55 protein-coding genes and 1 pseudogene (2 of these 56 cut by a window edge) are annotated in these 56,999 nt (G+C 66.0%); 31 read left to right on the forward strand and 25 right to left on the reverse strand.

Going from position 1 to position 56,999, the window contains the following annotated elements:
- From KU884_RS15615 to KU884_RS15630, 4 genes are all read left to right on the forward strand, one after another.
- A protein-coding gene (locus KU884_RS15615) for a thymidylate synthase (RefSeq protein WP_167783488.1) crosses the window boundary here: on the forward strand, positions 1–711 show its 3' portion. Its footprint begins 84 nt before the window's first position; 711 of the gene's 795 nt are visible here — the last part of the coding sequence; its start codon lies off the left edge, out of view; it ends in the stop codon at positions 709–711.
- A gap of 432 nt (positions 712–1,143) precedes the next feature.
- Positions 1,144–1,629 carry a type 3 dihydrofolate reductase gene (gene folA, locus KU884_RS15620; RefSeq protein ID WP_167783489.1) on the forward strand — a complete coding sequence of 162 codons (486 nt, stop codon included), beginning with the start codon at positions 1,144–1,146 and terminating at the stop codon, positions 1,627–1,629.
- Positions 1,630–1,720: 91 nt separating this feature from the next.
- Positions 1,721–2,590, forward strand: coding sequence for a MerR family transcriptional regulator (locus tag KU884_RS15625; RefSeq protein ID WP_256368069.1), 870 nt, complete (start codon positions 1,721–1,723; stop codon positions 2,588–2,590).
- A complete protein-coding gene (locus KU884_RS15630) occupies positions 2,587–4,023 on the forward strand; it encodes a deoxyribodipyrimidine photo-lyase (RefSeq protein WP_167783490.1) in 1,437 nt (478 codons plus the stop codon). The genes KU884_RS15625 and KU884_RS15630 overlap by 4 nt, the downstream gene beginning before the upstream one ends.
- 269 nt (positions 4,024–4,292) lie before the next feature.
- On the opposite strand, the gene KU884_RS15635 is transcribed toward KU884_RS15630, so the two are convergent.
- Complete coding sequence (locus KU884_RS15635; RefSeq protein WP_217351386.1) at positions 4,293–7,913, reverse strand: hydantoinase B/oxoprolinase family protein; 3,621 nt, start codon at positions 7,911–7,913, stop codon at positions 4,293–4,295.
- A 241-nt stretch (positions 7,914–8,154) separates the two neighbouring features.
- On the opposite strand from KU884_RS15635, the gene KU884_RS15640 reads away from it, so the two are divergent.
- From KU884_RS15640 to KU884_RS15675, 8 genes are all read left to right on the forward strand, one after another.
- The gene (locus KU884_RS15640; protein WP_167783491.1) at positions 8,155–11,928 is read left to right on the forward strand and encodes a DUF1631 family protein; all 3,774 of its coding nucleotides are present in this window, start codon (positions 8,155–8,157) and stop codon (positions 11,926–11,928) included.
- 70 nt (positions 11,929–11,998) lie between these two features.
- Complete coding sequence (folE, locus tag KU884_RS15645) at positions 11,999–12,556, forward strand: GTP cyclohydrolase I FolE (RefSeq protein ID WP_167783492.1); 558 nt, start codon at positions 11,999–12,001, stop codon at positions 12,554–12,556.
- Between the two features lie 8 nt (positions 12,557–12,564).
- The gene (gene folX, locus KU884_RS15650; protein WP_167783493.1) at positions 12,565–12,969 is read left to right on the forward strand and encodes a dihydroneopterin triphosphate 2'-epimerase; all 405 of its coding nucleotides are present in this window, start codon (positions 12,565–12,567) and stop codon (positions 12,967–12,969) included.
- Between the two features lie 2 nt (positions 12,970–12,971).
- Positions 12,972–13,430 carry a DUF3429 domain-containing protein gene (locus KU884_RS15655; protein ID WP_167783494.1) on the forward strand — a complete coding sequence of 153 codons (459 nt, stop codon included), beginning with the start codon at positions 12,972–12,974 and terminating at the stop codon, positions 13,428–13,430.
- A 201-nt stretch (positions 13,431–13,631) separates the two neighbouring features.
- The gene (locus tag KU884_RS15660; protein ID WP_167783495.1) at positions 13,632–14,108 is read left to right on the forward strand and encodes a phasin family protein; all 477 of its coding nucleotides are present in this window, start codon (positions 13,632–13,634) and stop codon (positions 14,106–14,108) included.
- Between the two features lie 141 nt (positions 14,109–14,249).
- Entirely contained in the window at positions 14,250–16,016 is a 1,767-nt protein-coding gene (locus KU884_RS15665; RefSeq protein ID WP_167783496.1) for a potassium/proton antiporter, read from the forward strand.
- A 61-nt stretch (positions 16,017–16,077) separates the two neighbouring features.
- On the forward strand, positions 16,078–16,632 hold the full coding sequence (locus tag KU884_RS15670) for a DUF2058 domain-containing protein (RefSeq protein WP_167783497.1): 555 nt from the start codon (positions 16,078–16,080) through the stop codon (positions 16,630–16,632).
- A gap of 1 nt (position 16,633) precedes the next feature.
- Entirely contained in the window at positions 16,634–17,500 is an 867-nt protein-coding gene (locus KU884_RS15675) for an ATP-binding protein (RefSeq protein ID WP_167783498.1), read from the forward strand.
- Between the two features lie 362 nt (positions 17,501–17,862).
- On the opposite strand, the gene KU884_RS15680 is transcribed toward KU884_RS15675, so the two are convergent.
- Positions 17,863–18,384: a DUF5943 domain-containing protein gene (locus KU884_RS15680; RefSeq protein WP_167783499.1), complete on the reverse strand. Its 522-nt coding sequence runs from the start codon at positions 18,382–18,384 to the stop codon at positions 17,863–17,865.
- Positions 18,385–18,684: 300 nt separating this feature from the next.
- Between KU884_RS15680 and KU884_RS15685 the strand changes: the two genes are divergently transcribed.
- The 3 genes from KU884_RS15685 to KU884_RS15695 all read left to right on the forward strand — a co-directional run bounded on the left by KU884_RS15685 (position 18,685) and on the right by KU884_RS15695 (position 21,346).
- A complete protein-coding gene (locus KU884_RS15685) occupies positions 18,685–19,608 on the forward strand; it encodes a methylenetetrahydrofolate reductase (protein ID WP_167783500.1) in 924 nt (307 codons plus the stop codon).
- Positions 19,609–19,881: 273 nt separating this feature from the next.
- Complete coding sequence (locus KU884_RS15690; protein ID WP_167783501.1) at positions 19,882–20,742, forward strand: crotonase/enoyl-CoA hydratase family protein; 861 nt, start codon at positions 19,882–19,884, stop codon at positions 20,740–20,742.
- A gap of 13 nt (positions 20,743–20,755) precedes the next feature.
- On the forward strand, positions 20,756–21,346 hold the full coding sequence (locus tag KU884_RS15695) for a TetR/AcrR family transcriptional regulator (RefSeq protein WP_167783502.1): 591 nt from the start codon (positions 20,756–20,758) through the stop codon (positions 21,344–21,346).
- Positions 21,347–21,564: 218 nt separating this feature from the next.
- On the opposite strand, the gene pgeF is transcribed toward KU884_RS15695, so the two are convergent.
- Together pgeF and rluD are read right to left on the reverse strand one after the other, a co-directional pair.
- Positions 21,565–22,299, reverse strand: coding sequence for a peptidoglycan editing factor PgeF (gene pgeF, locus KU884_RS15700; protein WP_167783503.1), 735 nt, complete (start codon positions 22,297–22,299; stop codon positions 21,565–21,567).
- Positions 22,296–23,261: a 23S rRNA pseudouridine(1911/1915/1917) synthase RluD gene (gene rluD, locus KU884_RS15705; RefSeq protein ID WP_167783504.1), complete on the reverse strand. Its 966-nt coding sequence runs from the start codon at positions 23,259–23,261 to the stop codon at positions 22,296–22,298. The genes pgeF and rluD overlap by 4 nt, the downstream gene beginning before the upstream one ends.
- Positions 23,262–23,445: 184 nt before the next feature.
- Here rluD and KU884_RS15710 point away from each other — a divergent pair, with 184 nt between their 5' ends.
- Entirely contained in the window at positions 23,446–24,294 is an 849-nt protein-coding gene (locus tag KU884_RS15710) for an outer membrane protein assembly factor BamD (RefSeq protein WP_167783505.1), read from the forward strand.
- A 303-nt stretch (positions 24,295–24,597) separates the two neighbouring features.
- On the opposite strand, the gene glnB is transcribed toward KU884_RS15710, so the two are convergent.
- The 7 genes from glnB to KU884_RS15745 form a co-directional block, all read right to left on the reverse strand.
- Positions 24,598–24,936 (reverse strand): nitrogen regulatory protein P-II, encoded by a 339-nt coding sequence (gene glnB / locus KU884_RS15715; protein ID WP_167783506.1) that lies wholly within the window; start codon positions 24,934–24,936, stop codon positions 24,598–24,600.
- A gap of 23 nt (positions 24,937–24,959) precedes the next feature.
- Entirely contained in the window at positions 24,960–26,591 is a 1,632-nt protein-coding gene (locus KU884_RS15720; RefSeq protein ID WP_167783507.1) for an NAD+ synthase, read from the reverse strand.
- Between the two features lie 80 nt (positions 26,592–26,671).
- Positions 26,672–27,544, reverse strand: a complete 873-nt coding sequence (gene sucD / locus KU884_RS15725) for a succinate--CoA ligase subunit alpha (RefSeq protein WP_167783508.1) — start codon at positions 27,542–27,544, stop codon at positions 26,672–26,674.
- Positions 27,545–27,578: 34 nt separating this feature from the next.
- On the reverse strand, positions 27,579–28,754 hold the full coding sequence (gene sucC, locus KU884_RS15730) for an ADP-forming succinate--CoA ligase subunit beta (protein ID WP_167783509.1): 1,176 nt from the start codon (positions 28,752–28,754) through the stop codon (positions 27,579–27,581).
- A gap of 387 nt (positions 28,755–29,141) precedes the next feature.
- On the reverse strand, positions 29,142–29,729 hold the full coding sequence (locus KU884_RS15735; protein WP_167783510.1) for a hypothetical protein: 588 nt from the start codon (positions 29,727–29,729) through the stop codon (positions 29,142–29,144).
- A gap of 2 nt (positions 29,730–29,731) precedes the next feature.
- Positions 29,732–30,352, reverse strand: coding sequence for a YiiX/YebB-like N1pC/P60 family cysteine hydrolase (locus KU884_RS15740; protein WP_167783511.1), 621 nt, complete (start codon positions 30,350–30,352; stop codon positions 29,732–29,734).
- Positions 30,353–30,388: 36 nt separating this feature from the next.
- Positions 30,389–30,880 (reverse strand): type VI secretion system tube protein Hcp, encoded by a 492-nt coding sequence (locus tag KU884_RS15745; protein ID WP_167783512.1) that lies wholly within the window; start codon positions 30,878–30,880, stop codon positions 30,389–30,391.
- A gap of 379 nt (positions 30,881–31,259) precedes the next feature.
- On the opposite strand from KU884_RS15745, the gene KU884_RS15750 reads away from it, so the two are divergent.
- The 6 genes and pseudogenes from KU884_RS15750 to KU884_RS19175 all read left to right on the forward strand — a co-directional run bounded on the left by KU884_RS15750 (position 31,260) and on the right by KU884_RS19175 (position 36,587).
- Positions 31,260–32,882, forward strand: a complete 1,623-nt coding sequence (locus tag KU884_RS15750) for a PAS domain-containing sensor histidine kinase (protein ID WP_167783513.1) — start codon at positions 31,260–31,262, stop codon at positions 32,880–32,882.
- Positions 32,883–32,884: 2 nt separating this feature from the next.
- Complete coding sequence (locus tag KU884_RS15755; RefSeq protein ID WP_174813764.1) at positions 32,885–34,237, forward strand: sigma-54 dependent transcriptional regulator; 1,353 nt, start codon at positions 32,885–32,887, stop codon at positions 34,235–34,237.
- Positions 34,238–34,618: 381 nt separating this feature from the next.
- Positions 34,619–35,083, forward strand: coding sequence for a prepilin-type N-terminal cleavage/methylation domain-containing protein (locus tag KU884_RS15760; RefSeq protein WP_217351510.1), 465 nt, complete (start codon positions 34,619–34,621; stop codon positions 35,081–35,083).
- Between the two features lie 208 nt (positions 35,084–35,291).
- Positions 35,292–35,942, forward strand: a complete 651-nt coding sequence (locus tag KU884_RS15765) for a hypothetical protein (RefSeq protein ID WP_167783516.1) — start codon at positions 35,292–35,294, stop codon at positions 35,940–35,942.
- 171 nt (positions 35,943–36,113) lie between these two features.
- A pseudogene (locus KU884_RS19295) lies at positions 36,114–36,222 on the forward strand (prepilin-type N-terminal cleavage/methylation domain-containing protein); the annotation flags it as partial.
- Positions 36,223–36,260: 38 nt separating this feature from the next.
- Entirely contained in the window at positions 36,261–36,587 is a 327-nt protein-coding gene (locus KU884_RS19175; protein WP_371807963.1) for a hypothetical protein, read from the forward strand.
- Between the two features lie 63 nt (positions 36,588–36,650).
- Here KU884_RS19175 and KU884_RS15775 read toward each other — a convergent pair whose 3' ends face one another.
- The 5 genes from KU884_RS15775 to KU884_RS15795 all read right to left on the reverse strand — a co-directional run bounded on the left by KU884_RS15775 (position 36,651) and on the right by KU884_RS15795 (position 40,224).
- Entirely contained in the window at positions 36,651–37,025 is a 375-nt protein-coding gene (locus KU884_RS15775; RefSeq protein ID WP_254432274.1) for a diguanylate cyclase domain-containing protein, read from the reverse strand.
- A 68-nt stretch (positions 37,026–37,093) separates the two neighbouring features.
- The gene (locus tag KU884_RS15780) at positions 37,094–38,695 is read right to left on the reverse strand and encodes an IS66 family transposase (RefSeq protein WP_254432077.1); all 1,602 of its coding nucleotides are present in this window, start codon (positions 38,693–38,695) and stop codon (positions 37,094–37,096) included.
- A 45-nt stretch (positions 38,696–38,740) separates the two neighbouring features.
- A complete protein-coding gene (gene tnpB, locus KU884_RS15785; RefSeq protein WP_167783519.1) occupies positions 38,741–39,097 on the reverse strand; it encodes an IS66 family insertion sequence element accessory protein TnpB in 357 nt (118 codons plus the stop codon).
- Entirely contained in the window at positions 39,094–39,300 is a 207-nt protein-coding gene (locus tag KU884_RS15790; protein ID WP_167783520.1) for a hypothetical protein, read from the reverse strand. The genes tnpB and KU884_RS15790 overlap by 4 nt, the downstream gene beginning before the upstream one ends.
- A 54-nt stretch (positions 39,301–39,354) precedes the next feature.
- Entirely contained in the window at positions 39,355–40,224 is an 870-nt protein-coding gene (locus KU884_RS15795) for a hypothetical protein (RefSeq protein ID WP_167783521.1), read from the reverse strand.
- 175 nt (positions 40,225–40,399) lie between these two features.
- On the opposite strand from KU884_RS15795, the gene KU884_RS15800 reads away from it, so the two are divergent.
- Together KU884_RS15800 and KU884_RS15805 are read left to right on the forward strand one after the other, a co-directional pair.
- Positions 40,400–40,801, forward strand: a complete 402-nt coding sequence (locus tag KU884_RS15800) for a PilZ domain-containing protein (RefSeq protein ID WP_167783522.1) — start codon at positions 40,400–40,402, stop codon at positions 40,799–40,801.
- Positions 40,802–40,919: 118 nt separating this feature from the next.
- Entirely contained in the window at positions 40,920–41,243 is a 324-nt protein-coding gene (locus KU884_RS15805; RefSeq protein WP_167783523.1) for an iron-sulfur cluster assembly accessory protein, read from the forward strand.
- A gap of 47 nt (positions 41,244–41,290) precedes the next feature.
- Here the strand turns inward: KU884_RS15805 and KU884_RS15810 are convergent, their stop codons facing one another.
- A complete protein-coding gene (locus KU884_RS15810; RefSeq protein WP_254432078.1) occupies positions 41,291–41,941 on the reverse strand; it encodes a response regulator transcription factor in 651 nt (216 codons plus the stop codon).
- Positions 41,938–44,235 (reverse strand): PAS domain S-box protein, encoded by a 2,298-nt coding sequence (locus tag KU884_RS15815; RefSeq protein ID WP_167783524.1) that lies wholly within the window; start codon positions 44,233–44,235, stop codon positions 41,938–41,940. The genes KU884_RS15810 and KU884_RS15815 overlap by 4 nt, the downstream gene beginning before the upstream one ends.
- 110 nt (positions 44,236–44,345) lie before the next feature.
- On the opposite strand from KU884_RS15815, the gene KU884_RS15820 reads away from it, so the two are divergent.
- From KU884_RS15820 to KU884_RS15845, 6 genes are all read left to right on the forward strand, one after another.
- The gene (locus tag KU884_RS15820; protein ID WP_167783525.1) at positions 44,346–45,983 is read left to right on the forward strand and encodes an acyl-CoA synthetase; all 1,638 of its coding nucleotides are present in this window, start codon (positions 44,346–44,348) and stop codon (positions 45,981–45,983) included.
- Between the two features lie 110 nt (positions 45,984–46,093).
- Complete coding sequence (locus KU884_RS15825) at positions 46,094–47,479, forward strand: solute carrier family 23 protein (RefSeq protein WP_167783526.1); 1,386 nt, start codon at positions 46,094–46,096, stop codon at positions 47,477–47,479.
- A 49-nt stretch (positions 47,480–47,528) separates the two neighbouring features.
- A complete protein-coding gene (locus tag KU884_RS15830) occupies positions 47,529–47,981 on the forward strand; it encodes a universal stress protein (RefSeq protein ID WP_167783527.1) in 453 nt (150 codons plus the stop codon).
- A gap of 28 nt (positions 47,982–48,009) precedes the next feature.
- Positions 48,010–49,803, forward strand: a complete 1,794-nt coding sequence (locus KU884_RS15835) for an acyl-CoA dehydrogenase (RefSeq protein WP_167783528.1) — start codon at positions 48,010–48,012, stop codon at positions 49,801–49,803.
- A gap of 296 nt (positions 49,804–50,099) precedes the next feature.
- Positions 50,100–50,327, forward strand: a complete 228-nt coding sequence (locus KU884_RS15840) for a type II toxin-antitoxin system Phd/YefM family antitoxin (protein WP_167783529.1) — start codon at positions 50,100–50,102, stop codon at positions 50,325–50,327.
- A complete protein-coding gene (locus KU884_RS15845; RefSeq protein ID WP_167783530.1) occupies positions 50,315–50,707 on the forward strand; it encodes a type II toxin-antitoxin system VapC family toxin in 393 nt (130 codons plus the stop codon). Before KU884_RS15840 ends, KU884_RS15845 begins: the two co-directional genes overlap by 13 nt.
- A 216-nt stretch (positions 50,708–50,923) precedes the next feature.
- Here KU884_RS15845 and KU884_RS15850 read toward each other — a convergent pair whose 3' ends face one another.
- Entirely contained in the window at positions 50,924–51,901 is a 978-nt protein-coding gene (locus tag KU884_RS15850) for an SPFH domain-containing protein (protein ID WP_167784299.1), read from the reverse strand.
- A gap of 33 nt (positions 51,902–51,934) precedes the next feature.
- Complete coding sequence (locus tag KU884_RS15855) at positions 51,935–52,405, reverse strand: NfeD family protein (RefSeq protein WP_167783531.1); 471 nt, start codon at positions 52,403–52,405, stop codon at positions 51,935–51,937.
- Positions 52,406–52,524: 119 nt separating this feature from the next.
- Between KU884_RS15855 and galE the strand changes: the two genes are divergently transcribed.
- Entirely contained in the window at positions 52,525–53,508 is a 984-nt protein-coding gene (galE, locus tag KU884_RS15860; protein ID WP_167783532.1) for a UDP-glucose 4-epimerase GalE, read from the forward strand.
- Between the two features lie 177 nt (positions 53,509–53,685).
- Here galE and KU884_RS15865 read toward each other — a convergent pair whose 3' ends face one another.
- From KU884_RS15865 to KU884_RS15880, 5 genes are all read right to left on the reverse strand, one after another.
- On the reverse strand, positions 53,686–53,946 hold the full coding sequence (locus tag KU884_RS15865) for a helix-turn-helix domain-containing protein (protein ID WP_167783533.1): 261 nt from the start codon (positions 53,944–53,946) through the stop codon (positions 53,686–53,688).
- Position 53,947: 1 nt separating this feature from the next.
- Complete coding sequence (locus KU884_RS15870) at positions 53,948–54,202, reverse strand: type II toxin-antitoxin system mRNA interferase toxin, RelE/StbE family (protein ID WP_254432079.1); 255 nt, start codon at positions 54,200–54,202, stop codon at positions 53,948–53,950.
- 708 nt (positions 54,203–54,910) lie between these two features.
- On the reverse strand, positions 54,911–55,150 hold the full coding sequence (locus KU884_RS19050; protein ID WP_217351354.1) for a hypothetical protein: 240 nt from the start codon (positions 55,148–55,150) through the stop codon (positions 54,911–54,913).
- On the reverse strand, positions 55,128–56,120 hold the full coding sequence (ltrA, locus tag KU884_RS15875; protein ID WP_254432080.1) for a group II intron reverse transcriptase/maturase: 993 nt from the start codon (positions 56,118–56,120) through the stop codon (positions 55,128–55,130). The genes KU884_RS19050 and ltrA overlap by 23 nt, the downstream gene beginning before the upstream one ends.
- 753 nt (positions 56,121–56,873) lie before the next feature.
- Positions 56,874–56,999 carry the 3' portion of a HigA family addiction module antitoxin gene (locus KU884_RS15880; RefSeq protein WP_167783534.1) on the reverse strand. Its footprint extends 168 nt past the window's final position, so 126 of the gene's 294 nt are visible here — the last part of the coding sequence; the start codon falls outside the window, past its right edge; it ends in the stop codon at positions 56,874–56,876.

Consider the following 56,999-nt stretch of genomic DNA (forward strand, 5'->3'; position numbering starts at 1 on the left):
GTGTTCGGCCACCAGATGCGCTTCGACCTGACTGATGGCTTCCCGCTGGTGACCACCAAGAAAATCCACCTGAAATCGGTGATCCACGAGCTCCTGTGGTTCCTCAGCGGTGACAGCAACATCGCCTATCTCAAGCGCCACGGCGTGAGCATCTGGGATGAGTGGGCGGACGAGAACGGCGACCTGGGCCCGGTCTACGGCGTACAGTGGCGCTCCTGGCCCACGCCCGACGGCGAGCGCATCGACCAGATCAGCCGCCTGCTGGAGCAGATCCGCCGCAACCCGGACTCCCGGCGACTCATGGTGACCGCCTGGAACCCCGCGGAAGTGGACGACATGGCCCTGCCGCCCTGCCATGCCCTGTTCCAGTTCTACGTCGCCGACGGCCGCCTGAGCTGTCAGCTCTACCAGCGCAGCGCGGACATCTTCCTGGGGGTACCGTTCAACATCGCCTCCTACGCACTGCTGACCCTGATGATCGCCCAGGTCACCGGCCTGCGCCCCGGCGAGTTCATCCACACCCTGGGCGACGCGCACCTGTACCTGAATCACCTGGAGCAGGCGGACAGGCAACTGCAGCGCACGCCGCACCCGCTGCCCACCATGCACCTGAACCCGGCGGTGGACGATCTGTTCGCGTTCACCTTTGATGATTTCACGCTGGAGGGCTACGACCCGGAGCCGCACATCAAGGCGCCGGTGGCGGTGTGATCGCCGGCACAAGACCCGGATCGAAGGTGACGGCATCGGAGAACAGGCACAGGTTTCGGGCGGGTGATCCGGTCACGGACCGTCTGCGGCCAGGACGGCCGCAGTCGAGCCTACATGGACGTATTCACGGCGTGTCCGTGACCGGATTACCCGCCCGAAACCCACTTGCAGGCCCGAGAGGTCCAGGGGGGCACGGCACACAGCCCCGTTGTTTATCTAGACGCGCGTCCGGATTCGTGCCCTGAAAAGACACTTCGGCATCCTTCACCGGGTGTCGATCGGGTACGCCGGTCATGGACACGCCGCAAGTACGTCCATGTAGGCTCGACTCCAGCCATCCATGGCTGGAGACGGTCCATGACCGGCGCACCCGATCGACACCGTGCCCCTTGTTGAGGCCGACCCACGCACACAGCTGAGCGGATATTCACCATGATCTCACTCATCGCCGCCCTCACCCCCGACCACGTCATCGGCCGCGACAACGACCTTCCCTGGCGCATTCCCGACGACCTGCGCCACTTCAAGCGCACCACCCGCGGCAAGCCGATCGTCATGGGCCGGAAGAACTACCTGTCCATCGGCCGCCCCCTGCCCGAGCGGCAGAACATCGTCATGACCCGCCAACCCGGGTTCCAGGCACCAGGCTGCGAGATCGTCGGCAGCGCCGAAGACGCACTGGCGGCGGCCGGCGACGCCGACGAGATCATGATCATCGGCGGCGCCGAGATCTACCGACTGTTCCTGCCCAGAGCGGACCGCCTCTACCTGACCTGGGTCCACGCCGGTATTGACGGCGACACCTTCTTCCCCGACATTGACGCCGAACAGTGGACCAGCATCCAGGACGAACACCAGCCGCCCGGCGAGGGTAGCCCCTACACCCTTCACTTCCAGACCCTGGAACGCTGTTACTGATTGCAAGCAATCGCAAACATACGGAATACGAACTGATACAATAACTATACAGGTTGATCGCGGCGGCACCCGCGCACAAGGAGTGACACAGTTGAGCAAGGGTCTCTATCCCATCCGCACCATCTCGGCCATGACCGGCGTCAACCCGGTAACGCTGCGAGCGTGGGAACGACGCTACGGGCTGATTCGCCCCCAACGCACGCCCAAGGGGCACAGGCTCTACACCGAGCGGGACATCGACCGCATCAAGCAGATCCTCGTGCTCATGGAGCGCGGCATTCCCATCAGCCAGGCCCGACAGGTGCTCGAGCAGGGCGAAGGCGGCGTGCAGACCGACGCCACAGCCGCCGCCGAACCGCATCAGGACGTCTGGAGCAACCACCTGGAGCGGATGAACACCGCCATCAGCGTCTTCGACGAACAGGCGCTGGACGACGTCTACGAAGAAGCACTGTCCCTGTTCCCGGCGAGTCAGGTGCAGCACCACCTCCTGGAGCCCTTGTACCGGCGCCACGCCGCCCGCTCCGGCAGCGCCACCGGCGCCTTCACCTGTGCCTGGTTGCGCACGGTGCTGGGGGTTCGCTTCCGTCACAGAGTCCGGCGCGCCTCGGGCCCACGTCTGATGCTGGCAACACCCTGGGGGTGCCATGACGACGTCGCCCTCATGCTGCTGGCCCTGGAGGCCATGGACCAGGGCTACCGCCCCCTGGTGCTCTGTGGCGTCGCCGGTAACTCCCTGACCAGCGCACTGCAGGACAGCGGCGCGGAAGCGCTGCTGCTCTGGAGCAGTAGCGACGACAACCTGGCGATTCCCGACGCACTTGACGTGCCTGTGTTCGTCGCCGGCGACGGCCAGGCCCTGGACGCCGACTCGACGGCCACCAGCGTCACCGGTGACAGCCGCGAGATTATCGGTGCACTGAACAGCCACTACAGTACCCCCGGACATGCCACCGCATGAGCGGGGCGATCATGTGGTTCCGGCGTGACCTGCGTCTCGCCGACAACCCGGCACTGATCGCCGCCGCAACCGCCGGCCCGGTGCTCCCGGTCTACCTCCACGCCCCCGCCGAAGAGGGCAGCTGGGCACCCGGAGCGGCCAGCCGCTGGTGGCTCCACCACAGCCTCGCCAACCTGCGGGACGCACTGGCCGCCCACAACCTGCCACTGCTGGTGCTGCGCACCGACGACAGCCTGACCACCCTGCGCGACCTGATCCGGCTCACCGGCGCGCGGCACGTGGCCTGGAATCGCCTCTACGAGCCCGCCGCCATCGCCCGGGACCGGCACATCAAGCAGGCTCTGCGCGACGATGACGTGGACGTGACCAGCCACAACGGCGCCCTGCTCTTCGAGCCCTGGGAGATCCGCAAGCAGGACGGCGGTCATTACAAGGCGTTCACGCCCTTCTGGCGTGCCCTGCGCCGGACTGGCGCACCCCGGCCGCAGCCAGTGCCCGCCATGTCGGCGCCCGCCGAGATCCCCGCCGGCGAGAGTATCGACGCCCTGAACCTGCTGCCATCCATCGCCTGGGACCGCGGCTTTTACGACTACTGGCAGCCGGGAGAACAGGGGGCAATGGACCGGCTGTCCCGTTTCCTCGATCAGCGCCTGCACGGTTACGACACCAACCGGGATTGGCCGGCCGTGGACGGCACCTCGGGGCTGTCGCCGCACCTGCATGCCGGTGATATCAGCCCGCGGCAAATCTACGCCGCCGTGGAGGAGCGCCTTGGCGACGGCAGCGCCCCCACGGACGATGCCGAAAGTTTTCTCAGCGAAATCGGCTGGCGGGAGTTCGCCCATCACCTGCTGTTCCATTACCCGGACATGCCCGAGGATCCCCTGGACACGCGCTTCCGCGCCTTCCCGTGGCGCGAACAGCCGGACGAACCACTACTGGCCTGGCAGACAGGGCGCACCGGGATTCCCATTGTCGACGCCGGCATGCGCGAGCTCTGGGCCACCGGCTGGATGCACAACCGCCTGCGCATGGTGGTGGGGTCACTGCTGACCAAGAACCTGCGCATTCCCTGGCAGCGGGGCGAGGCGTGGTTCTGGGACACGCTGGTGGACGCCGACCTCGCCAGCAACGGTATGGGCTGGCAGTGGATCCAGGGCTGCGGCGCCGACGCCGCGCCGTATTTCCGCATCTTCAATCCGGTACGCCAGGGGGAACGCTTCGATCCCGAGGGTGACTACGTGCGGCGCTGGGTGCCGGAGCTGGCAGGGCTGCCGGCGAAGCACATTCACGCGCCCTGGCAGGCGCCGGCGGGGGAGCTCAACCGCGCCGGGATTCGCCTCGGGCACGACTACCCGGAGCCGATCGTTGACCTGAAGGTCTCGCGGCAGCAGGCGCTGGAGGCGTACCAGGCGATCCGGCAGGGGCCGTAGGCCGGACGTCCACGTCCGCCTTCCCCGGGCCTGCACGCCAGGGCGGCCGGATCGACGCCTGCAATGGTGGACCTGAAGGTCCACCCTACACGGGCTTCGCGACGCACGACGCTCCCACGGAATCCGGAGCCGGGCTGTAGGCCGTAGGGCGGACCTTCAGGTCCGCCGAGCGAACTTCGATAGGCCGCCTCGGCTTGCATGTCTTGGTTCGGCGGACCTGAAGGTCCGCCCTACGGCCCTCTAAGGCCTGACCGCGGCTGGCGCCGCTCCTACGGGGTGCCGTAGCCGCCGCCGCCGGGGGTGCGGATCACGAACACGTCGTCGGTGTCCATCTCGGCCCGGTCGGTGCCGCCCAGCTCCTCGCGCCCGCCGCTGGCGCGCTCCACGAACTGCTCGCCGCAGGCGCCGTCACCGCCGCCTTGAATGCCCGCCGGTGCTTCCCTGCGGCTGTTGGCCAGCACCGCCACGGTCATGGGCTCAAGGAAGCGCAGGCGGCGCTCGACGCCGTCGCCGCCGCGCCACTGGCCGTCGCCACCGGCCCCGTGGCGCACGGCGAAGCCGTCAAGCCGCACCGGGAAGCGCGTCTCCAGCACCTCCGGATCGGTGAGCCGGCTGTTGGTCATGTGCACGTGCACGGCACTGGCGCCGTGGAAACCGTCACCGGCGCCGGCGCCGGCGCCGCCGCACAGGGTCTCGTAGTGCTGATGGGCATCGTTGCCGAAGGTGACGTTGTTCATGGTGCCCTGGCTGTTGGCCATCACCCCCAGGGCCGCATACAACGCGTCGGTGACCACCTGGCTCACCTCCACGTTGCCGGCCACCACGGCGGCCGGGTGGCGCGGGCTGAGCATGGAGCCGTCCGGAATCACCAGCTCGATGGGCGCCAGGCAGCCGTCGTTCAGCGGAATGGTGTCCTGGACCAGGGTCCGCAGCACGTACAGCACCGCCGCCCGGGTCACGGCGCGGGGCGCGTTGAAGTTGCTGTCCTGCTGGGGGCTGGAGCCGGTGAAATCCACCACCGCCGAGCGGCTGTCGCGGTCCACGCGGATGGTCACCCGCACCACGGCGCCGCTGTCCAGGCGCTTCTCCCAGGTGCCGTCAGCGAGCACGTCCAGCACCCGGCGCACCTGCTCGGCGGCGTTGGCCTGGACGTGGGCCATGTAGGCGTGCACCACGTCCAGGCCGTACTGGGTAACCAGCCCCCGGAGTTCATTGGCGCCGCGGTTGTTGGCGGCGATCTGCGCGCGCAGATCGCTGAGGTTCTGCTCGATATTGCGGGCGGGGTGCGGACCGCTGGCGAACAGATCCCGCAGGGCCTGCTCCTGCAGTTCGCCGGCGTCGAGCACCTGCACGTTGGTGATCAGCACGCCCTCGTCGTCGATGTGCCGGCTGTGGGGCGGCATGGAGCCGGGCGTGAGACCGCCCACATCGGCATGGTGCGCGCGGCTGGCGACGTAGAAGATGATCTCCCGGCCGGCGTCGTCGAACACCGGCGTGACCACGGTGATGTCCGGCAGGTGCGTGCCGCCCTGGTACGGGTCATTCAGCATGAACACGTCGCCGGGCTGCATGGTCCCCTGCCGGGCGGCGATGATGGCGCGCACGCTCTCGCCCATGGAACCCAGGTGCACCGGCACGTGGGGGGCATTGGCCACCAGACCGCCGTCGGCGTCGAACACGGCGCAGGAGAAGTCCAGCCGCTCCTTGATGTTGGCGGACTGGGCGGTGTTCTCGAGTGTGACGCCCATCTGCTCGGCGACGTTCATGAACAGGTTGTTGAACACCTCCAGCATCACCGGATCGGCTTCGGTGCCGACGCCGGGTGCCGCCGTGGCAGCATCGCGGTCCAGCAGCAAGTGGCCGTACGGGTTCACCCGCAACGACCAGCGCGGCTCCACCACAATGGTGGACACCGGATCGCGGATGATGGCCGGGCCGTCAATGCGATCGCCGGGGGCGAGGGTCTCCCGGTCGTAGACGGGCACGGTGCGCCGGGCACCCTCCATCCACGCCTCCACGTGCCCCAGGGTATCCAGGCGCTCTCCCGCAGCACGGGGCGACCGCTCCGGCTCACTGCTGAGCGCGCCATCGCCGCCGATGACCTCGATCACCGCGGCGGCGATCATCACCCGTTTGTCCGGCATGGTGAAGCCGAAGCGGATGCGGTGCATGGTTTCGAAATCCGCCCGCACCTCCTCGGCATTGCCGTGGTCTACCAGCAGGGCGGTATCGGTGCCCTCGTAGCGGAGCTGCAGCTTGTGCACGGCGTGGAGCCCGCCGGCCGGCGCGCCCTGGGCCAGCAGCTCTTCCCGGCCCTCCTGCTCGGCCTGTTCCAGGCGCGGCGCCAGCCGCTCCAGGGTGTCGGCCTGCAGCGGCTCGTCCACCGCCAGCTCCCGCATTGTGGTGAGATCCGCCAGGCCCATACCGTAGGCGGACAGCACCCCGGCGAACGGGTGGATCAGCACCCGCGCCATACCCAGGGCCTCGGCGACCCGGCAGGCGTGCTGGCCGCCGGCGCCGCCGAAGCAGTTCAGGGTGTAGCCGGTGACGTCGTGGCCACGCTGCACGGAGATCTGCTTGATGGCATTGGCCATGTTCTCCACGGCAATGCGCAGGTAGCCCTCGGCCACCTCCTCCGGGCTGCGGCGATCGCCGGTCTCGCGGTGGATGCGCTCGGTGAGCTCGCGGAAGGCCTCGCGGGTGACCTCGGCATCCAGCGGCTCGTCACCGTCCGGACCGAACACCCGCGGGAAGAACGCCGGCTGCAGCCGCCCGAGCATGACGTTGCAGTCGGTGACCGTGAGCGGCCCGCCACGGCGGTAACAGGCCGGCCCCGGGTCCGCCCCGGCGGACTCCGGGCCGACACGATAGCGGCTGCCGTCGAACCCGAGGCGCGAGCCGCCACCGGCGGCGACGGTGTGGATGCGCATCATGGGCACGCGCATGCGCACGCCGCCGATGACGGTCTCGAAACTGCGCTCGAACTCGCCGTTGTAATGGGCCACATCCGTGGACGTGCCGCCCATGTCGAAGCCGATGACCTGCTCGAAACCCGCCATGCGCGCGGTGCGCACGCAGCCGACAATGCCCCCGGCGGGGCCCGAGAGAATGGCATCCTTGCCCTCGAACCAGCGCGCGTCGGTGAGCCCGCCGTCGCTTTTCATGAACATCAGGCGCGTGTCGCCCAGCTCTGCCGCCACCTGTTCGGCGTAGCGCTTGAGGATGGGCGAGAGGTAGGCGTCCACCACCGTGGTGTCGCCCCGCCCCACCAGGCGCATGAGCGGGCTCACCCGGTGGGAGACGCTGACCTGCTCGAACCCCGCCTCCCGCGCAATCGCGGCCACCTGTTCCTCGTGGGCGGTGTACCGGTACCCGTGCATGAAGGCGATGGCACAGGCCGTGCAGCCGGCCTGTCGCGCCTCATCCAGGGCGGCACGCACCTGCTCCGGATCCGGTGCGGCAAGCACTGTACCGTCGGCGGCCGTGCGCTCGTCGACTTCCACGACCCGCCGGTAAAGCTGTTCGGGCAGGCGAATGTCCAGGGCGAAGATATCCGGACGGCTCTGGTAACCGATACGCAGGGCGTCGGCAAACCCCTGGGTGGTAACCAGCACGGTGGGCTCACCCTTGCGCTCCAGCAGGGCGTTGGTGGCCACGGTGGTGCCCATTTTCACCGATTCCAGCCGCTGCGCCGGCACGGGGTCGTCCGGTTGCAATCCCAGGAGGTCGCGGATGCCCTGCAGCGCCGCGTCCCGGTAGCGCTCCGGGTGCTCGGAGAGCACCTTGTGCATGACCATGGCGCCGTCCGGCCTGCGGCCGATCACGTCGGTGAACGTGCCGCCCCGATCGATCCAGAACTGCCAGCGATCCTCCTGCCCATGCTGCATCATTGGCGCCCCCGCACGTGGAACAACCCGGGATTGTACTACTGCTGGAGCGTGCCGCCGCACGCACACGGGCCTCGCGGTGACCACCACTGGCACTGAACAACCGGTTCACGTCCTATATACTCTGGCTCAGCAACGTAGATGCGGGGCTGCTGCCTGAACGGCGGCGGGCGGCGGGACAGGCAGGAGCGGTTGCAGCCCGGTAGTGGGAAGGAGGCCGACAGGGCTGCCAAGCGGAGGTGACATGGGTGCGGAAAAGCGGGCGTTCACACGGCACGAGGTGCGGTGGGACGCGGAAGTGCGTGACCCCGCCGGCGCGGCCCTGGCCATGGAGATCCGCGATTTCTGCGAGGGCGGCCTGTTCCTGGTCGCGGCGAGCCGCACCGCCGCAGCGAGCCTGAAGCAGATCATCAACCCCGGAAAAACGGTCATCCTGCACATGCGCGACCCCTTCAACGGTCGCGACCAGCGCGTGCGCGCCCGCGCCGCCCATGTCACCGCCACGGGACTGGGCCTGAGCTTCCACCAGCCGGCTCCGGCAATGGTCACCGGGCTGATGGCGGTCAGCGCCGGCCAGGTCAGCGCCGGCGATGACGATGCAGCCAACGAGCCAGCCCCCCTGGGCAACCGGGAACGCGAGGAGTTCCGGCGCATCCTCGGGGAGTGCCTGCCGCTGATCCAGGACTACCTGGGCCACAGCCTGGACACCTTCATTACCCAGGCGGAAGCCCGGTTGCTGACGGCCTCCGACAAGGCGACCACGCCCGCCGAGCAATCGGACTTCTTCAACGCCCGCAAGCGACTTCAGTCCCGTTCCCAGGAGCTGCGCAGTGCCTTTCTCGCCGACGCAGAAGCCGCCTGGAGGGAGCTCGGCCAGTTCGCCATTCCGGGAAACGACAGCCAGCAGGGGCAACTGGCACTGGTGGACGACGCCGACTTCGAGGACTGGCTGGCGCGCTCGGAGCTGATCACCCGTGCCGAGAGCCGCAGCAGGGCGCGCCTCCGGTTCCTGCACCGGCGCCTTTCCCGGGCGGCGGGGGTGCGCATCGAGGAAGAACGGAACCCGGTTTCCCCGGCCGCCCTCTGCTACTTCGTCAGTCGCCGCATGGACTCTCTGAAGCTCACGCTGCAGACGCGCAAGGTGGTCTATCAGGCGTTCGGCAAGACCGTGCTGCAGCAGAGCGGGGTGCTCTACGACACGCTCAACACCCGGCTGCGGGAGCGGAACGTGCTCCCGGACCTGGAGGAGGAGCGCCACACCATCACCAACGTCCGCAGCGAAGAACAGCGAACGGGTGACGCCCGAAGCGAGCAGAGCGACGGCAATGCAGCCACGGCCGCCACCACGCAGGACCGCCCCGGCGGTGCCGGTTTCGGCTCGCTGATGGACAGTGTGCGCTCGCTGTTCCAGCGCCAGCGGAGCAAGGGTTCCGGTATGGACGCGAGCCCGGGAGCGGAGACCGAGGCGTCCGCCCCCCGGGCCGCGGGCCCGGCACCGAGTCGGGAGGCCATGATCGAGGCAGCGGCGACCATCCAGCCACCGGCTGCCGACCAGGCAGGCATGCGCGAACAGGTGGAAAGCCGGCTACGGGAGGCCGGCGCGCCGGCCCTGGACGCCGCCACCGCCGAGTCCGTGGACCTGCTGGAGACCTGGATCACCGGCGTTCAGCGAACCGGCGATCAGGCGGACCAGCTGCGCACCTGGGTCAATGCCCTGGCACCTGCGGCGCTGCGCCTGGAACTCAACGACGGCAGCTTCCTCTCGCGGCGGGATCACGGCCTGCACCGACTCATCGACCAGCTGGACCGGGCCGCTGACATTCTGGGCTCGCTGGACGAGAGCCAACGGCAAGCCATGCGCGGGGCCATCGACGAGATCCTGGCCACGGTGAACCGGGACGCCGACGAGCCCGACACCCTGGTGGAAGCCTGTGATTCCCTGGCCAAACTCACTGACAACCCGCAGCGACGGGTCAGCGCCAACGTCGAGAGGCTGCGGGAACGCTATGAGGGCTCGGAGCGCCTGGATGAGGCGCGCCGCCAGGTCCAGGACAACCTCGCGGCGCAGCTCGGCGGCAGCCGGATTCCGGAGCCCGTGCAGAACCTCCTGGACAGCGGCTGGCAGCACCACCTGGTGCTGACCTACCTGCGCGATGGCAAGGAGGGCGACACCTGGGAACGCGGCCTGCGCGCCGTGGACCTGCTGGTTCGCGCCCTGGGCGGTCAGGATGGCAGACGCCACGGCATGAAACAGCCACAGCGGCTGCTGGAATACCTGCGCCACCACCTGGACCGCCTCGGCCGTCCCTCCCGGGACAGCGGCCACGCCGTGGACGGGCTGGCGTACTGGGTCACCGGCGATGGACGCGACAGCGTGCCGCCGCAGTCCGAACCGCTGACCCCGCAACAGCATCCCGAAGTCCCCGATCTTCCGGACGAATGGCTGGGGCAGGCAAAGCTCCTCACCCCGGGGGCCTGGGTGATTTTCCGTGACGAGCAGGGCCTGCCCAAGCCGCGGCGGCTGGCGTGGACGGATCGCCGCCGATCCCGCTTCGTGTTCGTCGACGAAGGCGGCCGCAAAGCCGAGGATCTCGGCCTCGAGGCGCTGGCCCATGCGTTCGGCGAGGGGCGTGCCACCACCGCCAGCAACCTGGACCTGCCCGCCACCGAGCGACGCTGGCAGGAGATGCTGGAAGGGCTCAACCGCCAGCTCGTGCACCAGGCGACCCACGATGATCTCACCGGGCTGCTGAACCGGCGCACCTTCGAACGGCGCATCCGCCACGTGCTGGAGCACGCCCGGGGCCGCAAGGTGAACCACGCCACCGCCTGCCTTTTCTCCCTGGACGACTTCAAACTGGTCAACAATACCCTGGGACACCGCGGTGGCGACGAAATACTGCGCCAGCTTGGTCAGCGACTCCAGGACGCCCTGCCTGCGCAGGGCGTGGTGGCACGCACGGGGGGAGACGAATTCGCCGTGCTCATGCGCGGGGTCGAGGGCGAGGCCGGCGAGGCCTTCGCCGAGGAGCAACGGCATGCCATCCGCGACTGGCGGCCGCAGGTGGACGGCCACGGCACCAGCCTGAGTGTCAGCGTCGGCGTGCTCACCTTCTCGCCGGAGACCCACGGCGTCAGCGACGTGCTGCGGGATCTGGAGAACGCCTGCACCACCGCCCGTGAGCAGGGTGGCAACCGCTGCCACGTCACCGACGCGCAGGATCTGGAAGCAGCCGACCTGCGCAGCAATGTCGAGCAGGTTGCCCGCGTGGACCGGGCGCTGGAGTCGCAACGCCTGGAGCTTTCCTGCCAGCGCATCGAGCCGCTGACCCGGGGCCGCGCGCCCCTCTACGAGGTGCTCATCGCCAGTGCCGGCGACCCGCAGAACACCATCCGGCCACAGGAATTCATCCCCGCCGCTGAGCGCTTCGGCCGCATGCCGGCGGTGGATCGCTGGGTCATCCGCGAGACCTTTGCCTGGTGCGCCGCCAACCCCGGACGGCTGGACGAGGTGGACGCGCTGTGCATCAACCTCTCCGCCCAGACCCTGGCGGACGTGGACTTTGCCCAGTGGTTGCGGCAAACGCTGCAGACCCACCGGGTGCAGGCCAGCAAGATCTGTTTCGAGCTCACCGAGACGGCGGCCACAGCCAACCTCGGGCTGACCGCGGACCTGCTGCTGGCGCTGAAGGATCTGGGCTGCCGCTTCGCGCTGGACGATTTCGGCGGCGGGCTGTCATCCTATACGGATCTGAAGAATCTGCCTGCCGACATCCTCAAGATCGATGGCGCGTTCATTCGCGACATGGACCGCAATGCGGCGGATCGCAACGTGGTGCAATCGGTCCACGATCTGGCCCACCACCTGGGCAAACTCACCGTGGCGGAATTCGTGGAGACAGAGGACGTCTATCAGCAGGCCCGGGAACTGGGGCTGGACTACGTACAGGGGTACCACGTGGAGCGCCCCTGCCCTCTGGATGAACTGGGACTGCAGCGGCTGGACCTTCCGGTGTAGTTTTTGGTTTACATAAACTATACATTTGTTGTACAAGATTCCCGACGCAGCGGACGGGCCGGAGAACCCCATGAATCTCGACGACATGACCGATTCCTTTGACCGCATCATCCGCGCCGTGGGCGAGGATGTCTCGCGGGACGGTCTGCAGAAGACCCCGGCGCGGGCCGCCCAGGCTTTCGCCTACCTCACCGAGGGCTACAACCAGAACCTGGAAGAACTGGTCAACGGCGCCATCTTCCCGTCGGACAACGACGAGATGGTCATCGTCCGGGACATCGAGTTCTACTCGCTGTGCGAGCACCACCTGCTGCCGTTCATCGGCAGCGCCAATGTGGCCTACATTCCCGATGGCAAGGTCATCGGCCTGTCCAAGATCGCCCGCATCATCGACATGTTCGCCCGGCGCTTCCAGATCCAGGAGAACATGACCAAGGAGATCGCCGACGCCGTCATGAGCGTGACCAACGCCAAGGGCGTGGCCGTGAACCTGAACGCCCGCCACATGTGCATGATGATGCGCGGCGTCGGCAAGCAGAACTCCAGCATGACCACCTCGGTGATGCTGGGCACGTTCCGGGAATCGCAATCCACCCGCAACGAGTTCCTGCAGCTCATCAAGAGCTAGGAGAAGCCATGAGTGTGGCCGAAGAGGTGCTGGAGCCGGGTCCGGCCCGGGTCGAGAGTTCGCGCATCCGCATCAAGAACCTGCGCCTGCGCACCTTCGTGGGGCTGAACGAGGAAGAGCAGCAGAAACGCCAGGACGTGGTGATCAACATCACCATCGATTACGACGCCCTGCGCGCGGCCGCCTCCGATTCCCCGGACGACGCGCTGAACTACCGTACCATCACCAAACAGGTGATCGAGCTGGTGGAGGACAACCGCTTCCTGCTGCTGGAGAAACTGGTACATGACGTCATCAAGCTGGTGCTCGGACACCAGGCCGTGGACAGCGTCCAGGTGGAAGTGGACAAGCCCCACGCGCTGCGCTTCGCCGATTCCGTCTCGCTGACCATGGCCGCCAGCCGCCGGGAATGACGTTGAGCGAACGCGCCGGCGACCATCTGGACTCCCGCACCCGGCGAATTGCCACCGGTCTCGGCCTGGCCGGTGCACTGCCGTTCGTTGCCCTGGCCATGCTGCTCTGGTGGCAGAGCGACGGCAACCACGCGCTGGCACTCGCCGCACTCACCGGTTACGGCGCCGTCATCCTCTCCTTTCTTGGTGGCATCCACTGGGGGCTGGCGCTGCGCGACCCGCAGGGCGATGGACGCATGTTTGCCATCAGCGTGGTGCCGTCGCTGCTGGGCTGGGTCGCGGTCCTGCTGCCGGCGATCCCCGGGCTGGCCCTGCTGGCCGCCGGCTTTGTCGGGCAGATGGCGCTGGACTGGCGCCTGGCCCTCGCCCCCTGGTTCGGGTGGCTGCGCATGCTGCTGACCGCCATCGTCGTGGTCAGCCTGCTCACCGGCGTGGCCGCACTGACAGTGCCCTCCGTCTGATCCCAGCGCCCCCTCCCGGACGGACGCCGGGCGGTGATGGGCTCCCGGAGCCGGTAACAGCGTCACCTCCAGCACTGCCCGACCAAAATTCCAAGTAATTGAGATACAACATTTTTATTCCCTTGCGGAGACGCTGTTATTGAACTATGCTGCAGCGCAGAAAGAGAAGGACTCTTTCACCCAGACGCGAGGAGATGGACCATGTACACAGAGATGTTCGAGAAGACCAGCAGCCAGATGGCACAGGCACTGAATCCCGTCCGCGAGGCCCAGGGCAAGGTGCTGGATCACTTCGCCAAGGTCGCCGATTTCCAGATGGAAGCCATGAAGCACTACTCCGAGCTGAGCCTCGGCACCCTGCGCGCCATGGCGGAGATCAAGGATCCCCAGAGCCTGCAGGCCTACGTCAGCAAGCAGACCGAGGTCACCAAGTCGCTGGGTGAGCAGCTCACCACCGACATCAATCAGCTGGTGAAGATCAACCGCGGCTTCGCCGAAGATATGCAGAAGCTCACCCAGAAGAGCGTGACCACTGCCAGCGAGCAGGCGAAGCAGGCAGCCAAGGAAGTCACTGACCAGGCCACCAACGTGGCCACCCGCACCACCACGGACGACCCGGCCAGCAACGCGAGCAGCAGCAGCGGCTCGGCGAAGAAGCAGCGCGCCACCAGCAACTGACTGTCAGCCGGACTATGTCCCGCCAACGCCCGCCCTTCGGCGGGCGTTTCTGTGTTAGCCCGGCCTCGCGGCACGCCTCTTGCTTCGTCTGTATAATGCGGGGCTGACACATGTTTCGACGCGGGCATTCGGGGGACGCGCTTGGACCTTACCCACCAGATCATCCTCTTCGGCGGGCTGCTGTTTATTGCCAGCATCCTGGCGAGCGTGATCTCCAGTCGTATCGGTGCACCACTGCTGCTGGTGTTCCTGATCATCGGCATGCTCATGGGCGAGGAAGGCCCGGGCGGGCTGGTGTTCGACGACTTCCAGACAGCCCACCTGATTGGCAGCCTGGCGCTGGCCGTGATCCTGTTCGACGGCGGTCTGCGCACCCGGGTCGCCAGCTTCCGGGTCGGTCTGCGCCCCGCCGTGGTGCTGGCCACGGTGGGCGTGGTGCTGACCGTGACCATCACCGGGCTGATCACGGCGTGGGTGTTCGAGCTGCCGCTGCTGGTGGCACTGCTCATCGGCGCCATCGTCGGCTCCACGGACGCCGCGGCGGTGTTCTACCTGCTCCACGCCCACGGGCTGGAACTCAAGGAGCGCATCGGCGCGACGCTGGAGATCGAATCCGGCAGCAACGACCCCATGGCCATCTTCCTCACGGTGGCCTTCATCGAGCTGATCCTCGGCCAGCATGAGAGCATCGGCCTGGGCCTGGCCCTGGAGTTCGCCCAGCAGATGGGCCTGGGTGCCGCCATCGGCCTGGCCGGTGGCTTCGCGCTGGCCTACGGTGTCAACCGGGTACCGCTGACCCCCGGCCTGTACCCGCTGCTGGCCATCTCCGGGGCGCTGGTGGTGTTCGGCCTGTCGTCGGTGCTCGGCGGCAGCGGCTTTCTCGCCGTGTACCTGGCAGGCATTGTCCTCGGCAATCGGCGCATCCAGAGTTCCCAGAACATCCGCCGCTTCCACGACGGCATGGCGTGGCTGGCACAGATCATCATGTTCCTGATGCTGGGGCTGCTGATCACCCCGTCGCACCTCATCGACGTCGCCCCCCAGGCGCTGGTTGTCTTTGCGGTGCTGCTGCTGGTGGCACGACCGGTGGCGGTGTTCATCTCGCTGCTGCCGTTCCGCTTCCCGCTGAAGGAGCAGGCATTCATCGGCTGGGTGGGTCTGCGGGGTGCGGTGCCCATCCTGCTTGGTCTATTCCCGTTCATCGCCGGCGTCGAGGATGCCGGCGCCTACTTCAACATCGCCTTCTTCGTGGTGCTGCTGTCCCTGGTGCTGCAGGGGTGGACGGTGGCGCCCATTGCCCGCTGGATGGAACTGGACGTGCCACCGCGCTCGCGGGTGGTGCACCGGCTGGAGCTGGACCTGCCGGGGCAGCCGGAGTACGAGCTGGTGGGCTACCATCTCACCTCGGACAGTCCGGCCCTGTACAAGCTGGTACGGCGGCTGCGGATGCCCCAGGACAGCCAGGTGGTGGCGCTGATTCGCGGCGGCCGGCTGATGCCGGAGTTCCACGACGAAATCCTGCGCGCGGAGGATTACCTGTACGTGCTGGCACCCCCCGAATCCCTGCCCTCGGTGGACCGCGTCCTGGTGGCGCCCCACGGGCCGGCGCGTCTGGAAGAGCACGCCTTCTTCGGCGACTTCGTGCTCAACGGCGACACGCCCCTGGCGGCGCTGTCCAGTGCCTACGGCGTCACCATTCCGGACCAGACGCACGCGCAGGAGACCCTCGGACAGTACCTGCTGCGGCTGTTCAAGCAGCGCGCCGTGGTGGGCGACCGGGTCAAGCTCAACAACATGGAGTTCGTGGTCCGCGACATGGAGGGTGGCCGCATCACCAAGGTGGGCCTGAAGATCAACCGCGGCGGCAGCGGCCGTGGCGGGGGCAAGGAGAAGGCTCCGGAGGCCTGACAATCCTTGCTGAAAGGTTCACTATCATGGCAATTCAACTGCGAAAACACGGGACCGGGTAATGAGCAACTCCCTGCGCGACCAGCTCCTGAAAACGGGGCTGGCGGACGAGAAAAAGGCCAAGCAGGCGGACAAGGAAAAGCGCGCCCAGCGCAAGCAGCACAAGGCCAAGGGCAGGAAGGGCCAGGCCGATCCGCAGGCGGCAGAGCGCCAACAGGAGGTCGTGCGCGCCCGCCAGGAAAAGGCCGAACGGGACCGCGCGCTGAACCAGCAGCGGGAGGCGGACAAGCAGAAGAAGTCCGCCGCCGCGCAGGTGGAAGACCTGCTGCGCGACCATGCCGTGTCCACCCGCGACGGCACCATTGCGTTCCATTTCACCAAGGACGGCAAGGTGCGCAAGATCGAGGTCACCAAGGAGCAGCAGAAAAAGCTCAGTGCCGGCGCACTGGGCATCGTCGAGCGCAAGGGCCGCTTCCACGTGGTGCCGGCGGACGTGGTGCCGCGCCTGCAGGAGAGGGAGCCATCGCTGTTCGTGGCGCTGGTCACCGCGGCGCAGAGTGACGAGGATGACGCGCTCTACGAGGAGTTCCCGATCCCCGACGACCTGGACTGGTGACATGAGCCAGCTGGACCGACTCCTGCAGCGTGCCGAACGCCTGCTGGACCGGGTGGAGCCCCTGCTGCCACCGGCGCAGGCGGAACCGGCCTGGGAGACAGCGATTGCGTTCCACTGGCGCCGCCGGTTGGGCGCGGGCTTCCTGGCCCCGGTCGCCGAGCCCCATGCCGTGGACATGGACGCACTGCGCAATGTGGACCGGCAGAAGGCGCTGCTGGAGCGCAACACCCGCCAGTTTGTTGCCGGCCTGCCCGCCAACAACGCCCTGCTCTGGGGCTCCCGGGGAACCGGCAAGTCCTCCCTGATCAAGGCGCTGCTTCACGCCCATGCCAGCGACGGCCTGCGCCTGGTGGAGATGGACAAGGCCGATCTGGTGGACCTCCCCGACCTGGCAGGACTGCTCCGCCACCGGCCGGAGCGGTTCATCGTCTTCTGCGACGACCTCTCCTTCGAGGCCGACGACCCCAGCTACAAGGCCCTCAAGGCCATGCTGGACGGCTCCGTGAGCGTGGCCCCGGACAACGTCCTGATCTACGCTACTTCCAATCGCCGCCACCTGATGCCGGAGTACCTGACAGAGAACGAGGAGGCGCGCAACGTGGACGGCGAGATCCACCACGGCGAAGCGGTGGAGGAGAAGATTTCGCTGTCGGAGCGCTTTGGTCTGTGGGTGTCATTCCACCCCTTCGACCAGGATGCCTACCTGACCATCGTGCAGAGCTGGCTGGAGCGCTTCGGCGTCCGCGACGCGCTGGAGGACGTGCGGGAAGACGCCCTGCGCTTCGCCCTCGAGCGGGGCTCCCGCAGCGGCCGCGTGGCCTGGCAGTTCGCCCGCGACTGGGCCGGACGGCGCGGCCTGGAATCGTAGAGCGGCCTGTCGCGCGGACCGCGGGGCGAACCTCATCGAATGGTAGGGCGGATCGTAGGGCGGACCTTCAGGTCCGCCGTTGCCAGACATGCAAGCCAAGGTGGCTCATCAAGGTCTGATCGGCGGACCTGAAGGTCCGCCCTACGTGGGCTGGGCCGGCCGCCGCGGCCTGGAATCACAGGGGTTCCGTGGGATCGTAGGCCCCCGTGGGAGCGGCTTCAGCCGCGATTCATTGCAGAGCCGCGGCCGGTTCAACGGTGCATCAAGATGCACCCTACGAAAACCGGCACGGCTCCCGGCCGGGGCACCCGTAGGGTGCATCTTGATGCACCGCCAACGGCTGCCGATCAAAGCGCCCCACCTCAATCGTCGTCGCAGATCACCGACGGACGCACCACGAATTCGCACGCCTCCGCCCCCGCGGCGGCGCACTGACGCTCCTCGGCTATGGCGGCCAGATCGGGATCGTCGCAAGCCCAGTTCATGGCCCCTTCCAGCCAGGCCACGAAGGTCCGGCAACTGTGCTCCGGCCGGGTCGCGGCGGCGGCGAACGGTGAATTGTAGACGCGCACGGCGGCGCCGCAGTCCGACGGCCGGCAGTAAATCACCTCGAAACGGCCCCAGCCACGCCGGGACAGGCTGTCAAGGTAGCGTGCGACGATGGTCGCCGGCTCCGCCGGGCTCCGGCTGGCCTCCTGGCGGCACCACTCCGCCGCCGACCGGCGGGCGGCCGACTGCCAGGCGGCCTCGGCAACGCCGCCGGTGGCCGCGCCCTGCAACCGGGCCATCTCCTCCCGCGGCAACATCAACACCGCCATGCCGTCCAGCATGCACTCGCCGGTCCCCGGATCGCGTTGCACCGACTCACTGTTCACCATCGCCATCGCTGCCTCCCGGGATTGCTGTCTGCACTCCGTGGATGCGGCCTTAACCGGCCACTCCTCGAACCTACAGTAGTGGAAGCGTGACGACGGGGCGCTGCCCGGCAGCGACGCCGGCTTGCTCGTCTGCGACAGCAGGCACGACCTCCGCTTTCCCGGCGGCGACTCCGGCCTCCCCGCTGGCGCGCACACGCAACTCGCCGTCGCCCGGAGAGCCTCCACGGCGCCTGCCGGGGGCTACTCTCGCCCGTGCAAACCGGCCTCCACGGGTTCGGTGCAACGGGATAGCCAGAGGGTACGACCATGGGGCAGACGGCAACAGCAACACACCAGGACACACTGCGGGGCTGCGACGCCGTGGCCCGCCCGCGCTACGAGCTCATTCCCATCAGCGGCATGATGGAGCAGGCGCGCACGCTGCCCACTGGTGCGACCATCACGGTGACCTGCTCACCCAAGCACGGCATCGGGACCACGCTGGACGCCGCCGAAACCCTTGCCACTGAGGGCTACGATGCCGTACCCCATGTGGCTGCGCGCCTGATCCGTGATCATGGCGAGCTGCGCGAGATCCTCGATCGCCTCTCTGGGGCGGGCTTGCGGGAGGCCTTCATCGTCGGCGGCGATGCCGCCGAGGCGGCGGGGCCGTTCAGAGGCGGCCTGGAACTGCTCCGTGCCATTCACGACAGCGGACGACGCCCTCCACGCATCGGCGTGCCGGGGTACCCGGAACCCCACGCCAGCATCCCCGGGAAAGAGATGCAGGCGGCGTTCCTGGCCAAGGGCGCCCTGGCCGACTATGCCGTCACGCAGATCTGTTTCGATGCCAACGCCATCCTGGGCTGGCTGGGCCAGCAGCGCGAGTTGGGCATGGATCTGCCGGTGTACGTGGGCCTGCCCGGGGTGATCGATCGCACCCGGCTTCTGGGCCTGGCGGTGCGCATCGGCCTCGGCGCCTCCACCCGGGTGCTGCGCCGCCAGGGGGGCCTGGCGTCCCGGCTTTTCGGCAGCAGCGTCTACCAGCCGGACGATCTGGTGCGGACGCTGGCACCCACCTTCGACACACCGCAGGCACCCGGGCTGGCCGGCTTCCACGTCAACACCTTCAATCAGGTTGAAGCCACCCGGCGCTGGATGGAGGAGACCGCCGAGGAACTGCGCCAGTGGTCCGCACCGCGTCCGGAGAAAACGGCGGAGCTGACCGGGGCGATAGAGGGCACGTACTAGGACGTAGGGTGGACCGTAGGGCGGACCTTCAGGTCCGCCGAGCTGGCTTTGATGAGCCATCCTGGCTTGAATATCTGGAAACGGCGGACCTGAAGGTCCGCCCTACAAGTCGACGCTCCGCCGTACGGGTCCGCCCTACACGCCCGTTGTACGAATCCGGGGCAACGCGAGAGCTGGAAATCTGAAATAACGGTGTTATATTGATGGAGGATTCACGCGTAACCAGCGCCGCCATGGTTACGACATGATCGACAACAGGGAGCCTCATCAGCCATGCCCCGCGTTCTCTACGAAAAAGACGGCCGCATCGCCCGCATCACCCTGAACCGCCCGGACGTGCTCAACGCCATTGACGATGAACTCCCCCGGGAGCTCGCCGACGCGGTGGCCCGGGCCAATGGCGACCGCGACGTGCATGTGATCATGCTCGCCGGTGCGGGCCGCGCCTTCTGTGCCGGCTACGACCTTGCGTACTACGCCGAGGCCAACGGGACCGGCAACATCACCCAGGACATGCCCTGGGATCCCATGCAGGACTACCAGTTCATGAAGGGCAACACGGAGCTGTTCATGAGCCTTTGGCGCTCCTACCGGCCGGTGATCTGCAAGATTCACGGCTTTGCCGTGGCCGGCGGATCCGACATTGCGCTGTGTTCCGACATCGTGCTCATGGAAGACACCGCCGAGATCGGCTACATGCCCACCCGCGTCTGGGGCTGCCCCACCACCGCCATGTGGGTCTACCGCCTGGGCGCCGAGCGGGCCAAGCGCATGCTGCTCACCGGGGATCGCATCACCGGCAGCGAGGCGGAACGGCTCGGACTCATTTACCGTGCCGTTCCATCGGCTACACTGGACGCGGAAGCCGAGGCGCTGGCCGAGCGCATGGTGACCATCCCCATCAATCAGTTGATGATGCAGAAGCTGGTCATCAACCAGGCCTACGAGAACATGGGCCTGGAGACCACGCAGATGATGGCCACGGTCTTCGACGGCATCACCCGGCATTCGCCGGAGGGGATCAACTTCAAACGCCGGGCTGAAGAGGTCGGCTGGAAACAGGCCGTACAGGAACGCGATCAGGGATGTTATGACTGGACCAAAAACCAACCATTCAATCACGACCCCCGGTAGCGCCGGGGATACGATGGACAGCGCCGGGCGCCGGTACGCCGATACGCCGCCGGAGGACAAGCGCCAGTCCATTGTCGAAGCAGCCGCGCGGGTCTTCGAGGCGCGGGGGCTTGCAGGCGCATCCATGCGCCTGATTGCCCGCGAGGCGGGCTGCACCACCGGGGCGATTTACCCGCACTTCGGCGGCAAGGAATCGCTGTACGCAGAAGTGCTGGCGCAATCGCTCCATGCGCTCTACGCCAGCATCCGGCAGGCGATCCACGAGGCCAGCACCGAGGACAAGGGCCGCGCCGGTCTGCGGGCGTTCTACGACTACTACCGTGACCACCCCCTGGAACTCAGCCTCGGGCTGTACCTCTTCCAGGGGGCACGGCCGGTGGGACTGACCCGCGATCTCAACCACAGCCTCAACCGCAGCCTGCAGTCCGTTTACCGCATCATGACCGATGCCCTGCGCACCAGCGGCCATGAGCAACCGGAAATGCGCTGCATGGGCGGCGTGGCGCAAGCGGTGGGCGTGCTAATCCTGAACCAGACCGGACGCATGAAAGTCCTGGGACGGGAGCCGGACGAGCAGATGGCATTCTACCTGCGGGACCTGTGACGGCGGCGGATTCATTGACCAGGGTCGGTCAACGGTGCATCAAGATGCACCCTACGAAAACCGGCACTACCCGTTCCCGTCCGTAGGGCGGACCTTCAGGTCCGCCAACCGGGCTCCGACGCGCCTCCTTGGCTTGCATGTCTTCTCACGGCGGACCTGAAGGTCCGCCCTACAAGAGCTCTACAGGAGCTCATTGCGGTTAGCGGGGCCTGGGCGGCCTACTCCAGCCAGATCACGGTGCCCATCCGCCCGGTCTCGCCGTCACGGCGGAAGGAGAAGAACCGTTCGCGGTCGGTGTGGGTGCAGAAGCCGCCGCCGTGGATGTGGTCAACGCCATGTGCCTGCAGGCGCCGCGTCGCGAGTTGGTAGAGATCGGCGTACCAGTGCCCGGGGCGGCCCTGGCGGAAGGCCTCCGTGGCGCCACGGTCCATGTCCAGGAACGCCGCGCGGACCTCGTCACCCACTTCGAAACAGCGGGGGCCGATGGCCGGTCCCAGCCAGGCGATGACGTCCTTGCCGGGCACCGCCAGCGCATCCAGGGTCGCCTCCAGCACACCGCCGGCCAGACCCCGCCAGCCGGCGTGCGCCGCGGCAACACGGGTGCCCTGGCGATCACAGAACAGGACCGGCAGACAATCGGCAGTGAGAATCCCGCAGGGCAGGCTGCGACGGTCCGTCCACACGGCGTCCGCTTCGGGTGCCGGCTCGGCGTCGTGGGCGGCCACCACGCGGGTGCCGTGGACCTGCTGCAGCCACACCACGTCGCCCGGCAGGCCGGCGGCCTCCACCAGATAGCGGTGATTGTGGGCCACGGCATCCGGGTCATCGCCGGTACGGCGCCCGAGGTTGAGGCTGCTGTAAGGCGGCTCGCTGAAGCCGTGCAGCCGCGTGGTGGAGATACTGCGCACGGCCAGGGGGGCCGGCCAGTCCGGATGAATCCAGGCGCTGTTCATTGGGTCATGCGCTCATCGTGGGCACGTAGTACGTCCAGGACATGGTCCATGTCGGCGGGCCGGGGCACCTCCCAGGCCATGCGCTCCTCGGTGCGTGGATGCTGCAGCACCAGCTTCGCCGCGTGCAAGGCCTGCCGCCCCAGGCCCGCCAGCGCCTCACGCACCGTATCGTCGGCACCCCGAGGCAACCGCGGGCGCAAACCGTAGACGGGATCGCCGACCAGGGGATGCTGCGAGTAAGCCATGTGCACGCGGATCTGATGTGTGCGCCCCGTCTCGAGGAACACCCGCAACAGGGTGTGCGCGCTGAAGCGCTCCAGCAGCCGGTAGTGGGTCACCGCCGGACGACCGTTCGCCACCACCGCCATGCGCTTACGATCCCGGGGGTGACGGGCAATGGGCTCGTTGATGGTGCCGCCGGCGGTGAAGGTGCCGGCCACCAGCGCCTCGTACTCGCGGCCCACGGTCTTGTCCTGCAGCTGGTTGGTGAGCGCCGTGTGCGCCTTGTCGGACAGCGCCACTACCATGAGCCCGGTGGTGCCCTTGTCGATGCGGTGCACGATCCCGCAGCGCGGGATGCGCTCCAGGTGCGGATGCCGGTGCAGCAGTGCATTCTGCATGGTGCCGTCAGCGTTCCCCGCGCCCGGGTGCACCACCAGGCCGGCGGGCTTGTTCACCACCAGCAGGTCCTCGTCCTCGTACACCACATCCAGGCTGATGGGCTCGGGGGCCAGGTCCTGGAACTCCGGTGCCGGCGTTGCCGATACGCGCACCTGCTCACCACCACTGATGCGATCGCGTCCGCGCCGGGCCTGCCCGTCCACGGTCACCGCGCCCTCCTTCAGCCACTGCTGCAGGCGGCTGCGGGAGTAATCCGGAAACAGATCCGCCAGGGCGCGGTCCAGGCGTGTGCCGGCGGCGGTTTCCGGAATGGTGCCTTGCAGTTCCAGGGATTCGGTCATGGGAACTCTGATCGGTGGTCCAACACTAAGGAAAACAGGCGAGGCAGTAATGCCGCCTGCCGCGCATGCGCCAAGTTTACCAGCAAGCACGTCCGCTTGAGGCGGCTGCGTCCCGTGCTATGCGTCGCGACCATAGTCGCCTAGAATATTGCGTTCGATCATTCAGCCGCTTACTGAAGGTGTCATGGTACGTCTCTCTGCCCTGCTGCTCTCTCTGGCCTTTGCGCTGACCGCCTGCGGAGGTGGTGGCTCCCCCCAGGTCACCGACCCCACATCACCCGGTTACCAGGGCGAACAGCGCCGTGGCGAGCGCACCGCCGAGGAACTCTACGAGCGCGCCCAGGAAGCCATGCAGCGGGGCAACTACCGCACCGCTGCGGAACGGCTGGAGAACCTGCAGTCCCGGTATCCCTTCGGGCCGTACGCACGTCAGGCGCAGCTCGATCTCATCTACGCCTATTTCGAGGCCCGGGAAATGGGCTCGGCCATCAATGCCGCCGACCGGTTCATGCGCCTGAATCCGCAGGACGAGCATGTGGCCTACGCCAGCTACATGCGCGGCCGGGCCAATCTGGACCGGGGTAACGATTTCCTCACCCGCACCTTCGACATCGACCGCCGGACCCGTGATCCCAACGCCATCCGGGAAGCCTACGCGGACTTCCAGGTGGTGGTGGACCGCTTCCCGGAGAGCGAGTACGCGGACGATGCCGAGGAGCGCATGGTGCTACTGCGACAGCACCTGGCCTTCTACGAGATGTACGTCGCCGACTGGTACATGCGGCGAGGCGCGTATGTGGCCGCCGCCAACCGTGCCCAGAACGTGATCGAGAATTTTCAGGGCACGCCGTCCGTGCGCGACGCCCTGGGCGTGCTCGCCGAGGCGTACGGCCACCTGGAGCTCACGGATTTGCAGGCGGACGTGGTCCGGGTCATCGAGATGAACTACCCGGATCACCCGGCGTTGCGGGATACGCTGTTCTCGCCGGGGCTGGGTGATGCGTCATCCGTGGAGGATGATCAGGAGTCGTAGGACGGTTGTCGTGGCTCCTGCGGGGGCTCTGATCCCGTAGGGCGGACCTTCAGGTCCGCCATTCCCCGACCTGCAAGCCAAGGCACTCTATCAAAGCCCGCTTCCGCGGGTCAGGGCCTGAACTGCCGCATTTGCTAGCCCCATTGGCTGGCGTGTCTGTTGACGGCGGACCTGAAGGTCCGCCCTACGGGAGCTTGATGCATCCCGCGCCCGCCTGTGGGAGCGACGTCAGTCGCGACATTCATTCCAGAGCTCCGGAGTCTCCCGCCTTCGCGACTGACGTCGCTCCCACAGGGGGAGTCATCAGATCGCTTCTTCGTTCTCTTCGCCGGTGCGGATGCGCAGGACGCGGTCCACGTTGGTGACGAAGATCTTGCCGTCGCCGATCTTGCCGGTCTTGGCGGCGTTGATGATGGCCTCCACGCAGCGGTCCACCTGGTCGTCGCCCACCACCAGCTCCACCCGCATCTTGGGCAGGAAATCCACTACGTACTCGGCACCGCGGTAGAGCTCGGTGTGGCCCTTCTGGCGGCCGAAGCCCTTGACCTCGGTGACGGTCATGCCGGTGATGCCGATGTCCGACAGAGCCTCGCGGACGTCGTCCAGCTTGAATGGCTTGATGACGGCTTCGATCTTCTTCATGGCAACCTCGTTCGTTGTCGGGTTCAGGCCCAGGGCCGATAACCGGAAGTAATGGGGTAGCGGCGTTCGCGACCGAACGCCTTGCGGGTGACCTTGACCCCCGGCGCGGCCTGGCGACGCTTGTATTCGTTCCGGTGCAGCAGCGCCACCGCATGGCGCACCGCCTCCTCGTCAAACCCGTCGCTGATCAGCGCGGCCACGGACGCGTCCTCATCCACGTACCGGTGCAGTATGGCATCCAGTACCGGGTAGGGCGGAAGGGAGTCCTCGTCCTTCTGGTCCGGACGCAGCTCGGCGGTGGGGGCCTTGGCAATGATCCGCTCCGGAATCACCCGGCCTGCGGCGTTGCGGCGTTCAGCCAGGCGGTAGACCAGGGTCTTGTAGACGTCCTTCAGCGGTGCAAAGCCACCGCACATGTCGCCGTACAGGGTGGCATAACCCACGGCATACTCGCTCTTGTTACCGGTGGCCAGCACCATGGAGCCGAACTTGTTGGACAGCGCCATGAGCATGAGCCCACGGGCACGGGACTGCATGTTCTCCTCGGTGGTGTCCATGGCGCGATCGCCGAACACCGGCGCAAGCTCGTCCATGCAGGCCTGGAAGGCGCTATCGATGTTCAGTGTGGTGTGCTCGATGCCGAGCAGCCCGGAGCACTCGGCGGCGTCGTCCAGGCTCTCCTGGGAGGTGTAGCGCGAGGTGAGCATGACCGCGTGCACCCGGTCCGCACCGAGCGCATCCACGGCCACGGCGGCGCTGAAGGCGGAATCGATGCCGCCGGACATGCCCAGCACCACGCCGGGGAAACCGTTCTTATTCACGTAGTCCGCCAGGCCACGCACCAGGGCCTGATAAACAAGGTCATCGTCGTCCGGCAGCGGCGCAATCTCGCCCTGTTCAGGCACCAGCGCCTTGCCCTGCCGCTGGAAAACCACATCGAAGAGCCCCTCGGCAAACGCCGGCGCCCTTGCCGCCAACGTGCCGTCGCCACCATAGGCCACGGAGACGCCGTCGTAGACCACCTCGTCCTGCCCGCCTTCCAGGTTGACGTACACCACCGGCAGGCCGGCCTCTTCCTGGCGCGCACGGATCACCGTCTCGCGGTCCTGGTACTTGCCCTGGTGGTAGGGGGAGGCGTTGAGGTTGAACAGCACCTCCGCGCCCTCGTCCGCCGCCCAGCGAGCCGGGCCGGGGTGCCACAGATCCTCGCAGATGGTGATGCCACAGGCGTGGCCCTTGATGTCCACCACCAGCGGCGTGCTGCCGGGCTGGAAATAGCGCTTGTCGTCGAACACGCCGCCGTTGGGAAGATGGTGCTTGTGGTAGACGCCCAACACCATGCCGTCCTGAATCACGGCGGCGGAGTTGAACATGCCGCGCTTTTCGGTGTGCGGGAACCCCACCACCACGGTAATGCCGTGGATCTCGTCGCGAATGCGGGCCAGGGACTCGCCGATGCTGCGAATGAAATCCGGCCGGAACAGCAGATCCTCCGGCGGATAGCCGGTGAGCGTGAGCTCCGGGAACACCACCACGTCGGCGCCGTGCCGGTCCTTGGCCCGCAGGGCCGCGGCGATCACCTGCTCGGTGTTGCCGCCCACGTCACCCACGCGAGTGTTGAGCTGGGCCATTGCAACGCAGAGCCGATCGGACATGCCGGGGCACTCCATGCGGATTCAGTGAAACCGCCGCCGGGACCCCGGCGGCGGCAGGCTGCGTCGGGCGGGTACCAATCTCAGCCCAGCAGGGCCTTCATGCGTTCGCCGATCTCCGCCGGGGAGCGCACGGTGGCCACGCCGGCCTTCTCCAGGGCGCCGAACTTGTCGTCCGCCGTGCCCTTGCCGCCGCTGATGATGGCGCCGGCATGACCCATGCGCTTGCCGGGAGGCGCCGTCACACCGGCGATGTACGCGACAACGGGCTTTTTCACGTGGGCCTGGATGTACTCCGCGGCCTCTTCCTCGGCGGTGCCGCCGATCTCGCCCACCATGACGATGCCTTCGGTCTGCGGATCGTCCTTGAACAGCTCGATCACGTCCACGAAGGACATGCCCTGGATCGGGTCACCGCCGATGCCGACACAGGTGCTCTGGCCGAGCCCGGCGTCGGTGGTCTGCTTGACCGCCTCGTAGGTGAGCGTGCCGGAGCGGGAGACGATGCCGATGCGGCCCTTCTGGTGGATGTGCCCCGGCATGATGCCGATCTTGCACTCGTCCGGCGTGATCACGCCCGGGCAGTTGGGGCCGATCAGGCGCACGTCGTCGTAGTAGGCGAGCGCGGCCTTGACCTTGAGCATGTCCAGCACCGGAATGCCCTCGGTGATGCAGGCGATCACCTTGATGCCGGCGTCCGCCGCCTCGAGGATCGCATCCGCGGCGAAACCGCCGGGAACGTAGATCATGGACGCCTGGGCGCCGGTGTCACGCACGGCGTCCTTCACCGTGTTGAAAATCGGCAGATCCAGGTGAGTCTCACCGCCGCGGCCGGGGGTCACGCCGCCAACGATGCGGGTGCCGTATTCCAGGGCCTGGGTGGCGTGGAAGGTGCCCTGCTTCCCGGTGAAGCCCTGGACGATGACCTTGGTGTCCTTGTCGACAAGAATACTCATTACAACAACCTCGCAGTGATTCGGTGGCGTGGACTCAGGCGGCCTTGCCGACGGCGGCGACCATCTTCTTCGCCGCATCGGAGAGATCGTCCGCGGCGATCAGGTCCAGCCCGCTGTCCTTCAGCATGGCCTTGCCCTGCTCCACGTTCGTGCCTTCCAGACGGACCACCACGGGGACGTTGACGCCCACTTCCTTCACCGCGGCAATGATGCCCTCGGCGATCATGTCGCAGCGGACGATGCCACCGAAGATGTTCACCAGCACCCCTTCCACGGAATCGCTGGAGAGGATCAGCTTGAACGCCGCCGACACCCGCTCGGTGTTGGTGCCGCCGCCCACGTCCAGGAAGTTGGCCGGCTCGCCGCCGTGGACCTTGACCACGTCCATGGTGGCCATGGCCAGGCCGGCGCCGTTGACCATGCAGCCGATGTTGCCGTCCAGGGTGATGTAGTTGAGGTTGTGCTTGGCGGCCTCGACCTCGGTGGGATCTTCCTGGGAGGCGTCGTACATGGCCTCGATGGCCTTCTGCCGGCCCACCTCGATGGCGTTGTCATCGACGTTGAGCTTGGCGTCCAGCGCCAGCAGCTCGCCCTCGCCGGTGACAATCAGCGGGTTGATCTCGATGAGGCTCAGGTCCTTGGCCAGGAACAGCCGGTAGAGGCCGTCCATCACCTTCACGAGCTGCTTCACCTGGTTGCCGTCCAGGCCCATGGCAAAGCCCAGTTGCCGCGCCTGAAAGCCCTGCAGCCCGGCCACGGGGTTCACGGCCACGGTGATGATCTTCTCCGGCTCGGTGGCGGCCACTTCTTCAATGTCCATGCCGCCGGCGACGGAGCCCATGAACACGATGCGCTTGGTCGCCCGGTCCACCACCGCGCCCAGGTAGAGTTCGGACTTGATATCAAGCCCCTGCTCCACCATCACGCTGTTGATGGGCATGCCCTTGTCGTCGGTCTGGTGGGTGACCAGGCGCGTGCCGAGGATGGACTGGGTGTACTCGCGCACCTCGTCCTTGCTCTTGCAGACCTTCACGCCCCCGGCCTTGCCGCGGCCGCCGGCATGCACCTGCGCCTTCACCACCCAGACGCTGCCGCCCAGCTTGTCGGCGACGGCCACGGCCTCGTCCGCCGACGCGGCGACATCGCCCTTGGGGATGGGAATGTTGTATTCGGAGAACAGTTCCTTTGACTGGTACTCGTGAAGATTCATGGTAACGCCCGACCTCCCGAGAAAATGGAACCGCAATTCTCCACCAACAGCCGGTGTAAATCAAAGCGAAGGCAGCGCCGGCGTTACCGTTGGAAACACGTCCGCCAACGGCAGCCTGGCACCCTGGCGTAGGGCGGACCTTCAGGTCCGCCATCTCCAGACATGCAGGCCAGCTTCGTAGGGCGGACCTTCAGGTCCGCCGATGGCGTTTCGATGAGCCGCCCTGGTTTGCATGTCCTTATGACGGCGGACCTGAAGGTCCGCCCTACGATTGTTACTCCAGGTCCGCCGTGTCCCCACGTACCGGTCAAACCCACCCATCCAGGCCGAACCCTCACGCCGTATCCAGCGGCTTGATCCGCGCCACCTGATACTGAACCGACCCTCCTACTCCCCCATCAACCACCGCTCCAGCCAGGTACAGCGCCGGCCGCAGCGGTGCAGGTCGGGGTGGCGGTCCACGCTCCAGTGCAGCGCCTCGATGGTGAACGGCTCGTTGCTGCGGATGCGGAGGGCTTCGAAGTGTTCGATATCGTCCGGTATTGCAGGAGGCCGAGACAGGAAATCTTCGAAGTCACCGTGGTGCGTGCCGAAGGCAAGAATCAGCCGCCCGGTTCTCACACCAAGACTTCCCGTTCCATGGACCCGAACCTCGTTACCGTTATCACCAACGAGGATGATGTCCGGTTCGATCAGAACGCCGTCAACCCGACGGGGATTGAACTGGTTGACGTAGTCCTTTGGATCGTGCAAATCGTTCGACTCGTACTGCTCTCCGTCAAGCACCAGGTGCAGACGTTGGCGGCCCTCGTCATTGATCTGCAGGGGCTGCTCAAGAGTGAATGCTTGCCAGTGCGTCCTCACTTCCAGGGGCCCATTGACAATGTCGTCCTGATCCTCGGGCCACGTATGAGGGTCGACGCACCCCGCCAGAAGGAGGCCGAGCACCGCCGTCACTGCAACGAGCCGCGCCACGATCATTCTCCCCCTCGCAGGTAGCCAAGGAGTTCAAGTGACTGTGTATGCAGTACGCCGCCCGGACCCGCGCGATGCGCCCGTCGATCCACCAGTGGTGCGCCGGCCACTTCGTAGGCACGGAACACCAGCTCGCTGCAGAAGAAGCTCGCATCGTGGCCGTCCACCGCGAGGACTGCCGGAACCTCGTCAAATGCTGACAACGAAAGTCTCGCCAGCCCGATCCGGTAGCCGGGTGCACCCGGCGCAGCGGCAACCCGAGCGGCGCCGGTGGCGTCATAAGGAGAACCAGCCTGTTTCTCCGCCCACTTGACAGCCAACTCACGTTGCGCCCGAGTCGCATTATTGCTTCGGAATACGGCAGCCAGGTTGCTACGCCCCAGCAGTTCCCACAATGCGCCTCTCTGCACCCCTCCGGCAGGGACGGCATCAATGGCTCGTCCCGATCCCCGGTACAGAATCACGTGACTGAACGGTGCATTGGTCGCCGCCTGAATAAACCGCGAACTCTTCTGTGGATTGGCCGTGGCGATGATATCGCCCGGCTCCAGGGTGGAGGCGGAAATGCACCTCTCGGCACCGGGATTCAGGCCGGCACGTGCAGGATCGATGGATACATCCATGTGGAACTCTCCCTCCATGTCGGTAAGCCGTTGAAGCTACTTCCTCTTGTTCGTGGCAGCGTCAAAACCCACAACGATCGGGCTCAGGGCGCTGCCGTCATCGTCGTAAGGGACGTAGCGTTGCTCCAGGGCGCGAAAACTCAGAGTGATGGCCTCCAGCGGCCGTGTAACGTCCTCTGCGTTGGCGTTCACCTGGTAGCCACTGACCAGCGCATGGTCGAGCGTGTACGTGTTGAAAACGTCCGCGCCGCAACCATCGCCGGTTTTCGTCAACACCAGGGTGACTGTTCTGCCCCGGCCACAGCAGGCCAGACGGAACAGCTCGGGCGAGGTGCGATCCATGAACTTGTTGAGCGTCAGCTCCAACATTTCTGCGTTGCCGCTTTCCCGGCCACAGCGGGCCCCGGAGCGGGAAGTGACCTTGCGGCTGGTTCCCCAGGTCAGGTCGACAACGTCGATCCAGCCCGGGTGATTGGCATCGGCGGCTTCGCCGTTATCGATTCCCTCGATGTGCATGAAGATGCTCATGATGTGACGTCCCTTTCCACATCCCTGTTGCCATGGCACGTGCGGAAAATCTAGAACACCAGGATGTGTTCCACAAGCGTGCTCACGCCGCATCCGCCCCCTGGAGATCGGCACGGACTCTGGCTGGTCGCGAAGGGCAGCATCGTAGGGCGGACCTTCAGGTCCGCCAATCAGGCTTCGACAAGCCACGTTGGCCTGCATGTCTGGAGACGGCGGACCTGAAGGTCCGCCCTACGATGCTGCGATTCTCCGGTTCACGACGAGTCGTAAAGCCCCTCAACGACGTGCCTCCGGAATCACATCACAGTCACGCCGCGCGCGAACCCCTATAATCGCGCTCCGAACAGGATTACGGGCACCAGCCAGGAGGCACCTCGTCTTGAGCACCCTCGGCGAGCACATCGGCACAACCGCGGACAGCGGCCAGGAGCGCTATACCTGGCGGCCGCTGCGGCTGTTCGCGTACTACCGGGTGCTGGTGGCGCTGATGCTGAGCCTGGCCTTCGTCACCGGCCAGGACACCTTGTTCATCCGCTCGGAACAGCCGGTGCTGTTCCTGCAGCTCGCCATCGTCTACCTGACCGTCGCCCTGGTGGCGCTGGCGATGGCGTACCAACTCAAGCACTTCCTCACGCTCCAGGTGTGCGCCCAGACCGTGCTCGACATCCTGCTGCTGAGCGCCCTGATCTACACCACCGGCGCCCAGGATCCGGGCCTGGCGGTGCTGATGCTGGTGGCCGTGGCCGGCGGCGGGATCCTGGTGGGCACCCGCCTTGCCGCGCTGTTCGCGGCACTGGCCTCGCTCACCCTGCTGTTCCTGGAATTCCTCACCCAGCTCGATGCCGCCGCCGACACGGCGGGCTACACCCAGGTAGGCGCCTTCGGCGTGGCCCTGTTCCTGGTCACCCTGGCCGGCAACCTGCTCGCCCGCGGCGCCCGGGAAGGCTACGCCCTGGCCGAACAGCGCGGCGAGGATCTCGCCGATCAGGAGGTGTTGAACGGCCATATCGTTCAGCGCCTGCAGGACGGCGTGCTGGTGCTGGATCGCAGCGGCCGCGTGCGGCTGATGAACGCCACCGCCTGGAAGCTGCTGGGCCAGCCGGCGCAGCTCGACGCCCCGCTGCTGGAGGAGCTCTGTCCGCCCCTCGCCGAGGCCCTGGCATCCTGGCGCGAGCAGCCCGCGCAGGAGGCGGCCCCGTTCCAGGCCACCCGCAAGAGCCCGGAACTGCAGCCGCGCTTCCGGCGGCTCTCGGATGCCCCGGGCGGCGGCATTCTCATCTTCCTGGAAGACCGGGCGGAGATGAACGCCCAGGTCCAGCAGGCCAAGCTCGCCTCCCTGGGGCGCCTCACCGCCAGCATCGCCCACGAGATCCGCAACCCCCTGTCGGCCATGACCCACGCCGGCCAGCTGCTGGGCGAGGCGGAGCTCGACAAGGGCGACCAGCGGCTGGTGGAGATCATCCAGCGCCACGGCAAGCGCCTGAACAACATCGTCGAGAACGTCCTGCGGCTTTCCCGTCGCCAGCAGCCCAACCAGGAGCCGGTGGAGCTGGATGCCCTGCTGGACGACGTCCGCCAGGATGTGAACAACCAGCCCGAGCTGCACCCGTTGCAGCTCCGGGTCGAAGGGATCGCCGATCGCCTGATCGTCCCCTTCGACCGGGGGCATCTCCATCAAGTGCTGACGAACCTCATCACCAATGCCACGCGTCACGCCCGCCACCCCGAGCGGGAGCTGGTCATCTCCCTGGTGGCCGGCCAGGATGCCCGCGACCAACCGTACCTGGACCTGGCCGACAACGGCCCGGGCATTCCGGAGGAGCACCGCGAGCGGCTGTTCGAGCCATTTTTCACCACCGCGGGTGACGGCACCGGTCTGGGGCTCTATCTTTGCCGGGAACTGTGTGAAGCCAACCACGCCCGGCTGAGCCTGGTGCAAACCGGCGCCGCCGGCACCCGATTCCGCATCACCTTCGCAGCGACAGGATCAACAACGACATGAGCATGGAACGTCCACTGGCCCTGGTCATCGATGACGAACCGGACATCTGCGAACTGATCCACCTGACCCTGCAGCGGATGGACATCGACTCCGAGCTCGCCGGCACCCTGAAAGAAGCGCGGCGATTGCTGGAGGAACACAGCTTCGATCTGTGCATCACCGACATGCAGCTCCCCGACGGCAACGGCATCGACCTGGTGGGCGAGATCACCCAGGAACGCCCGGAACTGCCCACGGCGGTGATTACCGCCTACGGCAGCATGGACGCCGCGGTCCAGGCCCTGAAGGCCGGCGCCTTCGACTTCGTCCCCAAACCCGTGGACCTCGCCATGCTGCGCCAGCTCGTCGACGGCGCCATGCAGCTCACCCGCGGCCCGAAGATCGACCGCCGCTCCCGGGACACCCTGCTGGGCGACTCCCCCGCCATGCAGAAAATCCGCGGCACCATCATCAAGCTCGCCCGCAGCAACGCCCCCGTGTACATCAGCGGCGAGTCCGGCACCGGCAAGGAGCTTGTCGCCCGCACCATCCACGACAAGGGCAACCGCCGCGAGCAGCCCTTCGTGCCCGTGAACTGCGGCGCCATCCCCTCGGAACTCATGGAAAGCGAGTTCTTCGGCCACGTGAAGGGTGCGTTCACCGGCGCCAACCGCGACAAGCAGGGCCTGTTCCAGGCCGCCGACGGTGGCACCCTGTTCCTGGACGAAGTCGCCGAACTCCCGCCGGCCATGCAGGTGAAGCTCCTGCGCGCCATCCAGGAAAAGGCCGTACGGCCGGTGGGTGCCGAACACGAGGTGTCCGTGGACGTGCGCATCCTCTCCGCCACCCACCAGGATCTCGCCCAGCTCGTCGAGGAAGGCACCTTCCGGCAGGACCTGTTCTACCGCATCAACGTCATCCAGCTTGCCGTGCCCAGCCTGCGGGAGCGTCGTGACGACATTCCGCTGCTGGTGAACCACGTGCTGGAGCGCCTCACCGGCGGCGACGACGCCGCCCCCGTGCGCGTGAGCGACACCGCCATGGGCAACCTCCGCGCCTACGCCTTCCCCGGCAACGTACGCGAACTGGAGAACATCCTGGAACGCGCCCTCACCCTCTGCGAGGGCGACACCATCGAGGCCGAAGACCTCCAGCTCCCCGACCACCCCGGCAACGGCGCCGCCGTGGAGGCCGCTGAACCGGCCCCGGAACCGGACGACGACTTCGCCCTGGACGACTACCTGGCCGACGTGGAACGCAACGTGGTGGTCAAGGCCCTGGAGAAGACCCGCTACAACAAGACCGCCGCCGCCCAGCTCCTCGGCATCAGCTTCCGCGCCCTGCGCTACAAGCTCAAGAAGCTGGACATGGAGTAAACGGCCAGCCCCGAATCGCGACTGACGTCGCTCCCACAGCGCGATGGGGGCAGCGCCTTGTGGGAGCGACGTCAGTCGCGATCAAGCCGACCTCCGCCACCCCCAACTGACAAAAAACGTCACCCAACAAGAACCACCCCACCCCGACCTGACAATCAACGTCACCCCAATGTGAACCACTTCACACGAACACCCCCAAACCCCGCGCCACTGGATGACACCGCCCCCTGGCACGCGTCCTGCAAACAGTCCCACCAGAACAAGACCAACCTCCCTCGCGGTTGAGCTGTTCTCGGCAAAACGGTAAAACGGTGCGCACTCACTCAGGACCGGGTGGGTTCCACCACAACGAAGATGGAAAGGAGCACAACCATGCACGAAATGAAGAATCAAAAGGGTTTCACGCTCATCGAGCTGATGATTGTCGTGGCCATCATCGGCATCCTGGCGGCGATTGCCATTCCGCAGTATCAGAACTACGTTGCTCGGGCGCAGTTCTCGGAGGCGCATAACCTGCTTTCTGGTGCAAGCACGACTGTTCAGGAGCGGTGGGTGCAGGGTGGCGAAGACGCTTTTGATGAAATTAACCAAGATGAGCTTGCGAACAATCTTGGTGTGCAGATGCTTGGCCAACATGGTGTTATTGACAACTTCGAAATGGACGGAGATAACCCTCGCATCATCTACCGGTTCGGGGCTGGGTTCGATGGAGAAGGAACAGAGGCCAGCCCGCGCCTAGATGGTGATGTTGTTCGGTACACGTATGATGACGAAGCGGGAACTTGGGAGTGCACCACCGACGTCTCCAGCGAGTACGTTTCTAACTGCGAGTCGGACGGCTCTTAAGAGCTGGCAGGCGGAACTCCCTAAAGTTTGGCTAGACCGAAATGGAGGATGTGATGCATCCTCCATTTCATTTTCTTTCTTAAATTTCTGAAAAGCCAGAATCTCGCCCCTCCCTCGCCCAAGGAAAAAGGGAAGCCCAAACTCACGGTTAGCAGACTTTCAAGTTGTCACCTGCCTAACGGTACTACTTATTGGCTGGTTGGTGACCTTGGCGACGGATATTCTGGGCCTTATTCCCTTCGAAATATTTATCACAAGCAAAGTAACGAGCTCACCCTTCATCTGGTACCACATATTTAGCGAAGCCGGACCCATCGAAAAAACTCAGTGGGTGTGTCTGGGGCTTGCGACCTCTATAACGCTGTATAGATATCAATGGGCAAAGACAAGCGGCCGAAAACTAGAGGCACGAGTGTTCTTCCTGTTTGCAGCGGGCCTTTTCCTCATGCTGCTGGAGGACAGCTTGAACGTCCGGCATATATTCTCCGATCATTATGTTATCCCTCTCACTCAAGGCCAACTCGAAGAAAGCATTGCCCGGCCACTCTGGGAGCTGTCTTTCTTCGCCCTACTTGCAGCTCTAATGGCATCGCCGCTGCTAATGCTCCTGAAAGGGGATAAGCTAGGGCTAGCTTTGTGGACACCCCGAAGACTTATCGTTGCTTACGTCATTTACGGTATCGTTGCGTTCGGCTCGGCGCTACGAAGACTTAACGACTGGCAAGACCGGCTGGGCCACTGGATCATATACACGCTTAACCTTGATGAAAGAGAACCTTGGAAAAGCGAACTCGAGAGGGTCGCAGCACAACTGGAAGCTGACCCAGATTTCTATTTCACAATTGGTTACCTCCCCTAACCGACCACCTGATCGAGGAATCCGTGGAACTCATCGCCGTATCACTTTTGTTAAGCGGAATAATAATATTAGCAAGGCAGTACCCAGTGGCCACCCAGTGACAACGGGCAAGCGGGTCCATGGCGCAAAACTTGCTTAGTTATATACGGACATTTCTCAGAGGACTAACCCATGAAGCAACAAGGCTTCACACTCATCGAACTCATGATCGTTGTAGCAATCATTGGCATCCTTGCTAGCATCGCGATCCCCCAATATCAGCAGTACGTTGCGCGGGCCCAGTTCTCGGAGGCACATAACCTTCTTGCAGGAGCCAGGGTGGAATCTCAGCTCCGCATACTGCAGGGGCAACCCTTGGAAGAGGGAATCGGGGAACTTGCTGATCAGCTTAATCTGACGGTCAACGGACGTCACGGTGCACTGAGCGCCACCAGCGGGTGGGATGGTGGTGACGATTTCTGGATAGAGTACACGTTCGGGGAATCCGCCGACAACGGCAATGCCGAAGTCACTCCTCGATTGCGTGATGAACGAGTTCGTTACACGTTCGGTTACTCTGGTGACGGTGAAGCTAGGGAAGGCGCCTGGCGGTGCCAGACGACCGCAGAATCGGTTTACTCCAACAACTGCGAAACCGGGCTGTAGAGCAGCCCCAGCGACTGCATTTAGCGAGCTACCCTTGGAGTCGCGGCAAGCCTGGCTGAACAGTTACGCATGCTGCGGTTCAAACCTCCCCTTCCCCGACTCCTTCGCCCGATACAACGCCGCATCCGCCGCGCCGATGAGGTCCTCGGTGGTTTCGTGGGCGTTGAGTGGGACGAAGCCAAGGCTCGCGCCCACGGGCTGATCCGTTAATCGCTCGCCCACCTGGCGAAGTTCGTCCAGCAGCCGTTCCCCGATCTGCTCGGCCAGCCGCTGGTCGCCGCTGGAGAGCAGGATGATGAATTCGTCGCCGCCCCAGCGGGCGGGGTAGTCCTGATCGCGCACCGTGGCATTGATCGCGGCGCCCACGGCGCGCAACACACGGTCGCCGTGTTGATGGCCGTAGCGGTCGTTGACGGCCTTGAAGTCGTCCAGGTCCACGAACAACAGGCCGCCGCGGCGGTTACCTTCGTTGATGCGCTGCTCCGTAAGCGATCCGGGAACTGCACCTACTCGGTGGGTTTGAGCGTGTATAGGCTCTCATCCTGATGCCACGGCAGCAGGCCGTCGATGGCCTCATCGCTGGCCGCCGCCGGCAGGTTCTTTAACACCTCGAGCAGGTACGCGTAGGGCTCCAGGCCGTTGATCTTGGCCGTCTCGATGACGCTGTAGATCGCTGCGCTGGCGTGGGCACCCCTCGGCGTCTGGCTGAACAGCCAGTTCTTGCGCCCCACCACGAACGGCCGGATGGCGTTCTCCGCAGGGTTGTTGTCCAGCGGGATGCGGCCATCCTCCAGGAAGCGGATGAGCCGGGGCCATTGGCTGTTGAGGTAGTGCACGGCCTTGCCGATGGCGCTCTTCGGCGGCACCTTCTCCAGGGACTGGTCAAGCCACTGGCGCAGATCCTCGATCAGCGGCCGGCTGTGCGTGGCACGCAGGCGTTCACGCTCCTCAACGGGCAGACCCTGTGCCTCGCGCTCCACACGGTAGAGTTTGCCGATGGACGCCAGAGCTCGGTCGGCCTTGCCGGTCTTGCCCTTGGGCTGGGCTTTCTGGGCCTCAACGAACTTGCGGCGCGCATGCGCCCAGCAGCCAGCGTGAGTGATCGCATTGTCGCGCACCACCTGGGCATAGCCCTCGTAGCCATCAGAGAGCAGGATGCCGTTGTAGTCGTCCAGCAGACGGCGCGGCACCTGGCCCGAGCGGCTGGGATCGTAGTCGAACAGCACCACCTCGGCACCGGGTGGTCCGCCGCGCTGGACCCACATGTACGAGGTGCTGGAGGCGGCCCGCCCGGGCTCGGTGTTCACCTGCACGGTGGTCTCGTCCATGTGGATGAGTTCCGCATTGTGCAGATGGGCGCGCATGCGCTCGGCCAGTGGGGCGAGCAGCGCGCCCATGTCTACCATCCAGCGGGCGAGCGTGTTCCGTGGCAACTCCAGGCCCAGTCGTTTGAACACCTGCTCCTGGCGGTACAGTGGCAGCGCATCCTGGTACTTGGCGGTGGCGATATAAGCGAGCAGCCCGGGGCTCGCGTTGCTCTTTGGCAGCGGCTGCGGTGGCAGATCGGCGATCTGGACGCCGTCTTCGCAGGCCCGGCAGGCGTACTTGATGCGCACATGGCGCAGCACCTGGATCTGGGCCGGGATGATGTCGAGCTGCTCGGTGACTTCTTCGCCGATGCGGGTGAGCGCACCGCAGCCACAGGCGCACTGCTGTTCGTCCTCGGGGAGGTCGTGGACGATGTCCACGCGGGGCAACTCCGGTGGCAGCGGGGCGCGGCCGCCCCGACGGCGGCGCTTACCGCGGACTGGCTGGTTGTCCTCATCCGCCTCGTCGGTCTCATCAGACTCGGCGGGCTCTTCCACCAGGCTCTCGGCCTCATCGAAGAACATGTCCTGCTGCTTGATGCTGTACTTCTCGGTGGAGGGGCCGAAGCGGTTATCGAGCAGCAGCCGGATCTGCTCGAACAGCGAGCGCTTCTCCGCCGCCCACGCGGCCTCCTTCTCGGCGAGCTGGGCCTGGAGGCGTTCGACCAGAGCGCGCTGCTCGTCGAGCTCGCGCTGGAGGTCGGAACTGGATGGCAACGTGTTGGTATCGGCCCGTTTCATGCCGACAATTGTACCAAAACGACACCGGTGCGGCGAGCAAAAATTTCATCCAACCGACTGAAAATGCAGCGCTTTGTGCGGCTGCATGCGGGTGATATCGATGCCGTCAAGCAGCCAGTTGAGCTCCTGGCCCGAGAGCGTGAGCCGATCCCCTTCGCCGCACTCCGGCCACTTGAACCGCTCCTGCTCGAGGCGCTTATACCAGACCACGAAGCCGTTGCGCTCCCAGAATAGGATCTTCACCTTATCCCGCGCCCGGTTGCAGAACACGAACACCGCCGCGGTGAACGGGTCGCACTCCATGACCTCCTGGACGAGCAAAGACAATCCGTCCATCGACTTACGCATATCCACGGGCTCGCGGCACAGATAAACAGCGACATCGCTCCCGGGCCGGATCATGCCACCACCTCCACGGCGACGAACCGTGCCGGGCGGTGGCGCTCCGGCACCGCAATCCCGGCCTCACGCAGCCGGCGCTCCCAGTCCATCAGCTCGGCAAGCGAGACATCCTGCCGGGCGGCATACTCGCTCAACGTCAGGCCGCTGGCGTGCGCGTGATACAGATAGCCCAGCCAGCGGGCGCGTACTGGGGATAACCACATGCTCCAAGCCTCCCATCAATCCGGAAGGCTCAGTGTCCCGGAACCACAATCCGCTCAACAGATGGGGTTCGTGGAGCGGTTACGCTGCTCCAGCATCTGTTCCAGCGCCACCCGGGAGTAGAGGCCCGTGAGGCGATCACGGCTCAGCGCTTCGTTCAGCTCCCGCACCGCCCGCCGGCCTTCCTCCAGGTTCTCCAGCACGCGGGCGTACTGGACGGTCAGGAGAGCGAACGAGCTCATGGCGAAGAAGCCGAACCCCACCCAGGAGACCGGCGCGGGGAAAATCACGATGCCGAATTCCCGCAGCATGTCGGCAACGGGGGTGAGACTCACGGCGAGGAAGCTGGCCCCGTGGAACCACCACACGCCGCGCCCGTAGTTCTCGCGACTGGCCAGGGCCATGGCCACCTGGATCGCCATGGCCGCGATGAGCACGGTGACCAGCGCGAAATACGCGGGCGCCAGCGCGCCGAAGTCCATGCGCACGATGCCGTCCTCGATCCACGGCTCGCCGCTGCCGAACACGCCAAGGCCACCGGGGACCAGGACCAGCACCGCCGCCAGGGGCGCCACGACGAAGAGCACAACCCGTAACCACGGCCCGGGCGGCCAGCGGCGGATCAACATGGCGTGGACGGCCAGGTAGAAGCCGGCCAGCACCGGGGCGGCGAGGAGCGTCACTGTGTAGGCGGGGCGCATCCAGCTCAGATCCCCGACGTGGTAGCCGAGCCGGATGAACGCCATGCCGAGCAGATAGGCCGTGGCCGCCAGGTTGGCCACGGACAGCAGGGCCGGGATGATGGTGAAGCGGTCCCGCAGCGGCCAGCGGTTGAGCACGAACAACCCGGTAAACAGCGCCGCCACGAACGCCAGTGCCGCCGCCGTGAAGATGCCGTAGAGATAGATTGCGTCCGTCAGCGCCATCCGCCCCATACCCACTGTTCAGGAAGGCTGCAGACGCTACCACGCCCCTCCCTGCGCCAAAAGTCTTTTGCCACGCCGCCTTGTGCCGGCAGCGGCCGTGGCCCGCCGTTCGTGTATCGCATTGTCCGATTTCGGTCTACGCTTGTCTGAGAACGCTGCCACGGAGAACAAAATCATGGGGTACCGTCATAATCACCGGTTCGACATGGTGCTCCATGGGCGCCTGATCCTCTCCGACAGGCCGGACATCCGTGTAGTCACCCGCGATATCTCCCTGCGTGGCGCCAGCCTCGAATGCCTGGCCCGAGGCGTCCGCGCACACGACCGCGCCATGCTGGTGCTGCAGGCGGAAGACGACTCATTGCTGTCGCTGACCCTGGCGGGACACGTGGCGTATGTTCGCCAGGGCGTCTGCGGCCTGACCTTCGACGCCATCGACGTGGAAGACTTCGCCGAGCTCTACCGTCTGCTCGCGCGCTCGACCCGCCACCGCGCCAGTATCGATGACGAGATTGAACTCGGGTTCGTGCCGGCCTTCCGGCACTGGGCGCTGGACGCCTCCCCCCGCCACCTCTGACGCCGCACGCGCCGCGCATCCGGCCGGTTCCCTCCCGGTCTCCTAAGATGTATACTGGAGACATTATAAGGCAGTGCATCGGCCATCCCCGGCCCGAGCCTTCAGGAAGGAGCGCGCCATGAGCATTCAACTGACCGAGGCCGCCGCGCGGCACGTGAAAATGCAGGCGGACAAGACTGGCAACCCCACGAGCCTGCGTCTGGGCGTGCGTACCAGTGGCTGCTCCGGCTTCATGTACACCGTGGACTATGCCGACGATGTGCAGGATAACGATGCCGTCTACGAGCAGCACGGCGTCAAGGTGGTGATCAGCCGCAAGAGTCTGCCCTTCCTGGAGGGCATGGAAGTGGATTTCGTGCGGGACGGGTTGAACCACCGGCTGGAGTTCCGGAACCCGAACGTGAAGGATGCGTGCGGGTGTGGGGAGAGTTTTACCGTGTAGGGCGGACGTGAACGTCCGCCCTACACGTTGGTGCGTCGAGATGCGACCTACGGGTTGATGTCGATCTGGTAGGGGTCGATGATGCCGGCGACCACGCAGAGCTGGACCAGTTCGGCGAGGTTGTTGATCTGCAAGCGCTGGAAGACGCGGCCCCGGTAGAGTTCCACGGTGCGGGCGCCGACGCCCAGCTCTTCGGCGATTTCCCTGGAGCGCAGGCCGCGCGCCAGGGGCTCCACCAGATCCCGTTCCCGGCGCGTCAGCGCGGCGAACCGGGCTTCTACCTCTCGCCGGTATGCGCGGCGTTCGTGGACGCGGCGGTCCTCCTCCAGCGCCTGCTGGACCACGTCCAGCAGCTCCTGCTCGTTGAAGGGTTTCTCGATGAAGTCCGTGGCGCCGCCGCGGAAGGCGCGTTTGACCATGGGCACGTCGGCGTGGCCGCTGATGAGGATCACCGGCAGCTCGCAGTGCTGCTCCTTCAACGCCTGCTGCACGTTCAACCCGCCCATGCCCGGCATGCGTACATCCAGTAGGATGCAGCCGGTCATGTCCGGGTGGACGGCCTCCAGGAACTGCGCGCCGTCCGGGAACGTCCGGCACGGGATGTCCATGGACTCCAGCAGCCAGGCAGTGGATTCCAGCATGCCCGTGTCGTCGTCGATGAGGTAGACCACCGGCCGGTAGTCACTGTTCTCCGTCAAGCCTCCATCCCCCGTGTCCACACCGGCAGCGTGACATCGAACACCATGCCGCCGGCCGAATCCGCATCCCCCGTGAGTGTGCCCCCGAGCTGTTCCACGATGGAACGGCTGATGGTCAGGCCCAGGCCCACGCCCTCGGGTTTACTGGACAGGAACGGCTCGAAGAGGTTCTCCACTTCCCGGGCGTCCAGGCCTGGGCCATTGTCGCGCACGTGGATGGTTACCGTCCCCGCCGCCTCATCGCGGCTGGTATCGATGCGCACCTGGGGCGAGGCGGTGCCGTGCGCGTCGCTGCTGGCCTCGATAGCGTTACGGATCAGGTTGACCAGGACCTGTTCCAGCAGCACCCGGTCGGCAACTACCTGCGGCAGGGCACCCGCGTCCCAGTCCACCTGCACGCCGCTGCGCCGGGCTTCCCAGGCCACCATGTCGATCACCGAACGGATGGCCGGCTCCACCGCCACGGCGCCGATCTGCCGTCGGTCCTTGCGAATGAAGGCACGCAGGCGCTGGATGACCTCGGCGGCGTGCTGGGCGCGGTCATCAATGCGCTTGAGCCCGTCCTGCAGATGCGCCCGGTCCGTCGCCTCCGCGCGCTCCAGGTGATTCCGGCAGGCACGGGCGTAGTTCATGATCGAGGCCAGGGGCTGGTTCATCTCGTGGGCAATGCCCGAGGCCAGTTCTCCCATGGTGCTCAGCCGTGCGGCGTGGGCCAGCTCGTCCTGGTGCTGCCGGGCCTGGGCCTCGCGCATCTCCCGGTCGGTCATGTCCCGGGCGATGATGGACACGTACTGGGGTGCGTCGCCGTCTCCCCGGTGGGACATCACCACCATGGAGACGGGGAACGAATCCACCGCGCCGCGCCCTTTCAGCCGCAGGTCCCCCCGCCACAGGCCTTGCTCCAGGGCCGTGGGCAACGCCGTTCGAACGAAATCCTCGCGATCATCGTCCGCCACCAGATCGGCCATCTCGATGGGCCGCTGCAGTGGATGCTGCAAGCCCAGGGAATCGCCGGCGGCGCGGTTGAAATGCAGCACCTCACCCTGGGCATCGGAGAACAGCACCAGGTCCGTGGTGGCGGCAACGATGGCGGCCAGCCGCCGGGTCTCCTCCTCCGCCCGGTGGCGCTTGGTCACGTCCCGGGAGATGCACACCAGTTCGGCGATCTCGCCGCTGTAGGTGTCGCGGATCGCCCGCATGGCGATCTCGAACCAGCGGTAATCGCCTTCGGCGTGGCGCAGGCGGCAGGTCATGGTATGAAAGCCGCGCTCCACCAGCGCCGCACTCGCCTCGGCGTCGTGCTGCTCGCGCTCGGCCGGGGACATGAGCGCACTCAACGGCTGGCCTTCCAGATCCGCCGGCATCCGTCCCAGGAGCTGCAGCGACGCAGGCGAGGCGTAGAGAAACGTGCCTGCGCGATCGTGCCGCGAGATCAAATCGGTGGTGTTCTCGGTGATGAGCCGGTGGATGCGGTCCACCTTCCTGGACCAGCGTGCCGCCCGCCGCTGCTCTGTGGCATCCCGACCGCGGACGGCAACCCGGCGGCAGTCCGCAAAGGGGATGTAGGTCCACAGTAGAATGCGCCCGCCGACGTCCGCTTCGACTTCGGCAATGGCCCGCGCGCCCTGCACCGCCGAGCGGAACAGGGCCGCGTGGTTGCCGGGCAGCAGGTGCCGGGCGGTGTCCAGACCAAGTTGTGCGGCAAGGCTGGTGGCGGCGGGGTTTTCCAGCAGCAGCTCGCCGCTGCCGTCGAAGAGCAGCCCGGGACACGGATCCTGCCACAGCAGATGGGTCTCCGGCGGTGCCGCCTCGCCCCCCTCCGCGCCGGCGCCGGTCTGCAACAGCCCCGCCAGCAGCGTAACCACGGGCGACACCCCCGGAGACAACGGCTCCGCCAGGGCGAACAGCACGTCACCGCCGTCGGCCAGGGAGCCACGCACCAAATGCCATTCGGTATGAGGCACGGCGCGGCCCAGCCGCGCCAGCAGCGGTGAGTGCGGACACCGTTCCACCACCGCGCTGCGGGGCATCAGGGTACAGGCCGGCAGGCACTCACGAAGGCGGCGGTCATCGCCGCCGCCCGAACGTGTCACCACGCCGTGTTGCAAACGCGGCAAGCCGGCCACCGGCTGAAAGCTCACTCCATCGAGCCGCCGCAGGAAGACGGCGTAGACCTGCTCCGGGAACAGGGCATCCAGGAACTCCGCCACGCCACGCGCACGTCCTGCGTGATCGGGCTCCAGCATGGCGCTACCCAGAGTGCGCGCAAGAACGTCCGTTATATCCCAAGTCATATATCGTATTTTTACTATATTGTCTTCGTTTTATTGCACAATTACGAAACTGCTGTTAGGTTTCAACGAAAAATTCTTCGATCAATCAACAGTCACGAGGAGAAGACACAATGAATCCGGCCGCTTCATCCATCTTCGAGCAGCATCTGGATCCCACGCCCGCCAACTATACGCCCCTGTCGCCGCTCACCTTCATCGAGCGCACGGCCAGTGTCTACCCCGAGCGCACCGCCGTCATCCACGGTGCCGTGCGCCGCAACTGGGCGCAGACGTATGAGCGCTGCCGCCGGCTTGGCAGTGCCTTGCAGAACCGCGGCATTGGCAAGGGCGACACTGTCGCCGCCATGCTGCCGAACATCCCGGAAATGCTGGAAGTGCATTTCGGCGTGCCCATGGTCGGCGCCGTGCTGAATGCCCTCAACACCCGCCTGGACGCCGAGGCCATCGCCTTCATGCTGGGCCACGGCGAGGCCCGCGTGCTCATTGCCGATCGCGAGTTCGGTGCCGTCATCCGCGAGGCCCTGAGCCGCGTGGACCGGGACATCCTCGTGGTCGACGTGGACGACCCGGAATACGGCGAAGGCGAGCCGCTCAGCGACCTGGACTACGAGGCGCTGCTGGCCGAGGGCGATCCGCAGTTCCAGTGGCAGGGCCCGGCCAACGAGTGGGACGCCATCGCCCTCAACTACACCTCCGGCACCACCGGTGACCCCAAGGGCGTGGTCTACCACCACCGCGGTGCCTACCTGAACGCCGTGGGCAACACCATGGTGTGGGACCTCGGCCACAGCCCCGTCTATCTGTGGACGCTGCCCATGTTCCACTGCAACGGCTGGTGCTTCCCCTGGACCATCACCGCCTGCGCCGGCACCCATGTCTGCCTGCGCAAGGTGGACCCGGAGAAGATCCTGCAGCTCATCCGCGAAGTCGGTGTCACCCACATGTGTGGCGCCCCCATCGTGCTGAACGCGCTGCTGAACGCCCCCGACGCCTCCAAGCAGGGCATCAACCACGAGGTCAAGGCCATGACCGCCGGCGCCGCGCCCCCGGCCCAGGTCATCGGCGGTGTCGAGGAGATGGGCATCAGCGTCACCCATGTCTACGGCCTCACGGAGGTCTACGGGCCGGTGATGGTGTGTGCCTGGCACGACGAGTGGGACGAACTGCCACTGGATCAGCGGGCCCGGCTGAAGGCCCGTCAGGGCGTGCGCTATCCGACCCTGGACGGCGTCATGGTGGCGGATTCCGAGACCATGGAACCGGTGCCGCAGGACGGCGAGACCATGGGCGAGATCTTCATGCGCGGCAACACCGTGATGAAGGGCTATCTCAAGAACCCCTCGGCCACGGACAAGGCGCTGCACGGCGGCTGGTATCACACCGGCGACCTGGCCGTGTGGCACCCGGACGGCTACGTGGAGATCAAGGACCGGCTCAAGGACGTGATCATCTCCGGCGGCGAGAACATCTCCACCATCGAGGTGGAGGACACCCTCTACCGCCACCCCGCCGTCATGGAAGTGGCCGTGGTCGCCCGGCCGGACGACAAGTGGGGCGAGACGCCCTGTGCGTTCGTGACTCTGCACCCCGGCCAGGAGGAGGTCACCGAGCAGGACATCATCCAGTTCTGCCGCGACAACATGGCGCGCTTCAAGTCGCCGAAGACGGTGGTGTTCTGCGAGCTGCCCAAGACGTCCACGGGCAAGATCCAGAAATTCCGGCTGCGCGACCAGGCGAAGGGACTGTAGCCAGCCACCACTGCCGATGACTCCAGTCGCTCCGCCCGAGGCGCCGCCCGCCGGCGCCGCCGGGGCGGCGTGTATCCCAGCATTCGATCAAAGAGCACGGAGGAGACCCCATGCAACTCTACAAGCGCCAGCACGGCGAGGAGCAGCCTTACTGGCCTGCCGGCCCGTTCAAGATTCGCCTGCCGTTCATCCACTACCGGTGGGAAATGGCGGAAATGATCCAGGGCCTGATCATGTTCGTGGTCAGCCTGGGCATGATCCCGCTGCTGGAACAATACCTCGGGCTGCCCTACGACGTGGCCCTGGCCTACGTGGTGGTGTGCGGCATCGGCTTCCTGCTGCCGGCGCTGATGGGCGTGCCGTTCGTCCCCGGCTGGATCACCCCGGCGATCCCGGTGGTGGTGCTGTTTCTGGGGGACTTCGAGCCCGGGCCCGAGGCGATCCAGGCCCTATTCGCCCTGCAGTTCCTGGTGTTCCTGATCTTCCTGATCCTGGGAGTGACCCGGCTGGGCAGTACGCTGGTCAACATCATCCCCCGATCCATGAAGGGCGGGATCATCATCGGTGCCGGCGTGGCCGCGATCATCGGTGAAATCGAGGAAGGCGGCCGCCTGGCGGAGACGCCCATCTCGCTGATCATCGGCGGTCTGGTGTGCGCCTATCTGATGTTCAGCCTGTCCTTCAAGCACCTGGTGGACAAGTCCGACCTGGCCCGCAAGGTGGCCAACTACGGCATGGTGCCCGGCATGGTGGTGGCCATCATCGTCGGCTTCCTGGTCATGGAGTATCCCTTCCCCGACGTGGAGTTCGGCATCACCCAGCCGGCGTTCGCGGAGATGTGGGGCTATCTGCCGTTCATGGTCGGCTTCCCGGGGCTGGACATCTTCATGCTGGCCATCCCAACGGCGCTGATCGCCTACATCATCGCCTTCGGCGACATCATCGTCGGCAAGTCCCTGCTCGACCGCGTGGACCACCTGCGCCAGGACGAGAAGATCGACACCGACATCGACCGTGTGCACCTGGTCACCGCCATCCGTAACGCCCTGCACGCGTTCTTCGCCCCCTACCCGGGGCTGGCCGGCCCCATCTGGACCGCCGTCGCCGCGACCATGGCCGAGCGCTACAAGTACGGTCGCAACGCCATGGAGTCCATCCACAGCGGCTCGGGCACGTTCTGGGTCACGGGCTTCATCGCCCTGTTCATCCTGCCGCTGGTGTCGTTCTTCCAGCCGGTGCTGCCCATCGCGCTGTCACTGACGCTGCTGCTCACCGGCTACATCTGCATCATGGTCGGCCTGGAGCAGCTCGAAACCCAGGTGGAGCGCGGTGTCGGCGGCGTCATGGCCGTGGTGCTGGCGGTCTACGGCGCGGGCTGGGGCCTTGCCGCCGGCGCGCTGCTGTACATCATCGTGGAGAAGACCAACCTCTTCGGCCGCGAGCCGCGTGACGAGCACGGCCGGCGTCCGGCACAAAAGGTCGAAGGCGAGGACTAACCAGGACACGGGGCGCCGCCGATCCGGCGCCCCCGGAGGAGACTCAATCATGACGGAGCAAGGCTTCTACAACACCATTCTCGTCCCGGTGGACGGCTCGAACACGGCGGAGCGCGCCCTGCAGGCGGCGCGCGAGCTGGCCGCGGCCAGCGGCGCCGAAGTCATCACCCTGTCGGTGGCCGTGGACCGGGATGTCATGCCCTCGGAACTCATGGCCACCGGCCAGATCAGCAAGAAGGACATCCAGGATGATCGGCGGCGGCAGGCCGCGGAGGTCGCGCAGAAGGCGGCCAAGGCCCTGCAGGACGCCGGTATCACCGCCCGGGACGAAGTGACCGTGGGCGACCCTGCCCACTGCATCATCGAGCGCTCCCGTGAACTGGATGCCCCGCTGGTGGTCATTGGCCGCAGGGGCCTGACCGGTTTCCGCGAACTCATCATGGGCAGCGTCAGCAACAAGGTCGTGCACTACGCCGACTGCCCGGTGCTGGTCATCAACTGAATTCGAGAGAGAGAGAGAGAGTCACATCATGACCGATTACACCGCCCCCACGCGCGACATGCGCTTCGTGATGCAGGAATTGCTGGACTTCGACGCCATCAATGGGCTGCCGGGGTTCGAGGAGGCGAGCCCGGAGCTGGTCGATGCGGTACTGGAGGAGGCGGCGAAGTTCGCCGGTGGCGTGCTCGCACCGCTGAACCAGTCCGGCGACCAGACCGGCGTGCGCTGGGACGACGGCGCCATCACCATGCCCGAGGGCTTCGTCGACGCCTACCAGCAGTTCGTCGAGGGCGGCTGGAACGGCGTGCAGTGTGACGAGCACTTCGGCGGCCAGGGGCTGCCGGAGCTGGTCGCCACCGCCACCCAGGAGATGTGGCAGGCGGCGAACATGAGCTTCGCCCTGGGGCCGCTGCTCACCGCCGGCGCCATCGAGGCGATGCACGCCCACGGCACCGAGCAGCAACAGGCGACGTATCTCCACAAGCTCGTCTCCGGTGAGTGGTCCGGGACCATGAACCTCACCGAGCCCCAGGCGGGCTCGGATCTCGCCGCGGTGCGCACCCGCGCGACACCCGAGGGCGACCACTATCTCGTCCAGGGGCAGAAGATCTACATCACCTGGGGCGAGCACGACTGCGCGGAGAACATCGTCCACCTGGTGCTCGCGCGCACGCCGGATGCCCCGGCGGGGGTGAAGGGGATTTCGCTGTTCATCGTGCCGAAGTTCCTGCCCGATGCCGACGGCAACCCGGGCGAGCGCAACGACGTGCGCTGCGTGAACACCGAGCACAAGATCGGCATCCACGCGAGCCCCACCTGCACCATGTCCTACGGCGACCAAGGGGGCGCCATCGGCTACCTGGTGGGCGAGGAAGGCAAGGGGCTGATGTACATGTTCACCATGATGAACGAGGCCCGCCACAAGGTCGGCGTGCAGGGGCTCGCCATCGCTGATCGCGCCTACCAGCAGGCGCGCTGGTATGCCTCGGAGCGCATCCAGGGCACCCCCGCCGGCGGCGATCCGGCGCAGAAAGTGAACATTCTCCACCATCCCGACATCAAGCGCGTGATGCTGACCATGCGTTCGCAGATCGAAGCCATGCGAGCGCTGGCATACTCGGCGTCGTGGTCCATGGACATCAGCCGTCGGCACCCGGACGCCAAGGAGCGCGAACAGCACCAGGCGCGGGTGGATCTGCTCATCCCCATCGTCAAGGGGTGGTGCACGGAGGTGGGCCAGGAGCTGGCGAGCCTCGGGGTGCAGGTCCACGGCGGCATGGGCTACGTCGAGGAGACGGGTGCGGGGCAGCACTACCGGGATGCGCGGATTACCACCATCTACGAGGGCACCACGGGCATCCAGGCCAACGACCTGATCGGGCGCAAGACCTACAAGGACGGCGGCAAGGCCATGCACGCCATGCTCGCCGAGATGGAGGGCCTGGCCGCGGAGCTCGAGGGCAGCGGTGATGCGGGCGTGCGCGCCATCCACGAACCGCTCACCGCGGGTATCAACGCCCTGCGGGAGGCCGCCGAGTACGTGGTGCGCACCCACGGCGAGAACCCGGCGGCAACCTCGGCTGGCGCAGTGCCGTACCTGATGCTGGCCGGCTACGTCTGCGGCGGTGCGCTGCTGGCGCGCTCCGCGCTCATCGCCCGTGCCGCGCTGGATGGCGGCACAGCGGAGACGGGCTTCTACGAGACCAAGATCGTCACCGCCCGGTTCTATGCCCAGCACATCCTGCCCCGCGCCGCCGCCCTGCTGCCGGCGGTGCTCGCCGGGGATGATGCCGTGGGCGCGATGGACGTGGCGCAGTTCTGAGGGATGCCCCGGGGCGGAGCCGGCCCCGTAGCCCCGTAGCCCCGTAGCCCCGTAGCCCCGTAGCCCCGTAGCCCCGTAGCCCCGTAGCCCCGTAGGGTGGACCTTCAGGTCCACCGTTGGTGACTTCGAACAATCACCCGGTTTGCAAATCCGTGGATGGCGGACCTGAAGGTCCGCCCTACGGTTACTGCCATTCTCACTATTGCCCACCCGGTCCAGGCTCGCCTCATCTTCTTGTGAGCTCTGCGGCAAAAGCGTACGCTTGATGCAAATCACGTACACCAGAGGCAGCGACCATGACTGAAGAACTCTCGCCGACCCGTCTTCGGGCGGACCTGTATCGGGTTCTGGACCATGTGCTGGCTTCCGGAGAAACCGTCGAGGTAGAGCGAAAGGGGCGCCGCATCCGGATTACAGCCGATCAACCGCCACGGCTGTCTCTTCTCCGGCCGCACTCGGACTATCTGAAGGTTCCCAAAGACGACGCTGTGCACATCGATTGGTCCGGCGAATGGCGACCGTGACTTATCTGGACACTGATGTACTCGTCTGGCTGTACAGTGATGGGCGTCAAGGGGTACCCACAGGGGTTGCAGAGCGCATCGAGGCCGCCCAACGACTACTGATCTCACCGATGGTCAGGCTGGAACTGCAGTACCTTCATGAGATCGGCCGCGTGAGTGAGCCAGCACTCCCGGTCATTGACGCCCTGGCGCCCGCGTTGGGGCTCCAGGTCTGCAATGCACCGTTCTACGCCGTTGTGCAGGAGGCGCAGCGACACAACTGGACGCGTGACCCGTTTGATCGATTGATTGTCGCTCAGGCGGCGCTGGTTGAAGGCGAGCTCATCACGAAAGACGAGACCATTCGCGCCCACTACGCTGGCGCGTTCTGGTACGACTGAATCGTGGTGGAACGTCGCGACTGACGTCGCGCCCACGGGGTGGTTTTGGCCGTGTGCTTTCCCGGTGGCTGTGGGAGCGACGTCAGTCGCGATAGTCAGGCGTCGGGTGGACGTTCAGGTCCACAGTGTCGGCCGCGGATCGGCCACCCCGGCCGGCCTGTCCGGTGATGGCGGACCTGAAGGTCCGCCCTACGCCTGATGCCTACGCCTCTCCGATCAGGGGGTTTTGCCGGCCTTCAGCAGCTCCTGGATGCCGCCGATGGAGCTGAGCAGGGAGGTCATCTCGGTGGGCAGGAAGACGCGCTCCCCGTCCTTGGCGATGGTGGGCAGGGTTTCCATGTAGCGCTGGGCGATGAGGTAGTTCACCGCCATCTCGGTGCTGTTGGGTGCGCCTTCCGTGGAGCTCATGACCTTGGCGATGGCCTCCGATTCGCCTTCGGCCACTAGCACCGCGGCCTTGCGATCGCCTTCGGCGTTGGCGATGGCGGCGTCCCGCTCGCCCTGGGCCTTGAGGATGGCGGCCTGCTTGTCGCCCTCGGCGCGCTCGATCTCCGCCTGCTTGTAGCCTTCCGCCTCACGCACCGTGGCACGACGGTTGCGCTCGGCCACCATCTGCGAATTCATGGCCTCGCGGATCTCGTTGGGCACGTCGATGTCGCGGATCTCGACGCGGTTGACCTTCACGCCCCACTTGCCGCCGGCCTCGTCCATGGTGGTCTGCAGGCGGTTGTTGATGTCCTGGCGGGATTCGAAGATCTTGTCCAGCTCCATGGTGCCGATTTCCGAGCGCAGGGAGGTCTGTGCCAGGGTCTGGATGGCCAGCACCAGGTTCTCGGTGCCGTAGGCGGCGGCCTGGGCGTCCATGATCTGGTAGTAGAGCACCCCGTCGATCTGGACGTTGACGTTGTCCTGGGTGATGACGTTCTGGCTGGGGAAGTCCAGCACCACCTCGCGCATGTCCACCAGTTGCTCGCGGGTAATCAAGGGCTCGCCATTGACGAAACGCAGGATGCTCACCTGCCGCGGTTGATCCACGAAGGGGATGATGAACCGCAGGCCCGGTTCGAGGGTGCGGTGATACTTGCCCAGCCGCTCGATCACCATGGTGCGGCGCTGATGCACCATCACCAGGCCCTTGACCAGGAAGATGATGACCAGCAGCAGAATGATGGCGGTGACGATCAAGGGCGTCATTTCGCCCAGTTGGTTTTCCATGCAGGAGCTCCTTTATTTTCCGTTCGTGCTGCTGTCGGCGGCCTCGTTGACGGGGCGCACCATCGCCGTGATGCCCTGGAAATGGTCGATGAGGACCTCCTCGCCCTCGACCAGAGCGCTGTTGTCCGTGTGGCGCGCGGGGAAGAAATCGCCCAGGAAGTACACGCCGAGCTGACCATTGTGCTCGGTCACCACGGCAGGCGTGGTGCGAAGGCGCGGGTCGTCGTTGCCCGTCTCGGGCGATCCCTTGGCCATGGCCCCGAACGCCCACAGCAGCACCGGCAGGGCGACAATCCCGGTGACCGCCGCAGTGGCCATCTGCACCACCAGCGACGCCCCGACCAGGGCCGCTATCAGCCCGGCAAACGCCATTACCGCCAGCGCAAGCAGAAAACCGCCGCTGCCGCCAATGACTAGGAGATCAATAATGAGCAAGGCCAGGGCGGCCAGCAGCCACCAGAGCCAGGGATCGAGAAACTCCATTGTCATCGCTCCCGCTGGTTGAACAGGGAATGGCCGTCGCCGCGTGCGGGCCGCTGTTGTCCCTCCCCGGCGGGGTGCCCATAATAACCGTCATCGTCCAGCCCAGACAGGGGAACGTCTTGAACGAATCAGCCATTCTCGTCACCGGTGGCGCCGGCTACATCGGCAGCCACGTGGCCCGCCAGCTTGCAGCCCGCGGCGAGCGGGTCATTATCCTGGACAACCTCTCCACCGGGTTCCGGGAGGCCACCGAAGGCTCGGAACTGGTGGTGGGGGATACCGGCGACGCCGAACTGGTGAACCGCCTGCTGCGGGAGCACGGCATCGACACCGTCATGCACTTCGCCGCCAAGACGGTGGTGCCGGAGTCGGTGGCCGACCCGCTGAAGTACTACAGCAACAACACCAACAACAGCCGCATCCTGCTCGAGGCCTGCGTGGCCCAGGGCGTGCGGCGGTTCGTGTTCTCCTCCACCGCCGCCGTCTACGGCGAGGTGGACGGCGACGCCGCCAGCGAGGACGCGCAGCTCAACCCCATCAATCCCTACGGCCGCTCCAAGCTCGCCACGGAGTGGATGCTACAGGATCTCGCCACTGCCGGCGCGCTGGAGCACGTGAGCCTGCGCTATTTCAACGTCGGCGGCTCGGCACCGGACGGGCGCATCGGCCAGTCCACCCCGAAGGCGACGCTGCTGATCAAGGTGGCCGCCGAAGCCGCCGCCGGCGTGCGCGAGGGGCTGCAGGTGTTCGGAACCGACTACCCCACCCCCGACGGCACCTGCATCCGCGACTACATCCACGTGGAGGACCTGGCGCATGCCCACGTCCTCGCGCTGGATCACCTCCGCGACGGTGGCGCCTCTCTCACCCTGAACTGCGGCTACGGCCACGGCTACAGCGTGCTGGAGGTGCTGGAGACGGTGAACCGCGTCAACGGCGCGCCCTTGAACGTGACCTACGCCGACCGCCGGCCCGGCGACCCCGCCCGTCTGGTCGCCAATGCCGACCGGATCCGCGCAAAGCTCGGCTGGCAGCCGCAGCACGATGACCTGGACGTCATTGTGCGTACGGCGCTGTATTGGGAGCGGAACAAGCGGTACTGAAGCGCTGGACAATGGTCGCGGCTTGCGCCGCTCCTACTCCGATCTGGAAGGTATCGCGGCTGACGCCGCTCCCACGACGCCGGGGCAAGCCCAGTCTCCTCCCGTGATGTCCGACGCCGTAGCCCAAGCGGAGGGAACCAGACGCGATACGCTTTTGGCGTCCGGTTGACCGACTGGTTATGCGGCTGACTCGTCCTCGACTTCCCAACCAGGAAAAACCAGAACTGCGGGGTGACACCGCAAAGCCCTCGCCAGGACCTTGGCGCGCTCTACACCAAGCCGTACGCGATCATTCTCGATGGCAGAAATGGTGGATTGAGGTATCCCCGTAGCCGTCGCCAGACCATTCTGACTCATCTCCTGCAATTCACGCAGGATCCGGACTGACTCACCAACAGAAACCTCAACTCGCTTCTTCGCTTTACGATATTCGCTCATTTCATTTCCTCCCGTAATCGTGGGGAGTTATCTTCTCGACTGCTACCAGCACCTGATCCTTCTGTACACGATAGATGACGCGGTACTGAATATTGAGTCGCGAGGACCGAAATCCTTTCCACCTACCTGACAAGGCCTCATCATTAAAGCCCCGTATATGGCGCAGCCCCTGAGGCCCGGAGATGGCGACGATGTCCTTCCATTTCTCGTAGCGCTTCTGAACCTCGGCAGGTGCTGCCGCCAGGCTCTTTGCCACTTTCCTGTGCTCGAATATTTCTCACATAACAAAAATAGTATGGATACCATATATGGTATGTCAAGTTGCGGATGCAGGAACTATCACTCCTTACCTGTTCGGTCACGAGCGCCACCTTCTCGGCTCCATCCCCGCGTCACCACGAGCAGCAGAGCTGTCCCGTTCAACAATCGCTTCGTCGTCAGCCGACGCAGAAGAAGCTCCTTGGCAGCAAGCACGATGGTGGCAATGCCCAGGAGCACGGCCGCCTCCCCACGCAACACCAGGTCCGCAAAGCATGACCCGATCAGAAAGTGTTCGCGGACGTCGGATAGGCCGACCGGTTGCCCGACCGGCCCCCACAGATCCACTCGTGCGGGTTTCCCGCAAGTGGCTCCTCGTGTGCATGGCTTCGCTACGTGGCACAGATCCGCGCCCGGGCGAGCGGGTAACGCCCCAGGAACCTGGACACTCGCTGTCTACGCTTCACCACAGCAGTCGCCCACTGCAGCGCAAGACTCGCTTCCGGCTGGTGGCCAGCCTCTACCGGGCGGGCTCTGCGGCCCGCTGGGTCCCTCTCGCAATTTCATGGCCGCCTCCATGCCACCAATCCCAAGCGACCAGGCTTCGCCTGGCGCTCGTCGGGTAGGCCGGCCGGTTACCCGGCCGGCCCCCACAGATCCACTCGTGCGGGTTTCCCGCAAGTGGCTCCTCGTGTGAGTGGCTTCGCTACGTGGCGCAGATCCTGGCCCGGGCGAGCGGGTAACACTCCAGGAACCGGGAGAACTCCGACCACGGGATCGCCGCCTTCTGCGAGCGCCGCGACAGCCATCGGTGCCAGGAGCGCATCGCCTGGGAGCGGACCTGGTCGATCGCTGCAAAGTTACCACGCACGCCGAAGTAGGCGTAGTGGCCCCGGAGTCTGCGGTTCAGGGCTTGCCACTGCTCAACCACGGGGTGATGCCGCATCACACAGCACCAACGATCGATTGCATGCATGGCCCGGCGCAGCCATCCCGCGCCGTCTTGCGCTTGACCACCAGCGCCCTCGCCTCGACCGCCCCCAGTAGTGGGTGAAGCCGAGAAAATCGAAGGTCTCCGGGTGCGGTCCTCCGCCCGATCCGGGCCGGTCGAACCGCACAACCCGGGTCTTCTCCGGGTGGAGTTCCAGCCCGTAGCGCGCAAAACGCTTGGGCAGCACCTCCATCACCCGCCGGGCATCGCTCTCGCAGGCGAACACCAGCAGCGCATCGTCGGCAAAACGCACCAGGTGCGCCTCACCGCGCAACCGGGGCCGGACACTGTCCTCGAACCACGTATCCAGCACCTCGTGGAGGAAAATGTTGGCGAGCATCGGCGAGATCACCCCGCCCTGCGGGGTGCCCCGCCCGGGCTGGCGCCACTGCCCTTCCTCCAGCACGCCGGCGTTCAACCATTTGCCGATCAACCGAACCAGCACGCCGTCACGTACCCGCCGACGCAGCACCTCCCGCAACAGACCATGGTCGACCCGGTCAAAGAACTTGCGCACGTCAAGATCAATCACCCAGCCACCGCCCATCGCCATCAACGGCCGCCAGACCGCCTGCAGCGCCTGGTGCGCCGAGCGTCCCAGGCGGAAGCCGTACGAGCCCTCGTGGAACTCCGGCTCGTAGACCGCCTCCAGCACCATCGCCACCGCCCGCTGGAGCACCTTGTCCTCAAACGTCGGAATGCCGAGCGCTCGGCGCTCGCTCCCGTCACCCTTGGGGATCGAGGTGCCCCGCACCGGCGGCGCCCGGTACGCCCCGGACTTCGCCCGCTCCAGCAGCGAGCTCAGGTTCGCCTCAAGCTCCTCGCCGTAGGCGGCACCCGTGCGACCATCAACGCCCGGCGCCCCGTCCTTGCGCGTGCGTCGATACGCCTCACGCAACCACGCCTCGTCAATGTGATGGGCCAACGTCAAAAGCGGCCTGTCCGGAAGACGCCGCGCCAGATCCGCTATCTGTTGGCATCGCGTTGAGATGAGATCAGAGTCCAATGCCTCCGCCATCGGTCCCTCCAACAGCTCCACTCACACGGTCTCCCCTTCCCCTTCACCGGGTCCGCTGGGGCGCGTTCCCCGGCTGCTCCGGTACTATGGGAGACTCCGACTGCCTGCCGCCCGTCTGGCACCGCTCTGGCTGTCCTCGCAGCACCATACCGCCGCAGCGCCCTCAGCCTTCGCTCCAGCAGCAGGAGGACGCTCCCACCACTGGCCCGGACTGCGGATCAGCGGTCGCCCGCACCGTCTACTTCTTAGGCGGAGACGACAGGCCCTCCCAGGTTCCTGGGGGACCCCAATGTGCCCATGCCCCGCTCTCGGACCCCGGCGGGCACACCACACCAGGCCTCTACAGTGCAGCGTTACTGCCTTCCGGTCTTCAGACACCGTCGGCACCCACAATGTCGCGGATTTCGGGGCTCAATCACGCAGCCTGGACACTCGCTGTCTACGCTTCACCACAGCAGTTACCCACTGCAGCGCAAGACTCACTTCCGGCTGGTGGCCAACCTCTACCGGGCGGGCTCAACGGCCCGCTGGGTCCCTCTCGCAATTTCATGGCCGCCTCCATGCCACCAATCCCAAGCGACCAGGCTTCGCCTGGCGCTCCTGAAGGTCCGCCCTACGCTGAATGCGTGGACGAACACGCAGAAAGGGCGTAATGCCGGGTCAGGCGGCTGTCCAGGGACGGATCCGCTTGAGGGTCTCCGCTAGCGTTTCCTCGGCGACTTCGGTGTCGTAGGCAACCTGGGCGCGCAGCCAGTAGCCGTTGGACAGACCAAAGAAGCGGCACAG

This window comes from Aquisalimonas sp. 2447 (assembly GCF_012044895.1).
In the GTDB taxonomy this organism is placed as follows: Bacteria; Pseudomonadota; Gammaproteobacteria; order Nitrococcales; family Aquisalimonadaceae; genus Aquisalimonas.

Bases quoted from the DNA above. Each gene is read 5' to 3' on its own strand.
- pgeF (WP_167783503.1), bottom strand. From the start codon at position 22,299: ATGAACAGCGCCTGGATTCATCCGGACTGGCCGGCCCCCCTGGCCGTG.
- KU884_RS15680 (WP_167783499.1), bottom strand. From the start codon at position 18,384: ATGGCGATGGTGAACAGTGAGTCGGTGCAACGCGATCCGGGGACCGGC.
- tnpB (WP_167783519.1), bottom strand. From the start codon at position 39,097: ATGATCCGGCCCGGGAGCGATGTCGCTGTTTATCTGTGCCGCGAGCCC.
- folX (WP_167783493.1), top strand. From the start codon at position 12,565: ATGAGTGTGGCCGAAGAGGTGCTGGAGCCGGGTCCGGCCCGGGTCGAG.
- KU884_RS15740 (WP_167783511.1), bottom strand. From the start codon at position 30,352: ATGGATGTATCCATCGATCCTGCACGTGCCGGCCTGAATCCCGGTGCC.
- KU884_RS15630 (WP_167783490.1), top strand. From the start codon at position 2,587: ATGAGCGGGGCGATCATGTGGTTCCGGCGTGACCTGCGTCTCGCCGAC.
- KU884_RS15635 (WP_217351386.1), bottom strand. From the start codon at position 7,913: ATGATGCAGCATGGGCAGGAGGATCGCTGGCAGTTCTGGATCGATCGG.
- folA (WP_167783489.1), top strand. From the start codon at position 1,144: ATGATCTCACTCATCGCCGCCCTCACCCCCGACCACGTCATCGGCCGC.
- folE (WP_167783492.1), top strand. From the start codon at position 11,999: ATGAATCTCGACGACATGACCGATTCCTTTGACCGCATCATCCGCGCC.
- KU884_RS15745 (WP_167783512.1), bottom strand. From the start codon at position 30,880: ATGAGCATCTTCATGCACATCGAGGGAATCGATAACGGCGAAGCCGCC.
- KU884_RS15685 (WP_167783500.1), top strand. From the start codon at position 18,685: ATGGGGCAGACGGCAACAGCAACACACCAGGACACACTGCGGGGCTGC.
- KU884_RS15755 (WP_174813764.1), top strand. From the start codon at position 32,885: ATGGAACGTCCACTGGCCCTGGTCATCGATGACGAACCGGACATCTGC.
- KU884_RS15720 (WP_167783507.1), bottom strand. From the start codon at position 26,591: ATGTCCGATCGGCTCTGCGTTGCAATGGCCCAGCTCAACACTCGCGTG.
- KU884_RS19050 (WP_217351354.1), bottom strand. From the start codon at position 55,150: ATGCGGCATCACCCCGTGGTTGAGCAGTGGCAAGCCCTGAACCGCAGA.
- KU884_RS15670 (WP_167783497.1), top strand. From the start codon at position 16,078: ATGAGCAACTCCCTGCGCGACCAGCTCCTGAAAACGGGGCTGGCGGAC.
- sucC (WP_167783509.1), bottom strand. From the start codon at position 28,754: ATGAATCTTCACGAGTACCAGTCAAAGGAACTGTTCTCCGAATACAAC.
- KU884_RS15675 (WP_167783498.1), top strand. From the start codon at position 16,634: ATGAGCCAGCTGGACCGACTCCTGCAGCGTGCCGAACGCCTGCTGGAC.
- sucD (WP_167783508.1), bottom strand. From the start codon at position 27,544: ATGAGTATTCTTGTCGACAAGGACACCAAGGTCATCGTCCAGGGCTTC.
- KU884_RS15850 (WP_167784299.1), bottom strand. From the start codon at position 51,901: ATGACGCCCTTGATCGTCACCGCCATCATTCTGCTGCTGGTCATCATC.
- KU884_RS15660 (WP_167783495.1), top strand. From the start codon at position 13,632: ATGTACACAGAGATGTTCGAGAAGACCAGCAGCCAGATGGCACAGGCA.
- KU884_RS15815 (WP_167783524.1), bottom strand. From the start codon at position 44,235: ATGACTTGGGATATAACGGACGTTCTTGCGCGCACTCTGGGTAGCGCC.
- KU884_RS15760 (WP_217351510.1), top strand. From the start codon at position 34,619: ATGAAGAATCAAAAGGGTTTCACGCTCATCGAGCTGATGATTGTCGTG.
- rluD (WP_167783504.1), bottom strand. From the start codon at position 23,261: ATGACCGAATCCCTGGAACTGCAAGGCACCATTCCGGAAACCGCCGCC.
- KU884_RS15820 (WP_167783525.1), top strand. From the start codon at position 44,346: ATGAATCCGGCCGCTTCATCCATCTTCGAGCAGCATCTGGATCCCACG.
- KU884_RS15780 (WP_254432077.1), bottom strand. From the start codon at position 38,695: ATGAAACGGGCCGATACCAACACGTTGCCATCCAGTTCCGACCTCCAG.
- KU884_RS15805 (WP_167783523.1), top strand. From the start codon at position 40,920: ATGAGCATTCAACTGACCGAGGCCGCCGCGCGGCACGTGAAAATGCAG.
- KU884_RS15830 (WP_167783527.1), top strand. From the start codon at position 47,529: ATGACGGAGCAAGGCTTCTACAACACCATTCTCGTCCCGGTGGACGGC.
- KU884_RS15855 (WP_167783531.1), bottom strand. From the start codon at position 52,405: ATGGAGTTTCTCGATCCCTGGCTCTGGTGGCTGCTGGCCGCCCTGGCC.
- KU884_RS15640 (WP_167783491.1), top strand. From the start codon at position 8,155: ATGGGTGCGGAAAAGCGGGCGTTCACACGGCACGAGGTGCGGTGGGAC.
- KU884_RS15695 (WP_167783502.1), top strand. From the start codon at position 20,756: ATGGACAGCGCCGGGCGCCGGTACGCCGATACGCCGCCGGAGGACAAG.
- KU884_RS15690 (WP_167783501.1), top strand. From the start codon at position 19,882: ATGCCCCGCGTTCTCTACGAAAAAGACGGCCGCATCGCCCGCATCACC.
- KU884_RS15790 (WP_167783520.1), bottom strand. From the start codon at position 39,300: ATGTGGTTATCCCCAGTACGCGCCCGCTGGCTGGGCTATCTGTATCAC.
- KU884_RS15795 (WP_167783521.1), bottom strand. From the start codon at position 40,224: ATGGCGCTGACGGACGCAATCTATCTCTACGGCATCTTCACGGCGGCG.
- KU884_RS15845 (WP_167783530.1), top strand. From the start codon at position 50,315: ATGGCGACCGTGACTTATCTGGACACTGATGTACTCGTCTGGCTGTAC.
- KU884_RS15710 (WP_167783505.1), top strand. From the start codon at position 23,446: ATGGTACGTCTCTCTGCCCTGCTGCTCTCTCTGGCCTTTGCGCTGACC.
- KU884_RS15825 (WP_167783526.1), top strand. From the start codon at position 46,094: ATGCAACTCTACAAGCGCCAGCACGGCGAGGAGCAGCCTTACTGGCCT.
- KU884_RS15835 (WP_167783528.1), top strand. From the start codon at position 48,010: ATGACCGATTACACCGCCCCCACGCGCGACATGCGCTTCGTGATGCAG.
- KU884_RS15840 (WP_167783529.1), top strand. From the start codon at position 50,100: ATGACTGAAGAACTCTCGCCGACCCGTCTTCGGGCGGACCTGTATCGG.
- KU884_RS15865 (WP_167783533.1), bottom strand. From the start codon at position 53,946: ATGAGCGAATATCGTAAAGCGAAGAAGCGAGTTGAGGTTTCTGTTGGT.
- KU884_RS15800 (WP_167783522.1), top strand. From the start codon at position 40,400: ATGGGGTACCGTCATAATCACCGGTTCGACATGGTGCTCCATGGGCGC.
- glnB (WP_167783506.1), bottom strand. From the start codon at position 24,936: ATGAAGAAGATCGAAGCCGTCATCAAGCCATTCAAGCTGGACGACGTC.